Source organism: Pseudomonas sp. ADAK13, from assembly GCF_012935715.1.
In the GTDB taxonomy this organism is placed as follows: Bacteria; Pseudomonadota; Gammaproteobacteria; order Pseudomonadales; family Pseudomonadaceae; genus Aquipseudomonas.
In genome coordinates, this window is the sequence record NZ_CP052860.1 from 792,692 (window position 1) to 850,362 (window position 57,671).

At 60.2% G+C, this 57,671-nt stretch carries 48 protein-coding genes and 1 pseudogene (2 of these 49 running past the window's edge); 32 read left to right on the forward strand and 17 right to left on the reverse strand.

Going from position 1 to position 57,671, the window contains the following annotated elements; genetic code table 11:
* Both mutS and fdxA read left to right on the forward strand, forming a co-directional pair.
* Positions 1 to 134 carry the 3' end of a DNA mismatch repair protein MutS gene (gene mutS, locus HKK54_RS03840; protein WP_169386191.1) on the forward strand. 2,458 nt of this gene lie to the left of the window's left edge, so only the last 134 of its 2,592 coding nucleotides appear in the window; its start codon lies off the left edge, out of view; the stop codon is at positions 132 to 134.
* 142 nt (positions 135 to 276) lie between these two features.
* On the forward strand, positions 277 to 600 hold the full coding sequence (fdxA, locus tag HKK54_RS03845; protein WP_003208688.1) for a ferredoxin FdxA: 324 nt from the start codon (positions 277 to 279) through the stop codon (positions 598 to 600).
* Between the two features lie 496 nt (positions 601 to 1,096).
* On the opposite strand, the gene apbC is transcribed toward fdxA, so the two are convergent.
* Positions 1,097 to 2,191: an iron-sulfur cluster carrier protein ApbC gene (gene apbC, locus HKK54_RS03850; RefSeq protein ID WP_010170136.1), complete on the reverse strand. Its 1,095-nt coding sequence runs from the start codon at positions 2,189 to 2,191 to the stop codon at positions 1,097 to 1,099.
* Between the two features lie 172 nt (positions 2,192 to 2,363).
* Here apbC and metG point away from each other — a divergent pair, with 172 nt between their 5' ends.
* The 9 genes and pseudogenes from metG (at position 2,364) to HKK54_RS03895 (ending at position 10,267) form a co-directional block, all read left to right on the forward strand.
* A complete protein-coding gene (gene metG, locus HKK54_RS03855) occupies positions 2,364 to 4,415 on the forward strand; it encodes a methionine--tRNA ligase (RefSeq protein ID WP_010170138.1) in 2,052 nt (683 codons plus the stop codon).
* A 103-nt stretch (positions 4,416 to 4,518) separates the two neighbouring features.
* Complete coding sequence (locus HKK54_RS03860) at positions 4,519 to 5,097, forward strand: Rnf-Nqr domain containing protein (RefSeq protein WP_169386192.1); 579 nt, start codon at positions 4,519 to 4,521, stop codon at positions 5,095 to 5,097.
* Positions 5,094 to 5,909, forward strand: a pseudogene (gene rsxB / locus HKK54_RS03865) (electron transport complex subunit RsxB); the annotation flags it as partial. The gene HKK54_RS03860 and the pseudogene rsxB, both read left to right, overlap by 4 nt.
* Before the next feature lies 1 nt (position 5,910).
* On the forward strand, positions 5,911 to 6,882 hold the full coding sequence (locus HKK54_RS03870) for an RnfABCDGE type electron transport complex subunit D (protein ID WP_169386194.1): 972 nt from the start codon (positions 5,911 to 5,913) through the stop codon (positions 6,880 to 6,882).
* Positions 6,879 to 7,490, forward strand: coding sequence for an RnfABCDGE type electron transport complex subunit G (locus tag HKK54_RS03875; protein WP_169386195.1), 612 nt, complete (start codon positions 6,879 to 6,881; stop codon positions 7,488 to 7,490). Before HKK54_RS03870 ends, HKK54_RS03875 begins: the two co-directional genes overlap by 4 nt.
* Positions 7,483 to 7,983, forward strand: coding sequence for an Rnf-Nqr domain containing protein (locus HKK54_RS03880; protein WP_169386196.1), 501 nt, complete (start codon positions 7,483 to 7,485; stop codon positions 7,981 to 7,983). The genes HKK54_RS03875 and HKK54_RS03880 overlap by 8 nt, the downstream gene beginning before the upstream one ends.
* Before the next feature lie 25 nt (positions 7,984 to 8,008).
* Positions 8,009 to 8,647: an endonuclease III gene (gene nth / locus HKK54_RS03885; protein WP_010170146.1), complete on the forward strand. Its 639-nt coding sequence runs from the start codon at positions 8,009 to 8,011 to the stop codon at positions 8,645 to 8,647.
* Between the two features lie 107 nt (positions 8,648 to 8,754).
* Complete coding sequence (locus HKK54_RS03890; protein ID WP_003208696.1) at positions 8,755 to 8,940, forward strand: PA3496 family putative envelope integrity protein; 186 nt, start codon at positions 8,755 to 8,757, stop codon at positions 8,938 to 8,940.
* A 105-nt stretch (positions 8,941 to 9,045) separates the two neighbouring features.
* Positions 9,046 to 10,267, forward strand: a protein-coding gene (locus HKK54_RS03895) for an IS3 family transposase (RefSeq protein WP_169386197.1) whose coding sequence is annotated in 2 segments (ribosomal slippage) — positions 9,046 to 9,401 and positions 9,400 to 10,267 — 1,224 coding nt in all. Because the reading frame shifts where the segments join, the coding sequence is not laid out codon by codon here.
* A gap of 58 nt (positions 10,268 to 10,325) precedes the next feature.
* On the opposite strand, the gene HKK54_RS03900 is transcribed toward HKK54_RS03895, so the two are convergent.
* From HKK54_RS03900 to HKK54_RS03910, 3 genes are all read right to left on the reverse strand, one after another.
* Positions 10,326 to 10,958, reverse strand: a complete 633-nt coding sequence (locus HKK54_RS03900) for a response regulator transcription factor (protein WP_003208698.1) — start codon at positions 10,956 to 10,958, stop codon at positions 10,326 to 10,328.
* A gap of 656 nt (positions 10,959 to 11,614) precedes the next feature.
* Positions 11,615 to 12,832, reverse strand: a complete 1,218-nt coding sequence (locus tag HKK54_RS03905) for an argininosuccinate synthase (RefSeq protein WP_003208700.1) — start codon at positions 12,830 to 12,832, stop codon at positions 11,615 to 11,617.
* 129 nt (positions 12,833 to 12,961) lie between these two features.
* Complete coding sequence (locus HKK54_RS03910) at positions 12,962 to 13,870, reverse strand: flagellar protein MotY (protein WP_010170147.1); 909 nt, start codon at positions 13,868 to 13,870, stop codon at positions 12,962 to 12,964.
* Positions 13,871 to 14,026: 156 nt separating this feature from the next.
* Here HKK54_RS03910 and pyrC point away from each other — a divergent pair, with 156 nt between their 5' ends.
* Both pyrC and rnt read left to right on the forward strand, forming a co-directional pair.
* Positions 14,027 to 15,073, forward strand: a complete 1,047-nt coding sequence (pyrC, locus tag HKK54_RS03915; RefSeq protein ID WP_010170148.1) for a dihydroorotase — start codon at positions 14,027 to 14,029, stop codon at positions 15,071 to 15,073.
* Positions 15,070 to 15,747, forward strand: coding sequence for a ribonuclease T (gene rnt, locus HKK54_RS03920; RefSeq protein WP_010170149.1), 678 nt, complete (start codon positions 15,070 to 15,072; stop codon positions 15,745 to 15,747). Before pyrC ends, rnt begins: the two co-directional genes overlap by 4 nt.
* Before the next feature lie 65 nt (positions 15,748 to 15,812).
* Here the strand turns inward: rnt and HKK54_RS03925 are convergent, their stop codons facing one another.
* Positions 15,813 to 16,415 (reverse strand): peroxiredoxin, encoded by a 603-nt coding sequence (locus HKK54_RS03925; protein ID WP_003172097.1) that lies wholly within the window; start codon positions 16,413 to 16,415, stop codon positions 15,813 to 15,815.
* Between the two features lie 237 nt (positions 16,416 to 16,652).
* Between HKK54_RS03925 and HKK54_RS03930 the strand changes: the two genes are divergently transcribed.
* Both HKK54_RS03930 and bfr read left to right on the forward strand, forming a co-directional pair.
* Positions 16,653 to 16,871 (forward strand): bacterioferritin-associated ferredoxin, encoded by a 219-nt coding sequence (locus HKK54_RS03930; protein ID WP_003208706.1) that lies wholly within the window; start codon positions 16,653 to 16,655, stop codon positions 16,869 to 16,871.
* Between the two features lie 200 nt (positions 16,872 to 17,071).
* Positions 17,072 to 17,542 carry a bacterioferritin gene (bfr, locus tag HKK54_RS03935; protein WP_010170157.1) on the forward strand — a complete coding sequence of 157 codons (471 nt, stop codon included), beginning with the start codon at positions 17,072 to 17,074 and terminating at the stop codon, positions 17,540 to 17,542.
* A 77-nt stretch (positions 17,543 to 17,619) separates the two neighbouring features.
* Here the strand turns inward: bfr and grxD are convergent, their stop codons facing one another.
* Both grxD and HKK54_RS03945 read right to left on the reverse strand, forming a co-directional pair.
* Positions 17,620 to 17,958 (reverse strand): Grx4 family monothiol glutaredoxin, encoded by a 339-nt coding sequence (gene grxD / locus HKK54_RS03940; RefSeq protein WP_003208710.1) that lies wholly within the window; start codon positions 17,956 to 17,958, stop codon positions 17,620 to 17,622.
* Between the two features lie 99 nt (positions 17,959 to 18,057).
* Complete coding sequence (locus tag HKK54_RS03945) at positions 18,058 to 20,154, reverse strand: molybdopterin oxidoreductase family protein (RefSeq protein ID WP_169386198.1); 2,097 nt, start codon at positions 20,152 to 20,154, stop codon at positions 18,058 to 18,060.
* Between the two features lie 444 nt (positions 20,155 to 20,598).
* On the opposite strand from HKK54_RS03945, the gene argF reads away from it, so the two are divergent.
* Together argF and HKK54_RS03955 are read left to right on the forward strand one after the other, a co-directional pair.
* Positions 20,599 to 21,519, forward strand: a complete 921-nt coding sequence (gene argF / locus HKK54_RS03950) for an ornithine carbamoyltransferase (RefSeq protein ID WP_169386199.1) — start codon at positions 20,599 to 20,601, stop codon at positions 21,517 to 21,519.
* Positions 21,516 to 22,625 (forward strand): ABC transporter ATP-binding protein, encoded by a 1,110-nt coding sequence (locus HKK54_RS03955; protein WP_169386200.1) that lies wholly within the window; start codon positions 21,516 to 21,518, stop codon positions 22,623 to 22,625. The genes argF and HKK54_RS03955 overlap by 4 nt, the downstream gene beginning before the upstream one ends.
* Before the next feature lie 10 nt (positions 22,626 to 22,635).
* Here the strand turns inward: HKK54_RS03955 and ybaK are convergent, their stop codons facing one another.
* Positions 22,636 to 23,106 carry a Cys-tRNA(Pro) deacylase gene (ybaK, locus tag HKK54_RS03960; RefSeq protein WP_010170166.1) on the reverse strand — a complete coding sequence of 157 codons (471 nt, stop codon included), beginning with the start codon at positions 23,104 to 23,106 and terminating at the stop codon, positions 22,636 to 22,638.
* Between the two features lie 360 nt (positions 23,107 to 23,466).
* Between ybaK and HKK54_RS03965 the strand changes: the two genes are divergently transcribed.
* From HKK54_RS03965 to glpD, 4 genes are all read left to right on the forward strand, one after another.
* On the forward strand, positions 23,467 to 24,321 hold the full coding sequence (locus HKK54_RS03965) for an MIP/aquaporin family protein (RefSeq protein ID WP_010170168.1): 855 nt from the start codon (positions 23,467 to 23,469) through the stop codon (positions 24,319 to 24,321).
* An 80-nt stretch (positions 24,322 to 24,401) separates the two neighbouring features.
* The gene (gene glpK, locus HKK54_RS03970) at positions 24,402 to 25,907 is read left to right on the forward strand and encodes a glycerol kinase GlpK (RefSeq protein WP_003208721.1); all 1,506 of its coding nucleotides are present in this window, start codon (positions 24,402 to 24,404) and stop codon (positions 25,905 to 25,907) included.
* Between the two features lie 94 nt (positions 25,908 to 26,001).
* Positions 26,002 to 26,757, forward strand: coding sequence for a DeoR/GlpR family transcriptional regulator (locus HKK54_RS03975; RefSeq protein WP_003208723.1), 756 nt, complete (start codon positions 26,002 to 26,004; stop codon positions 26,755 to 26,757).
* A gap of 173 nt (positions 26,758 to 26,930) precedes the next feature.
* Entirely contained in the window at positions 26,931 to 28,469 is a 1,539-nt protein-coding gene (gene glpD, locus HKK54_RS03980; protein ID WP_169386201.1) for a glycerol-3-phosphate dehydrogenase, read from the forward strand.
* Positions 28,470 to 28,517: 48 nt separating this feature from the next.
* Here glpD and HKK54_RS03985 read toward each other — a convergent pair whose 3' ends face one another.
* Positions 28,518 to 29,240 (reverse strand): tetratricopeptide repeat protein, encoded by a 723-nt coding sequence (locus HKK54_RS03985; RefSeq protein WP_169386202.1) that lies wholly within the window; start codon positions 29,238 to 29,240, stop codon positions 28,518 to 28,520.
* 124 nt (positions 29,241 to 29,364) lie between these two features.
* Between HKK54_RS03985 and HKK54_RS03990 the strand changes: the two genes are divergently transcribed.
* The 9 genes from HKK54_RS03990 to HKK54_RS04030 all read left to right on the forward strand — a co-directional run bounded on the left by HKK54_RS03990 (position 29,365) and on the right by HKK54_RS04030 (position 40,346).
* Positions 29,365 to 31,689 carry a TonB-dependent receptor gene (locus HKK54_RS03990; protein ID WP_029615868.1) on the forward strand — a complete coding sequence of 775 codons (2,325 nt, stop codon included), beginning with the start codon at positions 29,365 to 29,367 and terminating at the stop codon, positions 31,687 to 31,689.
* A 335-nt stretch (positions 31,690 to 32,024) separates the two neighbouring features.
* Positions 32,025 to 32,951, forward strand: coding sequence for a glutamate/aspartate ABC transporter substrate-binding protein (locus HKK54_RS03995; RefSeq protein WP_010170177.1), 927 nt, complete (start codon positions 32,025 to 32,027; stop codon positions 32,949 to 32,951).
* A 195-nt stretch (positions 32,952 to 33,146) separates the two neighbouring features.
* Positions 33,147 to 33,893 carry an amino acid ABC transporter permease gene (locus tag HKK54_RS04000; RefSeq protein ID WP_003208731.1) on the forward strand — a complete coding sequence of 249 codons (747 nt, stop codon included), beginning with the start codon at positions 33,147 to 33,149 and terminating at the stop codon, positions 33,891 to 33,893.
* Positions 33,893 to 34,564, forward strand: coding sequence for an amino acid ABC transporter permease (locus tag HKK54_RS04005; protein ID WP_010170181.1), 672 nt, complete (start codon positions 33,893 to 33,895; stop codon positions 34,562 to 34,564). Before HKK54_RS04000 ends, HKK54_RS04005 begins: the two co-directional genes overlap by 1 nt.
* Positions 34,561 to 35,295: an amino acid ABC transporter ATP-binding protein gene (locus tag HKK54_RS04010; protein WP_010170183.1), complete on the forward strand. Its 735-nt coding sequence runs from the start codon at positions 34,561 to 34,563 to the stop codon at positions 35,293 to 35,295. Before HKK54_RS04005 ends, HKK54_RS04010 begins: the two co-directional genes overlap by 4 nt.
* Before the next feature lie 200 nt (positions 35,296 to 35,495).
* The gene (locus tag HKK54_RS04015; protein WP_169386203.1) at positions 35,496 to 37,397 is read left to right on the forward strand and encodes a sensor histidine kinase; all 1,902 of its coding nucleotides are present in this window, start codon (positions 35,496 to 35,498) and stop codon (positions 37,395 to 37,397) included.
* Positions 37,394 to 38,734: a sigma-54-dependent transcriptional regulator gene (locus HKK54_RS04020; protein WP_010170188.1), complete on the forward strand. Its 1,341-nt coding sequence runs from the start codon at positions 37,394 to 37,396 to the stop codon at positions 38,732 to 38,734. Before HKK54_RS04015 ends, HKK54_RS04020 begins: the two co-directional genes overlap by 4 nt.
* An 18-nt stretch (positions 38,735 to 38,752) precedes the next feature.
* Positions 38,753 to 39,082: a GlpM family protein gene (locus tag HKK54_RS04025; protein ID WP_177324997.1), complete on the forward strand. Its 330-nt coding sequence runs from the start codon at positions 38,753 to 38,755 to the stop codon at positions 39,080 to 39,082.
* 322 nt (positions 39,083 to 39,404) lie between these two features.
* Entirely contained in the window at positions 39,405 to 40,346 is a 942-nt protein-coding gene (locus HKK54_RS04030; protein WP_169386204.1) for an IS110 family transposase, read from the forward strand.
* A 759-nt stretch (positions 40,347 to 41,105) separates the two neighbouring features.
* Here the strand turns inward: HKK54_RS04030 and HKK54_RS04035 are convergent.
* Genes HKK54_RS04035 through HKK54_RS04060 form a run of 6 tightly spaced genes read right to left on the reverse strand, consistent with a single transcriptional unit; the run spans position 41,106 to position 48,366 of the window.
* A complete protein-coding gene (locus tag HKK54_RS04035; protein ID WP_010170201.1) occupies positions 41,106 to 42,503 on the reverse strand; it encodes a sigma-54-dependent transcriptional regulator in 1,398 nt (465 codons plus the stop codon).
* Positions 42,493 to 44,271, reverse strand: a complete 1,779-nt coding sequence (locus tag HKK54_RS04040; RefSeq protein WP_169386205.1) for a sensor histidine kinase — start codon at positions 44,269 to 44,271, stop codon at positions 42,493 to 42,495. The genes HKK54_RS04035 and HKK54_RS04040 overlap by 11 nt, the downstream gene beginning before the upstream one ends.
* Positions 44,271 to 45,395: a GNAT family N-acetyltransferase gene (locus HKK54_RS04045; RefSeq protein WP_169386206.1), complete on the reverse strand. Its 1,125-nt coding sequence runs from the start codon at positions 45,393 to 45,395 to the stop codon at positions 44,271 to 44,273. Before HKK54_RS04045 ends, HKK54_RS04040 begins: the two co-directional genes overlap by 1 nt.
* A gap of 16 nt (positions 45,396 to 45,411) precedes the next feature.
* The gene (locus HKK54_RS04050) at positions 45,412 to 46,278 is read right to left on the reverse strand and encodes an alpha/beta hydrolase (RefSeq protein WP_010170208.1); all 867 of its coding nucleotides are present in this window, start codon (positions 46,276 to 46,278) and stop codon (positions 45,412 to 45,414) included.
* On the reverse strand, positions 46,275 to 47,669 hold the full coding sequence (locus tag HKK54_RS04055) for an aspartate aminotransferase family protein (RefSeq protein ID WP_010170210.1): 1,395 nt from the start codon (positions 47,667 to 47,669) through the stop codon (positions 46,275 to 46,277). The genes HKK54_RS04050 and HKK54_RS04055 overlap by 4 nt, the downstream gene beginning before the upstream one ends.
* Positions 47,662 to 48,366 (reverse strand): MtnX-like HAD-IB family phosphatase, encoded by a 705-nt coding sequence (locus HKK54_RS04060; RefSeq protein ID WP_010170212.1) that lies wholly within the window; start codon positions 48,364 to 48,366, stop codon positions 47,662 to 47,664. Before HKK54_RS04060 ends, HKK54_RS04055 begins: the two co-directional genes overlap by 8 nt.
* A gap of 229 nt (positions 48,367 to 48,595) precedes the next feature.
* On the opposite strand from HKK54_RS04060, the gene HKK54_RS04065 reads away from it, so the two are divergent.
* Positions 48,596 to 49,366 (forward strand): MipA/OmpV family protein, encoded by a 771-nt coding sequence (locus HKK54_RS04065; RefSeq protein WP_010170213.1) that lies wholly within the window; start codon positions 48,596 to 48,598, stop codon positions 49,364 to 49,366.
* 843 nt (positions 49,367 to 50,209) lie between these two features.
* On the opposite strand, the gene HKK54_RS04070 is transcribed toward HKK54_RS04065, so the two are convergent.
* Both HKK54_RS04070 and HKK54_RS04075 read right to left on the reverse strand, forming a co-directional pair.
* On the reverse strand, positions 50,210 to 50,866 hold the full coding sequence (locus tag HKK54_RS04070; RefSeq protein ID WP_010170223.1) for a DsbA family oxidoreductase: 657 nt from the start codon (positions 50,864 to 50,866) through the stop codon (positions 50,210 to 50,212).
* Between the two features lie 62 nt (positions 50,867 to 50,928).
* Positions 50,929 to 51,948: an alpha/beta fold hydrolase gene (locus HKK54_RS04075; protein ID WP_010170225.1), complete on the reverse strand. Its 1,020-nt coding sequence runs from the start codon at positions 51,946 to 51,948 to the stop codon at positions 50,929 to 50,931.
* 204 nt (positions 51,949 to 52,152) lie between these two features.
* On the opposite strand from HKK54_RS04075, the gene HKK54_RS04080 reads away from it, so the two are divergent.
* A protein-coding gene (locus tag HKK54_RS04080) for a dermonecrotic toxin domain-containing protein (RefSeq protein WP_169386207.1) crosses the window boundary here: on the forward strand, positions 52,153 to 57,671 show its 5' portion. It continues 4 nt past the right edge of the window; the window shows 5,519 of its 5,523 coding nt (coding positions 1-5,519); its start codon is at positions 52,153 to 52,155; its stop codon lies off the right edge, out of view.

A 57,671-nucleotide genomic window follows, 5' to 3' on the forward strand; every position in this document is an offset into this window, starting at 1 on the left:
GCACGCCGCACCAGAGCGACATGTTCGCCAGCCTGCCTCACCCGGTACTCGATGAGTTGGCTAAACTTGACTTGGACGACTTGACGCCGCGAAAAGCGCTCGAAATGTTATATGCACTTAAGACTCGGATATAACGCAGACGCTTGCAAGCTGGTAGACTCTCGCGCGGTTTGGGATGCTGCGGGCTTTTAGCCTGGCCTGCAGACTATCGCTCCCGAACCTCGCGAGCCCTGCCACAAAGGGTTTCGCTGCCGCCGCCTGAGGAGAGAATTAGAAATGACCTTCGTCGTCACCGACAACTGCATCAAGTGCAAGTACACCGACTGCGTAGAAGTGTGTCCGGTGGACTGCTTCTACGAAGGCCCGAACTTCCTGGTCATCCACCCGGACGAGTGCATTGACTGCGCCCTGTGTGAGCCAGAATGCCCGGCCGTCGCGATTTTCTCCGAGGACGAAGTCCCGGCAGAGATGCAGGAATTTATTCAGTTGAACGTTGAGCTGGCGGAAATTTGGCCAAACATCACTGAGCGCAAAGACCCGATGCCGGACGCGGCAGAGTGGGATGGCAAAAAAGGCAAGATTGCAGACCTCGAGCGCTGATAGCGTCGATGCCCTCCAATAGGCCCCTTGCGGGCCTTTTTGCATTTCTGCGGGGCGGGTTTCACTTTTCTACAGGCAAAAAAAAGGGGCGGTATGACCCGCCCACATTTTTTCCCTAGTCCCTGTGTTCCTTTTCATCGTCCTGATGAATCGCATCCTGCGAGGTTCCCTGAATCATCGTTCCGTGATGACTGTGTCAATCCGTGGACACAGGGCTGATCTTAGAGAGTTCCCGGGGAAGTTCAACGGGATCCAAATCGCTGGACTACAGGTTTCGATGTTCAGACACGAATAAATAATTGTTATATTTCAATTAGATAGAAATATAGGCAGCCGATTCGAGACGTCCGTACCGGCGAAAAAACCCAAACGCTTACGAAAAAGTAAGTGAATGCTTACACCAGCAATTACGTAAACGGGTAACAAGTGACCCTTGAGTTTTCGCCAGACAAGAAAAAGCCCCGACACAGTCGAGGCTTTTTTCCCATCCGGTGGATCAGTCGTCGCTGACAGTGATGGTCGGCATCGCCTGGGCCCCGGCTTCCTGCAGGACAATCCGCGCCCCGACGTGACGAGCCAGTTCCTGGTAGACCATGGCAATCTGGCCATCGGGCTCGGCTACGACCGTTGGCTTGCCGCCGTCAGCCTGCTCACGAATCCCCATGGACAGGGGCAGCGACGCCAGCAGTTCAACTCCGTATTGGGTCGCCAGCTTTTCGCCGCCGCCTTCACCGAACAGATGCTCGGCGTGGCCGCAGTTGGAGCAGATGTGCACCGCCATGTTTTCCACGACGCCCAGTACCGGGATGTTGACCTTGCGGAACATCTCCACGCCCTTGCGGGCATCCAGCAGCGCCAGGTCCTGCGGCGTGGTAACGATCACCGCGCCGGCCACCGGGACTTTCTGCGCCAGGGTCAGCTGGATATCACCAGTACCCGGCGGCATGTCGATCACCAGGTAGTCCAGGTTGCCCCAGTCGGTCTGGGTGACCAGTTGCAGCAACGCGCCGGAAACCATCGGGCCACGCCAGACCATCGGCGTGTTGTCGTCGGTCAGGAAGGCCATGGACATGACTTCCACGCCATGGGATTCGATCGGCACAAACCATTTCTGGTCCTTGATCTTCGGCCGGGTGCCTTCGGCGATGCCGAACATCACGCCTTGGCTCGGGCCATAAATGTCGGCGTCGAGAATGCCGACGCGCGCGCCTTCGCGGGCCAGGGCCAGGGCCAGGTTGGCCGCGGTGGTGGATTTGCCCACGCCACCCTTGCCGGAGGCCACGGCCACCACGTTCTTGACGTTGGCCAGGCCCGGGATTTGCGCCTGGGCCTTGTGCGGGGCGATCACGCACTGGATGTCGACCTTGGCCGAACTGACGCCGTCCAGGCCTTCAATGGCCATTTGCAGCATCTGCGCCCAGCCGCTCTTGAACAGCGCGGCGGCATAGCCCAGCTCAAGCTGGACCGAAACCTTGTCACCCTGCACGTCGATGGCCCGTACGCACCCGGCGCTGACCGGGTCCTGGTTCAGGTAGGGGTCGGTGTATTGGCGAAGAACGGCTTCCACCGCTGCGCGATTGACGGCGCTCATGGGCTACTCCCGAAAAAAGACTGACTAAAACAGGCGGCTATCCTAACCGTTCCAGCGCTTCAACGGCACGCTTTCGGCCGCCGGGAAAATCCTGAAACAGCCGCACGGGGTGAAATAAATTTCCCGGCGCTTTATAGTGGCCGACCTCCGTTTCATCAAGTAGCCGAGCCCCATGTCCGAGCCACGCAAGATCCTCGTCACCAGCGCCCTGCCCTATGCCAATGGTTCCATCCACCTTGGCCATATGCTTGAGTACATCCAGACCGATATGTGGGTGCGCTTCCAGAAGCATCGCGGCAACCAATGCATTTATGTCTGCGCGGACGACGCCCACGGTTCGGCCATCATGTTGCGCGCCGAGAAGGAAGGCATCACCCCGGAACAACTGATCGCCAACGTCCAGGCTGAACACAGCGCCGACTTTGCCGAGTTCCTGGTGGATTTCGACAACTTCCACTCGACCCACTCCGACGAAAACCGCGAGCTGTCGAGCCAGATCTACCTGCGGTTGAAAGACGCCGGGCACATTGCCACGCGTTCGATCACCCAATATTTCGACCCGGAAAAGAAAATGTTCCTGGCCGACCGCTTCATCAAGGGCACCTGCCCGAAATGCGGCACTGAAGACCAGTACGGCGACAACTGCGAAAAATGCGGCGCCACTTACGCGCCTACCGACCTGAAGGATCCGAAGTCGGCCATCTCGGGCGCCACCCCGGTGCTCAAGGATTCCCAGCACTTCTTCTTCAAGCTCCCGGATTTCCAGCAGATGCTGCAAACCTGGACCCGCAGCGGCACCCTGCAGGATGCCGTGGCCAACAAGATCGCCGAATGGCTGGATGCCGGCCTGCAACAGTGGGACATCTCCCGCGATGCGCCGTATTTCGGTTTCGAGATCCCCGGCGAACCTGGCAAGTACTTCTATGTATGGCTGGACGCGCCAATCGGCTACATGGCCAGCTTCAAGAACCTGTGCGACCGCACGCCGGAGCTGGACTTCGACGCGTTCTGGGCCAAGGATTCCACCGCCGAGCTGTATCACTTCATCGGCAAGGACATCGTCAACTTCCACGCGCTGTTCTGGCCGGCAATGCTCGAAGGTTCGGGCTACCGCAAGCCGACCGGCATCGCGGTTCACGGCTACCTGACCGTCAACGGCCAGAAAATGTCCAAGTCCCGTGGCACCTTTATCAAGGCGCGCACCTACCTGGACCACCTGTCGCCGGAATACCTGCGCTACTACTACGCGTCCAAGCTGGGCCGTGGCGTCGACGACCTCGACCTGAACCTGGAAGACTTCGTACAGAAGGTCAACTCGGACCTGGTGGGCAAGGTCGTCAACATCGCCAGCCGTTGCGCCGGGTTTATCCACAAGGGCAACGCCGGTGTGCTGGTGGCTGAAAATGCCGCACCCGAGCTGACCGATGCGTTCCTGGCCGCTGCGCCAAGCATCGCCGACGCCTATGAAGCCCGCGACTTTGCCCGCGCCATGCGCGAGATCATGGGCCTGGCCGACCGTGCCAACGCCTGGATCGCCGACAAGGCACCGTGGTCGCTGAACAAACAGGAAGGCAAGCAGGCTGAAGTCCAGGCGATCTGCGCCACGGGCGTCAACCTGTTCCGCCAACTGGTGATCTTCCTCAAGCCGGTACTGCCACTGCTGGCGGCCGACGCCGAGGCGTTCCTCAACGTGCCGCCGCTGACCTGGAACGACCACGCGACCTTGCTCAGCAACCATCAACTGAACGAGTTCAAGCCGCTGATGACCCGTATCGACCCGGTAAAAGTCCAGGCCATGACCGACGCTTCGAAAGAAGACCTCGAAGCCAGCAAGACCGACACTGGCGACGCGGCCCCGGCAGGCAATGGCGAGCTGGCGAAAGATCCATTGTCGCCGGAAATCGACTTTGACGCGTTCGCTGCGGTAGACCTGCGGGTTGCGCTGATCATCAAGGCCGAAGCCGTGGAAGGCGCCGACAAGTTGCTGCGCCTGACCCTGGACATCGGTGACGAGCAACGCAACGTGTTCTCCGGGATCAAGAGCGCCTATCCGGACCCGTCCAAGCTCGACGGGCGCCTGACCATGATGATCGCCAACCTCAAGCCACGGAAAATGAAGTTCGGCATCTCCGAAGGCATGGTGATGGCGGCGGGCCCTGGCGGTGAAGAGATTTACCTGTTGAGCCCGGACAGCGGCGCCAAGCCGGGTCAGCGCATCAAGTAAAACTGCGAACCGCCCCATGGTCTCGGCCATGGGGCGGTTTCAGCTAGTACCCCCTCCTCGCTTGCCGGATAATCGGATTCTGTTGGCTTAACCCGGCACGACCATGACCGATATGCTTCTCACCCTTGTCAGCACAGCCCTGATCAGCAACCTCGTGTTGCAGATGCCGCTGGCTGTCGACCCGGTGTTGGCATCCACAGCCGACTCACGCCAGCGCGTACATGCGCTGGGCATTGCTACCACGGTGCTGATGCTGCTGAGTGGCATCCTGGGGTATCTGCTTGACCACTATCTTCTGCAGCCGCTGGCGCTGACATCCCTGCGGCTGTTTGTGTTTTTGCCGGTGACGGTGTTGTTGATCCAACCGCTGTTGAGCGTCCTGGCCCGCCGGTTACCCACGCTGCCGTTCGATGGCCTATGGCTGTTATTGCTGGGGAATGCCGGCGTGTTGGGCGTGGTGCTGCTGGGTACGCAAGCGGATAAAGGGCTGACACACATGGCCGCTCTGAGCCTGGGCGCAGGGCTGGGTTTCTGGCTGGTGCTGAGCCTGTTCAGTGACCTGCGCCAACGTATTGCCGACAACGACATACCGCTGCCCTTTCGGGGTCTGCCGGTGGCGTTGATCAGCGCCGGGCTGATGGCCGTGGCTTTTCTGGGTTTCAACGCAATGATCAAACCATGAGCCTGATTCAACGTATCGACGCGCTGCTGCCGCAGACCCAATGTGGCAAGTGCGGGCACCCTGGCTGCAAGCCCTACGCCGAAGGCATTGCCCAGGGCGAGGCGATCAACAAGTGCCCACCCGGCGGGCAGGAAACCATCGCCGGCCTGGCGCAGTTGCTGAAGCTCCCGGTGCTGGAGCTGGACACTTCCCGGGGCGAAGCGCCCGCGCAGATCGCGTTTATCCGTGAAGCAGAGTGTATCGGCTGTACCAAATGCATCCAGGCCTGCCCGGTGGACGCCATCGTCGGGGCGGCCAAATTGATGCATACCGTGATTATCGACGAGTGCACCGGTTGTGACCTGTGTGTCGCGCCCTGCCCGGTGGATTGCATCGAGATGCGCCCGTTGACCTCGGTGCTGCCGATGGTCGGCGGGCTGGCCTCCAACGATGCCGAGCGCCAGGCCCGCGACCTCAAGCGTGACCGGGCCCGACGGCGGTTTGAACAGCGCAACGCGCGGCTGCAACGTGAGGAAGAACAGAAGTTCGCCGAGCGTTTGGCCCGCACCCAGCGCGCGGCGCCCGTGGCTGCGGCCGCGGTCACGGTTAACCCGGTCCAGGCGGCCATTGAGCGGGTTCGCGCGCAAAAAGCCGCCGCGAGGGACGCCGCCCTGAAGAAGGCCAAGATCAACCTGGCCATGAGCCGCGCCCAGTTGCACAAGTCCCTGAAAGCGTTCGGGCATCCGCCGACCTTTGAGCAGCAGTCGCAGTTGATCATCCTGCAACAGCACTTCGAAACCGCAGAGCAGGCGCTTGCGGCGCTGGTGGGCGCCGATGCCAGTGCTTGAAGCCGTTGATCGTCAGCAGCACGCGATGAAGCGTGTGCTGCTGGCGACGGTGCCGGGTTTGCTGGCGATGTTCTGGCTGTATGGCTGGGGCGTGTTGATCAATCTATTGCTGGCTTGTGGTTGTGCGCGGGTCGTGGAGGCTGGCGTTCAGCGGCTGCGCGGGCGTTCGGTCAGCGATCTCGGCGGCCTGGTCACGGCCACGCTGCTGGCCCTGGCGCTGCCACCTTATTGTCCGTGGTGGTTATGCGTGGGGGCCGTCGCCGGTGCGTTATTGCTGGGCAAGCACCTGTATGGCGGCAACCAGAATCCGTTCAACCCGGCCATGGTCGGCTATGCACTGATGCTGGTGGCCTTTCCCCAACCCATGACCCATTGGCCCGTCTCCCACGGCATGGACCTGCTGGCCGGCCTGCAACAGGTGTTCGGTGTGCAAGGTGATGCGCCGGATGCCTGGGCCCAGGCGACCGCCCTGGATGCCCTGCGGATCAATAAGAGCCTGACCATGGATGAGCTGTTTGCCAGCCACTCCGCTTTCGGGCACGTCGCCGGCAAGGGCAGTGAATGGGTGAACCTGGCCTTTCTGGCGGGCGGGCTGTGGCTGTTGCAACAACGGGTATTCAGCTGGCATGCGCCGGTGGGTATGCTCGGTAGCGTGTTCGTTATCAGCCTGTTGTGCTGGAACGGTTCGGGCTCGGATTCCCACGGTTCGCCGCTGTTCCATCTGCTGACCGGCGCCACCATGCTCGGGGCGTTTTTTATCGTGACCGAACCGGTGTCCGGCGCGAAAAGCCCGCGGGCGCGCCTGATGTTTGGCGTCGGCGTGGGCTTGCTGGTTTACCTGATTCGTACGTGGGGCGGTTACCCCGACGGCGTGGCGTTCGCCGTGCTGCTGATGAACCTGGCGGTGCCGGCGTTTGAGCGCCTGGCAACACCCAGACAGCCTGAGGTGAGTTCATGAACACCACACGGGGCCTGATGACGGTGTTACTGATCGCTGCGGCGGGGATCGCACTGACGTTGGGCGTGCAGCAGTTGACTGCCAGCCGTGCCAGCGAAGCCCAACACAACCTCCAGCGCCAGGCCTTGCTGGATATCCTCCCCGTCGGCACTTACGACAATCAGCCCCTGCAACACCCGCTCGCGATACATCCACAGGCACTGGCAAACAGCCAATTGCTGGGCGGCTACCTCGCCAGCATGAACGGGCAACCCAGCGCAGTGCTGCTGCGCTCGCAAACCAATGGCTATGGCGGCCCCATAGAATTGCTGATCGCCATCTCCCACAACGGCAAGCTGTTGGCGGTAAAAACCTTGAGTCAGTCGGAAACCCCAAGCCTCGGTGGGCATATCGCAGAACCTGGCAATCCGTGGCTGGCGGCATTCAAGGGACTGTCCCGAGACGACTCCAATGATTCCGCCTGGGCGCTGAAGAAAGACCACGGCCAATTCGATCAGATGGCTGGCGCGACCATCACGTCGCGGGCGGTGATCAATGGGGTTCACGATGCGTTGCGTTACTTTGATGAGCACCGCCAACGGGTGTTGGAGCCGTCAACCCATGACTAAAGCCCTGGCCCGCTCGCTGATGCTGGCGCCATTGATTGGCGTGACCGACACGTTGCCCAAGGCGTTGGGCTTCTGGGTGCTCTCGGTGCTGATCGTGACGCTGTATGGCCTGGGCATGCACACCCTGCGCAACCGCCTCGGCGAGCGTATGCAACTGATGGCCAGCCTGCTGATCGCCGCGACACTGGTCAGTTGCGTACAACTGCTCTTGCAAGCGTTCGCGTTGCCCTTATATCAACAGCTGGGTATTTACCTGGCACTGATCAGTGTTCAATGCGTGTTACTGGAGTTTTCGGGCTTTTTCGAAGCAGGCCAGGGCAAGGCACGCGTGCAACTGTTCGGCCTGTTTGGCGTACTGCTGGTCACCCTCGGCATACTGCGTGGGCTGATCGGTAGCGGCTCTGTCACCGCGTTGGCCCCCGTCGGGTTTATCCTGCTCGGGTTGTTGCTGGCCGGGCGACAAGCCTGGGCCCATTTTTCAAAATCACACTGACTGTCTGCAAGGAACCGCTCGCCCCATGAACGCCGCAAAACGCCTGGAAATTTTCCGCCGGCTTCACGAAGACAATCCGGAACCGAAGACCGAACTGGCCTATTCCTCGCCGTTCGAGTTGCTGATCGCAGTGATTCTCTCGGCCCAGTCCACAGACGTCGGCGTCAACAAGGCCACCGCCAAGCTGTATCCCGTGGCCAACACCCCGGAGGCGATCTATGCGCTTGGGGTGGAGGGGCTGTCCGAGTACATCAAGACCATCGGCCTGTACAACAGCAAGGCGAAGAATGTCATCGAGACATGCCGGCTGCTGGTGGAGCTGCATGGCAGCGAAGTGCCGCAGACACGGGAAGCCCTGGAAGCACTCCCGGGCGTAGGACGCAAAACCGCCAATGTGGTGCTCAATACGGCATTTCGCCAATTGACCATGGCCGTGGACACGCACATTTTCCGGGTCAGCAACCGTACCGGCATCGCCCGCGGAAAGAATGTGGTGGAGGTGGAAAAACAACTGATGAAGTTTGTTCCCAAGCCGTATCTGCTGGATTCACACCATTGGTTGATCCTTCACGGGCGCTACGTCTGCCAGGCCCGCAAGCCGCGCTGTGGCAGTTGCCGCATCGAAGACCTGTGCGAATACAAGGAAAAGACTTCCGACGATTGAGCCTTCATTGCTTTTATCGATGAGTCGATTGAAAAAATCTTTTTTACCAGGCCCGGGATTATCGTTATAAGGAGCGCCAACGGCAGTCTTAGCCTGGAGTTAACGTTATGAGCACTGGCAAAGAACAACTGGATGTAGAAGACGACGTTGTTGGCGCTGAATCCGACGATGATGCAGCAGAAGCACCGGTAGAGGTGGCCAAGACCAATTTGAGCAAACGCCGCACCATCGACAACCTTCTGGAAGAGCGGCGCTTGCAAAAACAGTTGGCCGATTACGACTTCGACCTCTAATCGTACCAACGACAAGCAGAAGCCTCCCTTGCGGAGGCTTTTTTCCGACTGTTGTCCCGTCCTGAATAAGGTTTACACCTTCTGACCGATCTTCAGGAGGATTCAATGGATACGGGAAAAAGGCGGAGCCAGCGCGATTACACGCTAGCTTTTAAATTGTCAGTCGTAGATCAAGTCGAAAAAGGCGAGTTGAGTTATAAAGAGGCTCAACGGCGCTTTGGCATTCAAGGCCGGTCCACGGTACTGGTTTGGTTACGCAAGCATGGCCGACAGAACTGGAGCCAAGGCGCCTCAATCCGAGCGCCGCGGAGCAGGCCGATGACCGACCCCAACCTCCCGCTGACACCCGAACAGCGGATCAAAGAGCTTGAAGAACAGTTGGCGCTGAGCAATCAGAAGGCCCAGTTCTTTGAAGCTGTCGTGAACGTCTTGAAAAATGATTACGGTGTGTCCATCGTAAAAAGCGACCCGGCAAGTCCTCTCGCAAGGGCAAATCCAAGACCTGAGCATTAGCAGGGCTTGCCTGTTTATGGGCATTTCGCGCCAAGCGTATTACAAGCGCAACCGAGCCTTTGACGCGAGAGTTTGCCAAGACCAGCAAGTCGTGGAATTCGTTCTGGAAAAGCGTCGCCGCCAGCCGAGGCTTGGGACGCGCAAACTGCACCATCTGATGGTAATTGAAGCCACAGCGGCGCTACGTGTCGGTCGAGACCGCCTGTTTTCCATCTTGCGAGAGGCGCGAGAGCTGGTCCCTCGCAAACGTGCTTATCATAAAACCACGCATAGCCATCATCGCTTCCGCCGTCACCCCAACCTACTCAAAGCTGGCCCGGAACAAGTTGTAGCCAGCAGACCTGAGCAGGTTTGGGTCGCAGACATTACCTATCTCCCAACGCGGGAAAGTGTCGCTTACGTTAGCCTGATAACAGACGCGTACTCACGCAAAATCGTGGGTCATCATGTGCACGGCAGCCTGCATACGGAGTCGGTGGTCAAGGCGCTGCAGAAGGCTGTTAGTCAGCGAAAATCCAATCAACCGCTCATTCATCATTCAGATCGCGGAGCCCAGTACTGCTCCGATTTATACCAACGGATGCATACCCGGCATGGAATCAGATGCTCAATGACTGACGGTTATGATTGCTATCAGAACGCGATGGCGGAGCGGATAAATGGGATTTTGAAGACTGAGTTTTTGCTGCATCGTCCTAAAGACCTGGCGGATGCAGTGAAAATGGTGGATGAGTCGGTGCAAATCTACAACCGGGAGCGGCCGCACTTATCCCTGAAATACAAAACGCCCGATGCGGTGCATCGGGCGTTTTGAGACTGAAACAGGTGTAAACCTATTTCAGGACTAGACATGTATGTAATGTGTGGCCGACCTACACCAACCCGTTACGCTGGGCCAGTTCGATCAAGTCCACCAGGGAGCGTGCGTTGAGCTTGAGCAGCAAGCGCGTCTTGTAGGTACTCACGGTTTTGTTGCTCAGGAACATGCCATCGGCGATCTCCTTGTTGGTCTTGCCGCGCGCCAGTTGCTGCAACACCATCATCTCCCGGCCGGAAAGGCGCTCGACCATGTCGGCTTCGCTGGCGTTGCCCATTGTGGAGCGCACCGAATTCAGCGCCTGGTTGGGGAAGTAGCTGTAACCGCACAGCACCGCCTTGACCGCACTCAACAGCTCGGTGAGGTCCTGCTGCTTGCACACGTAGCCCGCAGCCCCCGCCTGCATGCATCGCATGGAAAAATGCCCGGGCGCCTGGGACGTCAGCACCAGCACCTTGAACGGATGGGCCTGTTTGGTAGAGGACAGCCGACATATAACTTCCAGGCCATCGAGTTTGGGAATTCCAATATCCAGTATGACAATGTCCGGCATATGCTCCCGTGCAAGTTGCAAGGCATCGACACCGTTATCGGTCTCGGCAACGACCTCATAACTATGGCGTTCCATTAGCATACGCACAGCAAGACGAATGACGGGATGATCATCCACGATCAGCACTTTATTCATGGGCAAGTCCAATTTCGCTGTTCGAATTATTAAGAGTAAGCACAATAGCCTAGTCGTTTCACGCTGGGCATAGTGCTCCCCCCCAAGCAACAGCAAGCAGAGACCCAACCCACAGAGACATCGGATTTAACCTACAAAAAAACGCCAACCCGGAGGTATCCAGTTTTGTTGAGGCCTTCAGAACTTTCCGAGCACAATAATATTTTGAGTGAAAATTCCCAGGATTACCGGGGACAGCGTAAACGTGCCGTACACAAGTTTCAGCAAATACCCCTTGTGCCTCCTCGAAAAACCTGTGATTCGGGGGTGAAACCGGTTTTTTTAAAGTTCCATTCGTCATAATTAGTTACGCTCCATAAATCCTACAGCCATGTCAGCATCCGACATATTCGCAGTACATTTCTGAGTGAAATTTCTGTAGTACATAGTTCCTGCACACAAGAAAAAAAAGCCACTTTCAACAATGCATCACTTATCGAGCGAAACTAATAAACATTGCCCCCGTAAAAACATAAACATTCCACTCCGCATCCTTCAGGACTGGATTTTTTGAGCCGAACGATAAACATCACATCATCCATAATGATTTCTTGCGTATTTTCGGCCAAAAAAAATGGCCCCTTAAAGGGGCCATTTTTCATTGCAACTTAAAACACTCAGAACAACTTGCGACCCTTGTTGGCCGCAATGCGCATGCGCAACGCGTTCAGCTTGATGAAGCCTGCCGCGTCCGCCTGGTTGTAGGCGCCGCCATCTTCTTCGAAGGTGGCGATATTGGCATCGAACAGCGATTCGTCGGACTTGCGGCCGGTCACGATCACGTTGCCCTTGTACAGCTTCAGGCGCACGACACCGTTCACGTGGACCTGGGAAGCATCGATCATCTGTTGCAACATCAGACGCTCAGGGCTCCACCAGTAGCCGGTGTAGATCAGGCTGGCGTACTTGGGCATCAGCTCGTCTTTGAGGTGAGCCACTTCACGGTCCAGGGTGATGGACTCGATGGCGCGGTGAGCGCGCAGCATGATGGTGCCGCCCGGGGTTTCGTAGCAACCACGGGACTTCATGCCCACGTAACGGTTCTCGACGATGTCGAGGCGGCCGATACCGTGTTCGCCACCGATGCGGTTCAGGGTCGCCAGTACGGTGGCCGGGGTCATTTCGACGCCGTCCAGCGCGACGATGTCGCCGTTGCGGTAGGTCAGTTCCAGGTACTGGGCCTTGTCAGGAGCGTTCTCCGGGGAGACGGTCCATTTCCACATGTCTTCTTCGTGCTCGGTCCAGGTGTCTTCCAGCACGCCGCCTTCATAGGAGATGTGCAGCAAGTTGGCGTCCATCGAGTACGGGGACTTCTTCTTGCCATGACGCTCGATCGGGATGGCGTGCTTTTCAGCGTAGTCCATCAGCTTTTCACGGGACAGCAGGTCCCATTCGCGCCACGGAGCAATCACTTTTACGCCTGGCTTCAAGGCGTAGGCACCCAGTTCGAAACGCACCTGGTCGTTACCCTTGCCGGTGGCGCCATGGGAAATGGCGTCGGCGCCGGTTTCGTTGGCGATTTCGATCAGGCGCTTGGCGATCAGCGGACGTGCGATGGAGGTACCCAGCAGGTACTCGCCTTCGTAGACGGTGTTGGCGCGAAACATCGGGAAAACGAAATCGCGGACGAACTCTTCGCGCAGGTCGTCAATGTAGATCTCTTTCACGCCCATGGCTTGCGCCTTGGCACGTGCAGGTTCGACCTCTTCGCCCTGACCCAGGTCAGCGGTGAAGGTCACCACTTCACAGTTATAAGTATCCTGCAGCCACTTGAGGATCACCGAAGTGTCCAGGCCGCCGGAATACGCGAGAACGACCTTGTTTACGTCGGCCATGCCATCACTCCACGGGGTTGTACGGAAAGGCGTCGATTCTACCGACCAAAACCGTGAAATTACAGAGGCGCGACAGCAAATGAAGATAAAGCGACAGATTATGTCGAGCGGGCGACGAAACGCCGGACCTTATGAGGTGGCGGCGGCGTTGCCCGGCGCTTTGGCCTGTGGAGCCGGTTTCTCGGGGGCTGCCACCCGTTCGAGTTGAATATTCACCCGGCGGTTTTTCGCCCGGTTGGCCGGGTTGGTGTTCGGCGCCAATGGGTAGCTTTCGCCGTGAAAGCGCAGGGTAATCTGCGATTCCTCAATGCCATTGGCCTTGAAGTAGTCCATCACCGCCAGGGCACGACGCCGGGAAACATCACGGTTGGTCAGGCGATTTCCGCTGTTGTCGGAGTGACCGTTCAACTCGATGTGATTGACCGTAGGGTCGGCTTTCAGGAATTCGAGAATCACCGACAGTTTTTTCTTGGCCGCCGCGTCCAGTTCAATGCCTCCACCCGGGAAGCCCACCTCGGTCTGTTTGACCTGCTCGAAATTCATCGGCAGCAGCTTGGTGGTGCACATTTGGTAGTCGTTGTAGGCCTTGCTGAATTTCGCCGGTAACAGGCGGATTTCGGAGTAACCACCCTCACGGCTATAGTGACGCACCGTCGGGCTGCGACCTTCAAGCAGGCCGGTAAACAAGCGTCCCGCCTGGGCCTGGGAACTATTAAACAGCACATCGCCACTACCGATCCGCACTGCACCCAGGTTGATATCACCACGTCCCGGTTGCCACGGCGCAGCCGCTGCCAGCAGGGTTGCGGAACCGCCGCCCATCGAACCGTTAAAGGCTTTCAGACGAAACGTCGCCTGCTCGCCGGCCCGGCGTACGAACTCGCCCGTACCGAAATCGGTGATCGGCTGGCTCAATCGGCACTCGAATTTATCGCCCTCCACTTTCCACTCAATATTCTCCAGACGTGTCTGGAACGTGAGGGCCATCGCGGGCAGGCTGGCGAACACACTGAGCAGGGCTAGATAATGCTGGCGCACGGGAGGCTCCACTGGTTTCTACAACACATCAAGGCGTCATACATCGTTAAGGCATACCCAGGGATATCGGTCGCATCCTGCAAAACTTGATAGCGAGTGCCTGCAAGAGTCTTTTCCGGTAGCATTCCCACCAGATTGACCCGCCTGGAATCCCCAATGTCCGACCGCCTGACCCTGCTGCGTCCCGACGACTGGCATATTCATCTTCGCGATGGTGCTGCGTTGCCCCAAACCGTGGCCGATGTAGCGCGCACGTTTGGCCGCGCCATCATCATGCCTAACCTGGTACCTCCGGTGCGTAACGCCGCGGAAGCCGATGCCTATCGCCAGCGCATTCTTGCTGCACGACCGGCCGGCAGCCGCTTTGAACCGTTGATGGTGCTGTACCTGACCGACCGCACCCAGCCCGAAGAAATTCGCCATGCCAAGGCCAGCGGTTTCGTGCACGCCGCCAAGCTGTACCCGGCCGGTGCGACCACCAACTCCGATTCCGGCGTAACCAGTATCGACAAGATTCTGCCGGCCATCGAAGCCATGGCGGAAGTCGGCATGCCGTTGCTGATCCACGGTGAAGTCACCCGTGGCGATGTCGATGTATTCGATCGTGAAAAGATCTTCATCGACGAGCACATGCGCCGCGTGGTGGAGTTGTTCCCGACCCTCAAGGTCGTGTTCGAGCACATCACCACCGCCGATGCCGTGCAGTTCGTCACCGAGGCTTCGGCTAACGTCGGCGCGACCATCACCGCGCATCACCTGTTGTACAACCGCAACCACATGCTGGTGGGCGGGATTCGGCCGCACTTCTATTGCCTGCCGATTCTCAAGCGCAACACGCACCAGGTGGCGCTGCTGGATGCCGCCACCAGTGGCAGCGAGAAATTTTTCCTCGGTACCGACTCCGCGCCCCACGCCCAACACGCCAAAGAAGCAGCGTGCGGTTGTGCCGGTTGCTACACCGCCTATGCGGCGATCGAGTTGTATGCCGAAGCGTTCGAACAACGCAACGCGCTGGACAAGCTTGAAGCGTTCGCCAGCCTCAACGGCCCGCGTTTCTATGGCCTGCCGGCGAATACCGACCGCATTACCCTGGTCCGTGAAGACTGGACCGCCCCCACCAGCCTGCCGTTTGGCGAGCTGACCGTTATCCCGCTGCGCGCCGGTGAAACACTGCGCTGGCGCCTGCTGGAGGAACACCCGTGAGTGAAGACCATTACGACGACGACCAGGAACACGGCGGCGGTGGTGGCGGTTCCCGTCACCCGATGGCCGAGCGGTTCCGTGGCTACCTCCCGGTCGTTATCGACGTAGAAACCGGCGGCTTCAATTGCGCCACTGACGCATTGCTGGAAATCGCCGCCACGACCATCGGCATGGATGAACAGGGTTTCGTGTTCCCGGAACACACCCATTTCTTCCGCGTCGAGCCGTTCGAAGGCGCCAACATCGAAGCCGCAGCTTTGGAGTTCACCGGGATCAAGCTCGATCACCCACTGCGCATGGCCGTCAGTGAAGAAGCGGCGCTGACCGACATCTTCCGTGGCGTGCGCAAGGCGTTGAAGGCCAACGGCTGCAAACGCGCAATCCTGGTGGGCCACAACAGCAGCTTCGACTTGGGCTTCCTCAACGCGGCTGTGGCGCGCCTGGACATGAAACGTAACCCGTTTCACCCGTTCTCCAGCTTCGACACCGCGACCCTCGCTGGCTTGGCCTATGGCCAGACCGTGCTGGCCAAAGCCTGCCAGGCCGCCGGTATCGACTTCGACGGTCGTGAAGCCCACTCGGCCCGCTACGACACCGAGAAGACGGCCGAGCTGTTCTGCGGCATCGTCAACCGCTGGAAACAGATGGGCGGCTGGGAAGACTTCAACGACTGAAGCCAAACCCCGCGCATAAAAAAACCGGCCTTCTCAGGCCGGTTTTTTTGTCCCGCGAATCCGACTTACAGCTTGCCGGCGTTCTCGGTCAGGTAAGCCGCAACGCCTTCTGGCGAAGCGTTCATGCCTTTGTCGCCTTTTTTCCAGTTGGCAGGGCAAACTTCGCCGTGCTCTTCGTGGAATTGCAGAGCGTCGACCAGACGGATCAGCTCTTCCATGTTACGGCCCAGCGGCAGGTCGTTGATGATCTGCGAGCGGACAACGCCCTTGTCGTCGATCAGGAATGCGCCACGGAAAGCCACGCCGCCTTCGGACTCAACGTCGTAAGCCTTGGCGATGTCGTGCTTCATGTCGGCAGCCATGGTGTATTTGACTTTGCCGATACCGCCATCATTGATGGCAGTGTTGCGCCAGGCGTTGTGGGTGAAATGGGAGTCGATGGAAACGGCTACCACTTCAACGTTGCGCGCCTTGAAATCGTCCATGCGGTGATCCAGAGCGATCAGCTCCGAAGGGCAGACGAAGGTGAAGTCCAGCGGGTAGAAGAACACCAGGCCGTATTTGCCTTTGATGGCTTCAGACAGTTTGAAGCTGTCTACGATTTCGCCATTGCCGAGGACGGCGGGTACGTCGAAATCCGGGGCTTGTTTGCCGACGAGTACGCTCATTGGGTATCTCCTGATGGTGGTGACTGAAGTAAAAGGATCCGCCCCAGTGTGCCGCAGCTAAACGACAGGCCTGTGACGCGATCACGCTTCGTGAAGACCGACCATCATACCGGAAAAAAGCCGTTCGTCAGTGAGCCCGCTTGCAAACAGCAAGCCTTGTGAAACTACTTTGACAATCATTCTCGTTAACATTAAGATCCGTCGCACTTAAGCCTTAAACCGCGATGGTTCTCCCTTATGTATGTCTGCCTCTGCACTGGCGTCACCGACGGACAAATCCGCGAAGCGATCTATGAAGGTTGCTGCAGCTACAAGGAAGTACGTGAAACCACCGGCGTGGCCAGCCAATGCGGCAAATGTGCCTGCCTCGCCAAGCAAGTGGTACGGGAAACCCTGACGCAGCTGCAAACTGCCCAGGCTGCGATCCCCTACTCAGCAGAATTTACACACGCATAATTGGCGTGTTTTAAAGAACCGGACTTAGTGTCCGGTTTTTTTATGCCCGAAATTCAAACAGTTAGCGCCAAGACGCGGAACACAAACATTCTTATTCCGATTAATTTTCATTTATTATTCAATAACTTAGGTTTGACAGTAGTCAATACGCCGCTCAAACTCCGCCTTATATACAGCTAATACAGGGCAGGACCCCAATCATGAAAGGCGACATTACAGTCATCCAGCAACTCAACAAAATCCTTGCCAATGAACTGGTCGCGATCAATCAGTACTTCCTGCATGCACGCATGTATGACGATTGGGGCCTGGAAAAGCTGGGCAAGCGTGAATACAAAGAATCCATCAAGGCCATGAAGGACGCTGACGCGCTGATCAAGCGCATCCTGTTTCTGGAAGGCCTGCCGAACGTGCAGGACCTGGGCAAGCTGAACATCGGCGAGCACACCCAGGAAATGATCAACTGCGACCTGAACTTCGAGCGCAAGAGCCACACCGACCTCAAGGCCGCCATCGCTCATTGCGAAACCAAGGGCGACTTCGGCAGCCGCGAGTTGCTGGAAGATATCCTTGAAGACCAGGAAGAACACATCGACTGGCTGGAAACCCAAATCGGCCTGATCGACAAAGTGACTATCGAGAATTACCTGCAATCGCAGATGGGTGAATAACCCTTAGTTCCCGGCCACTAAAAAGCCCCGCTCTCTTTCGAGAAGCGGGGCTTTTTATTGCCGCAGCCTGGAAAAAATCAGGCTTCGGTCTTCGCCGCAGCCTTGGCTGCTGCGTCTTTGATCAGTGCCTGCAACGAACCATCAGCGGCCATTTCGGTGATGATGTCGCTACCGCCGACCAACTCACCGGCCACCCACAGCTGCGGGAAGGTTGGCCAGTTGGCGTACTTCGGCAGGTTGGCACGGATTTCCGGGTTCTGCAGGATATCCACGTAGGCGAATTTCTCGCCACATTGCATGATTGCCTGGGAAGCCTTTGCGGAGAAGCCACACTGAGGCGCGTTAGGTGCGCCTTTCATGTAAAGCAGAATAGTGTTGTTGGCAATCTGCTCTTTGATCGTTTCGATGATATCCATGGAACACCTCGGCTGGAACTTTCCGACTCATGGGTCGGCACGGTGGCGCATTGTAACGCAAACCCCAGCGTGACGCTCGGACTCCCCGACAGACAATCCTTACGCCGCCGCCACCTGCACCGGCACGCCATTCAACGCCGCGTTACCCGACAGCTCATCCAATTGCCGCTCGTCCGTCAGATCGTTTGCGCTCGCCCCCGGCTGCCCGCTGGCGATGGTCATCTGCACGCCCGGACGGCCGTGGCCCCAACCGTGAGGCAGGCTGACCACGCCGGGCATCATGTCCCGGCTGGCCAACACCTCCACTTCGATCATGCCGATGCGCGAACTCACGCGCACTCGCTGCCCATCAATAAGCTGACGGTGGGCCAGGTCGTCGGGGTGCATCAGCAACTGGTGACGGGGCTTGCCCTTCACCAGTCGGTGGTAGTTATGCATCCAGGAGTTGTTGCTGCGCACATGGCGACGGCCAATCAGCAGCAACTCATTCACCTCGGGCACCGGCTGTGCGGCAAAACGCGCAAGGTCGGCGAGGATCACCGGCGGCGCCGCCTGCAGATGGCCATTGGCGGTTTTCATGCGGCCCGCCAGGTTCGGCTTCAGCGGCCCGAGGTCCAGGCCGTGAGGATGATCCGCCAGCGCGGCAATGGACAACGTATCGCCATAAGGCCCGGCCCGCAGCCCGAAGTCGATCATCTGCGCGGGCGGCATGGTGGGCTTGAGTGCATGACCGGTTTTCGCGGCAAACGCCTGGGCCAGGCCGACGAAGATTTCCCAGTCATGCAACGCACCCTCGGGTTTTGGCAGGATGGCGCGGTTGAAGCGGGTGACATTGCGCACTGCGAACATGTTGAACGTGGTGTCGTAGTGATCGTTTTCCAGGGCCGAGGTGGACGGCAGGATCAGGTCGGCATAGCGCGTGGTTTCATTGATGTACAGGTCGACACTGACCATGAACTCCAGCCCATCCAGCGCCTGCTCCAGTTGCCGGCCGTTGGGCGTGGACAGCACCGGGTTCCCCGCCACCGTCACCAGGGCGCGGATCTGTCCTTCACCCTCGGTGAGCATTTCTTCAGCCAATGCCGACACAGGCAACTCGCCACCGTACTCTGGCCGCCCGGAAACCCGGCTCTGCCAGCGATTGAAATGCCCGCCGGAGGTGGAGGCGACCAGGTCGACTGCCGGCGTAGTGCACACGGCGCCGCCCACGCGGTCCAGGTTGCCGGTGACCAGGTTGATCAACTGCACCAGCCAATGGCACAGCGTGCCGAAGGCCTGGGTCGACACACCCATGCGGCCATAACACACCGCCTTGTCAGCCGCAGCGAAGTCCCGCGCCAACTGGCGGATCTGCTCGGCAGGCACCGCGCATTGGCGGCTCATGGCCTCGGCGGTGAACCCGGCCACGGCCTGGCGCACTTCATCCAGGCCGTCGACCGGTAGGTGACTGTCACGGGTCAAGTTCTCGGCGAACAGCGTATTGAGCAAGCCGAACAACAGCGCCGCATCGCCACCCGGGCGCACAAACAGATGCTGGTCGGCCATCGCTGCCGTCTCGCTGCGGCGCGGATCAATCACCACCACTTTGCCGCCCCGGGCCTGGATCGCCTTCAGGCGTTTCTCCACGTCCGGTACGGTCATGATGCTGCCGTTGGACGCCAGCGGGTTGCCGCCGAGGATCAGCATGAAATCGGTATGGTCGATGTCCGGGATCGGCAGCAACAGGCCGTGGCCGTACATCAGGTGACTGGTGAGGTGATGGGGCAACTGGTCCACGGAGGTGGCGGAAAACCGATTGCGGGTCTTGAGCTGGCCGAGGAAGTAATTGCTGTGGGTCATCAGGCCATAGTTGTGCACGCTCGGATTGCCCTGGTACACCGCCACCGCATTTTGCCCATGGCGTGCCTGGATGCCCGCGAGGCGCTCGGCTACGAGCGCAAAGGCGTCGTCCCACGGGATCGGCTGCCATTCACTGCCCACCCGCAACATGGGCTGGTGCAGGCGATCCGGGTCGTTCTGGATGTCCTGCAGGGCCACGGCCTTGGGGCAGATATGACCACGACTGAACGTGTCCAGGGGGTCGCCCTTGATCGAGGTGATCGCCAGGCTCCCGTCTTCGCCCTGGGTGGTTTCCAGTGTCAGGCCGCAGATGGCTTCGCACAGATGGCAGGCACGGTGGTGGAGAGTCTTGGTCATGGCCAGTCTCTTTATTGTGGGCTGAACGCTTCGGACAAAAACTATGGCCCGCCCCAGGCAGCAGCGCCAGCAACGTTCGTCGTGTGAATCCAGCGGCATCAGGCCAGGGCATGAAGAAACATCAGGAAATGTTTCAACGCCCTCCGGCAGCCCGCTGAAACCGACGTACCCTGGCCTGCGCCCGCCCTCGCGCATTGCAATATGAAGTAACGCCAGTGTACAAATGACCCGCTGCTGTCAGGAAACAGGCTTCAAAAGCGCCCTCCCCGCGTCCTTGAACTCCCCTAAAAACTGTAGCCCTATTGGTAAGACGCGACATTTAATTATAAGATCGCGCCTTCCCCTATTTCGTCGCCCCGTGCGGCTTTCGCCGCAGGTCTCGCCCGTTTTCAAAATAAACAAGGCTTTGAGTATCTGCGGTCTGTTGCAAAAAGGTAGTTAATGATGAGCGCAAGGCACTTTCTCTCCCTGATGGATTGCACGCCCGAAGAGCTGGTCAGCGTGCTCCGTCGAGGCATTGAGCTTAAAGACCTGCGTAACCGCGGCGTACTGTTCGAGCCTTTGAAAAACCGCGTGCTCGGGATGATTTTCGAGAAGTCGTCGACCCGCACCCGTGTGTCCTTCGAAGCCGGCATGATCCAGCTCGGCGGCCAGGCTATCTTCCTGTCGCCTCGCGATACCCAACTGGGTCGCGGCGAGCCGATCAGCGACTGCGCGATTGTGATGTCGAGCATGCTGGATGCGGTGATGATCCGTACCTTCGCCCACAGCACCCTGACCGAATTTGCCGCCAACTCCCGCGTGCCTGTGATCAACGGCCTGTCCGATGACCTGCACCCGTGCCAGTTGCTGGCCGACATGCAAACCTTCCTCGAACAGCGCGGCTCGATCCAGGGCAAGACCGTGGCCTGGATCGGCGACGGCAACAACATGTGCAACAGCTATATAGAAGCGGCGATCCAGTTCGACTTCCAATTGCGCGTCGCCTGCCCTGACGGCTACGAGCCGGATGCGCGCTTCCTGGCCCAGGCCGGCGACCGCGTGACCATCGTCCGCGACCCGCGTGAGGCGGTCATCGGCGCGCACCTGGTGAGCACCGACGTGTGGACGTCCATGGGCCAGGAGGAAGAAACCGCCAAGCGCCTCAAGCTGTTCGCCCCGTTCCAGGTGACCCGCGCCCTGCTCGACCTGGCCGCGCCGGACGTGCTGTTCATGCACTGCCTGCCCGCCCACCGCGGCGAAGAAATCAGCCTCGACCTGCTGGATGATCAGCGCTCGGTGGCCTGGGCCCAGGCAGAAAACCGCCTGCACGCACAAAAGGCCTTGCTCGAATTCCTGGTGGCGCCGGCGTACCGCCCTGCATGAGCCAGCCATTACTGCTGAACCTACGCAATCTGGCATGCGGTTATCAGGATCAACGGGTGGTGCAGAACCTCAACCTGCACCTCAACGCTGGCGACATCGGTTGCCTGCTGGGCTCCTCGGGCTGCGGCAAGACCACCACCCTGCGAGCCATTGCCGGGTTTGAGCCGGTGCACGAAGGCGAGATCAGCCTGGCGGGCGAAGTCATTTCCAGCGCCGGTTTCACACTGGCCCCGGAGAAACGTCGCATCGGCATGGTGTTCCAGGACTACGCGCTGTTTCCACACCTCAGCGTGGCCGACAACATCGCCTTCGGCATTCGCAAACACCCGCAAAAAGAGCGTGTGGTCGCCGAACTGCTGGAACTGGTGAACCTGAAGAACCTCGGCAAACGCTTCCCCCACGAGCTCTCCGGCGGCCAGCAACAGCGCGTCGCCCTGGCCCGCGCGTTGGCGCCGGAACCGCAACTGCTGCTGTTGGACGAACCCTTCTCCAACCTCGACGGCGAACTGCGGCGCAAGCTCAGCCATGAAGTGCGCGACATCCTCAAGGCGCGGGGCACCAGTGCGATTCTGGTGACCCATGACCAGGAAGAAGCCTTCGCGGTGAGTGATCATGTCGGCGTGTTCAAGGAAGGCCGCCTGGAGCAGTGGGACACGCCCTACAACCTCTACCACGAACCGCTGACGCCCTTTGTCGCCAGCTTTATTGGCCAGGGTTACTTTATTCGCGGGCAATTGAACACGCCGGAATCGGTCACCACGGAGCTGGGCGAATTGCGCGGCAACCGTGCGTACACCTGGCCTACTGGCGGCGCCGTGGATGTATTGCTGCGCCCGGACGACATCGTTTATGCGCCGGACAGTGCCTTGAAAGCGCGGATTGTCGGCAAGACGTTCCTCGGTGCGTCGACCCTGTATCGCTTGCAGTTGCCGACAGGCGCACAGCTGGAGTCGATCTTTCCCAGCCACGCCGATCACTCGGTCGGTGCCGATGTAGGCATTCGCGTGGCAGCCGAGCACCTGGTGTTGTTCCAGGCCTCGGGCAGCACCGCAGCACAAATCCCTCAGGTTGAGGCAGGCGTTCGCCGCTACAGCACCGCCTCCTGACGTCAACGCATCACGCCCGGCCAATTTCCGCGAACTTGGCCTGGGTGTGTTCGGCCAGCACCGCTGCTGCCAACTCCACTTCAAGCCCCCTTCTCCCCGCACTGATAAAAATCGTCGGAAACGACTGCGCCGTCACATCGACAAAGGTGCGCAAGCGCTTCTTCTGCCCCAATGGGCTGATACCACCGAGCAAATAACCGGTCGCCCGTTGCGCCGCCGCAGGGTCCGCCATCTCAACCTTTTTCACCCCGGCCGCCTGCGCCAACGCTTTTAAATCCAAACTTCCGACGACCGGCACAACAGCCACCAGCAGCTCAGCCTTTTCACTGCTGGCCAGCAGGGTCTTGAACACCTGCGCAGGATCAAGCCCCAATTTTTCCGCGGCCTCCAGACCATAGGAGGCTGCCTTGGGGTCATGTTCGTAACTGTGGATTCGATGTTCGGCGCGAACTTTTTTCAACAGGTCCAATGCGGGCGTCATGCGTGCTCCAGGCTTGGCAAAAAGGTGAAAAAACAGACGGCCAATTCTAGGCCAACACGCGGCAAAAGGCTCTAGTCCGAAGCCCTCTGCCACGCCCCCGCGCGGTCCCCGTCAGCGTCTCCCGTCGCCCACGGCACGATCATTCACCACACCAATAATTACAAAATGACTGATCGTTCACTTTCGACCTTTGACAGCCGTCATTCTTGTCTATATTTTTTCGTTTACGAATACTGTAGGAATAGACCTACGGATTCACAGCAGTAAGCCGTGAACAGGATGGGGATCCTCGCCACGGTGAAAATCGCCGATTGCCCGTTGAGGCAAAACGCCAGACAACAACAAAAACAGAGGTTTTCCATGACAACTGCTCTTCAACAGCCTTCACTTTCAAGTCAATGCATGGCCGAATTCCTCGGCACTGCGTTACTGATCTTCTTCGGTACCGGATGTGTTGCTGCGCTCAAGGTCGCGGGTGCCAGCTTTGGGTTGTGGGAAATCAGTATCATCTGGGGGATCGGCGTCAGCATGGCGATCTACCTGAGCGCCGGTATTTCCGGAGCTCACCTCAATCCGGCCGTCAGTATCGCCCTGTGCATTTTTGCCGATTTCGACAAGCGCAAACTGCCCTTCTACATCATCGCCCAAGTCGCCGGCGCCTTCTGCTCGGCCGCGTTGGTTTACACGCTCTACAGCAACCTGTTTTTCGATTACGAACAAACCCACCACATGATTCGCGGCACCCAGGCCAGCCTGGAACTGGCGTCGGTGTTCTCCACCTATCCCCACCCATTGCTGGGCACGGCCCAGGCGTTCCTGGTGGAAATGGTCATCACCGCGATCCTGATGGGCGTGATCATGGCCCTGACCGACGACAACAACGGCCTGCCCCGTGGCCCGTTGGCGCCACTGCTGATTGGTTTGCTGATCGCCGTGATCGGCAGCGCCATGGGCCCGCTGACCGGCTTTGCGATGAACCCCGCGCGTGACTTCGGTCCCAAGCTGATGACCTTTTTCGCCGGTTGGGGTGAAATGGCCTTCACCGGCGGGCGCGACATTCCTTATTTCCTGATTCCGATCTTTGCACCGATTGTCGGTGCCTGCCTCGGTGCAGCAGCGTATCGCGGGCTGATTGCCCGTCACCTGCCAAGCGCCGCACCTGCTACAACGGATGCAACCGAAGCGGCTGCCACCGGCAAAACCCGTACTTCCTGATGCGATAGCCTGGGCCGTACTGCCCTTTTGCGGCCCAGGCTGTTTACTGACTTCCCTATTCTCCGTCCAAGGCAATCGACATGACCGACATTCAGAATAAGAACTACATCATTGCCCTCGATCAGGGCACCACCAGTTCCCGGGCGATCATCTTCGATCGTGACGCCAACGTGGTCTGCACCGCCCAGCGTGAATTCACCCAGCATTACCCGCAAGCCGGCTGGGTCGAACATGACCCGATGGAAATTTTCGCCACCCAGAGCGCGGTGATGGTCGAGGCCCTGGCACAAGCCGGCCTGCACCATGACCAGGTCGCGGCCATCGGCATCACCAACCAGCGTGAAACCACCGTGGTCTGGGACAAAATCACCGGCCGCCCGATCTACAACGCGATCGTCTGGCAATGCCGCCGCAGCACCGAGATCTGCCAGCAGCTCAAGCGCGACGGCCACGAGCAATACATCAATGACACCACCGGCCTGGTCACCGACCCGTACTTCTCCGGCACCAAGCTCAAGTGGATCCTCGACAACGTCGAAGGCAGCCGCGAACGTGCGCGTAACGGCGAGCTGCTGTTCGGCACCATCGACAGCTGGCTGATCTGGAAATTTACCGGCGGCAAAACCCACGTCACCGACTACACCAACGCCTCGCGCACCATGCTCTTCAACATCCACACCCTGGAGTGGGATGCGAAGATGCTGGAGATTCTCGACGTGCCGCGCGAAATGCTGCCGGAAGTGAAGTCCTCCTCGGAAATCTACGGCCGCACCAAAAGCGGCATCGCCATCGGCGGTATCGCCGGTGACCAGCAGGCGGCGCTGTTCGGCCAAATGTGCGTGGAGCCGGGCCAGGCGAAAAACACCTACGGCACCGGCTGCTTCCTGCTGATGAACACCGGCGACAAGGCCGTGAAATCCAAGCACGGCATGCTCACCACCATCGCTTGCGGCCCCCGAGGCGAAGTGGCCTACGCCCTGGAAGGCGCCGTGTTCAACGGCGGTTCCACCGTGCAGTGGCTGCGTGACGAGCTGAAGATCATCGCCGACGCCACCGACACCGAATACTTCGCCGGCAAGGTCAAGGACAGCAACGGCGTGTACCTGGTCCCCGCCTTCACCGGCCTGGGTGCTCCTTACTGGGACCCGTATGCCCGTGGCGCGCTGTTCGGCCTGACCCGTGGCGTACGCGTGGACCACATCATTCGTGCTGCCCTGGAGTCGATTGCCTACCAGACCCGCGACGTACTCGACGCCATGCAGCAGGATTCCGGCGAACGCCTCAAATCCCTGCGGGTAGACGGTGGCGCGGTCGCCAACAACTTCCTGATGCAATTCCAGGCCGACATCCTCGGCACCCAGGTTGAACGCCCGCAAATGCGCGAAACCACCGCATTGGGCGCCGCCTACCTGGCCGGCCTGGCGTGCGGCTTCTGGGGCAGCCTGGACGAACTGCGCGGCAAGGCGGTGATCGAGCGTCAATTCGAACCGCAACTGGAAGAAGCGGCGAAGGAAAAACTCTACGCCGGCTGGCAAAAAGCGGTCAGCCGCACCCGCGACTGGGAACCCCACGAAGGCGCTGAATAAGCCAAGCGCCGGACCCACATAGGGTTGCAACTGGCAGGGAGCAGATTCCTGCGTCATCATGGGCCACTTTTTACGGCAGCCCAAAGGACGCACCATGAATCTGCCTCCCCGCCAGCAACAAATCCTCGAACTGGTCCGCGAACGCGGCTATGTGAGTATCGAGGAAATGGCGCAGCTCTTTGTTGTCACCCCGCAAACCATCCGCCGCGATATCAATCAACTGGCGGAAGCCAATCTGTTGCGCCGCTACCACGGCGGCGCAGCCTATGACTCCAGCGTTGAAAACACCGCGTACGCCATGCGTGCCGACCAGATGCGCGACGAGAAACAGCGCATCGGCGAAGCGATTGCCGCGCAAATCCCCGATCACGCCTCGCTGTTTATCAACATCGGTACCACCACCGAATCGATCGCTCGTGCACTGCTTAACCACAGCCACCTGAAAATCATCACCAATAACCTCAACGTCGCCATGATGCTGAGTGCCAAAGACGACTTCGACGTACTCCTGACCGGCGGCAACGTGCGCCGTGACGGCGGCGTGGTGGGCCAGGCCAGCGTCGACTTTATCAACCAGTTCAAGGTCGATTTCGCCCTGGTAGGCATCAGCGGTATTGATGAAGACGGCAGCCTTTTGGACTTCGATTACCAGGAAGTTCGGGTTTCCCAGGCGATCATTGCCAATGCGCGCAAGGTGATCCTGGCCGCGGACTCCAGCAAATTCGGGCGCAACGCCATGATTCGCTTGGGACCGATCAGTTTGATTGATTGTTTAGTCACCGATCAGCAGCCGGTTCCGGCGCTGGTGCAACTGTTGAATCAGCACAAGATTCGTCTGGAAGTGGTGTAAGCCCAAACAGGGGGTGTCCTGCCCCCTGATGTTCACAAATTTTCCTTTATTCGCCCTTCGATCAGTATTTTCAATCGAAGCGGACTGGCTGTGCCCGCGTTTATGAGCTACCATTTTCGCAAATGAACATTTATGTTCGAATTCCAATACGAAAAAGATTGCGAGGCCAGCCGATGAACTCTTCTACCTTGCCTGCCCCACCGCTTGCTGAAGTCTATGACGTCGCCGTTATCGGTGGCGGGATCAATGGCGTCGGCATCGCAGCAGACGCAGCCGGGCGCGGTTTGTCGGTATTCCTTTGCGAAAAGGACGACCTGGCCAGCCACACTTCCTCCGCCAGCAGCAAGCTGATCCACGGCGGCCTGCGCTACCTGGAGCATTACGAATTCCGCCTGGTGCGCGAAGCCCTGGCTGAACGTGAAGTGCTGTTGGCCAAGGCCCCGCACATCGTCAAGCAAATGCGCTTTGTATTGCCACACCGCCCGCACCTGCGCCCGGCGTGGATGATTCGCGCCGGCTTGTTCCTCTATGACCACCTGGGCAAGCGCGAAAAACTCGAAGGCTCCAAGAGCCTCAAGTTCGGCCCCGACAGCCCGCTGAAAAGCGAAATCACCAAAGGCTTCGAATACTCCGACTGCTGGGTCGACGACGCCCGCCTTGTAGTACTCAACGCCATGGCCGCGCGGGAAAAGGGTGCACATATCCACACCCAGACCCGTTGCGTCAGCGCACATCGCAGTAAAGGCCTGTGGGAAATGAACATGGAGCGCGCCGATGGCAGCCTGTTCTCGATCCGTGCCCGCGCGCTGGTAAACGCCGCCGGCCCATGGGTGGCCAAGTTCATCAAGGATGACTTGAAGCTGGACTCGCCCTACGGCATCCGCCTGATCCAAGGCAGCCACCTGATCGTGCCGAAGCTGTATGAAGGCGCCCACGCGCACATCCTGCAGAACGAAGACCAACGCATCGTCTTCACCATTCCGTACCTGAATCACCTGACCATCATCGGCACCACCGACCGCGAATACACCGGTGACCCGGCGAAAGTGGCGATTACCGAAGGTGAAACCGACTACATGCTCAACGTGGTCAACGCGCACTTCAAGAAGCAGTTGAGCCGCGATGACATCGTGCACACCTATTCCGGCGTGCGCCCACTGTGCAACGACGAGTCCGACAACCCGTCGGCCGTGACCCGCGACTACACCCTGGCGCTGTCGGGCACCTCGGGCGAGGCGCCATTGCTGTCGGTGTTCGGCGGCAAGCTGACCACGTACCGCAAGCTGGCCGAATCAGCGATGGCACAACTGGCGCCGTATTTCACCCAGATGCGCCCAAGCTGGACTGCCACGGCCACCCTGCCCGGTGGCGAAAACATGAGCACGCCAGAAGCCCTGGCCGATGCAATCCGCAGCAAATACGACTGGGTGCCGAGCGAGATTGCCCGTCGCTGGTCCACCACTTATGGCAGCCGCACCTGGCGCCTGCTGGAAGGCGTGCAATCGCTGGCCGACATGGGCGACCACCTCGGTGGCGGCCTGTACACCCGCGAAGTCGATTACCTGTGCGCCGAAGAATGGGCCACGCAGCCCCAGGACATCCTGTGGCGCCGCAGCAAGCTGGGCTTGTTCACCACGCCGGAAGAACAGGAAAACGTGCAGCGTTACCTGTCCAAGGTTGAGCACAATCGCGGCAAGATCGAAGCCGCCTGATCAGCCCGCCGTAAAAAAGCCCCTGCACCGAAAGGTCCAGGGGCTTTTTCATGCCTGCAGATGGCGCTGATAGCGCAGGCCCATTTCACGAATCCCGGCGAGGGCAGAGCCCACCAACACCGGATACGCCGCCTGCAGAAAGCCCGGCGTAGCTGTTGTGAGCGCCCGCTCCAGCCATAGGCAGGCCTGCGCCTCGTCTCCGTCTTCGGCCAGCTCCGAGGCATGGTTGTATTGCCCACGGAAATCCCCGGCCTCGGCCGAGCGCCGGTACCACTGCCTCGCCAGTTGAACATCCTTGGGCACCACAACGCCCTCGTGGTGAAACCTTCCCAACAGGTTCATCGACTTGGCGTGCCCCTTGCCCGCAGCCCGAACGAACAACTCATAGGCCGCAACAAGGTCTCGCTCCACGCCCCGACCGCGTGTCAGCAATTGCCCGTAGTTGTACATGCCCCAATCCAGTCCCAGGTCGGCAGCCTTGCGGTAATGCAACGCGCTGTCCTCCAGGTCGATTGTGCAGCCCCAGCCATTCTCCAGGCAGCGCCCGATCATGTTGATCGCCATGGGGTGGCGCTGCCGTGCAGCGATGCGAAACCAGCTCAGCGCCAGCGCCTCATCCTTCTGCACGCCGCGACCGTCAAGCAGCAGTTGGGCCAGGGTCGCCTGTGCGTCGGCATCACCCAGTTGAGCGGCATGCATCACCCACCGCACATAGGCACGCGGGTTATCACCGATATCAGACGGCTCGCTGCCTGGCTGCGCACTTTGCATGACTGCCCCGTGTGGCGATCAAGGACCGCAAAAGTTTCATGAATTATTTGGTTACAAAGTATTACATTTGAGATCGCTTATCAATTACGATCGCATCTCACTAACACCAACAAGAGACTACTCAATGGCTACCGGGATCAGTTCTGCCCCCCTTTCATCGCGGCATATGCTCGCGTCGGCAGTGGGCTTGGCAGTGGCTGCGCAGGGAGGATTCAGTTACGCGGCGGAGCCCGCACCAGAGGACAACACAGGCGTCATTCAGCTCGGCGCGACCAGCATCGAAGGCCAGGCCCCGAGCCAGAGCGTCTACAACCCTGTGGCTCCGTCTTCCCCCAAGTACACCGAGGCGCTGCGCGACACACCGCAGACCATTACGGTGGTACCCAAGGAAGTCATTCATGACCAGAACCTGCTGACCCTGCGCGACGTGCTCAGCACCGTGCCCGGCATCACCTTCGGTGCCGGCGAAGGTGGCAGCGGGTATGGCGACAGCATCAACCTGCGCGGGTTTTCCGCCAGCGGCGACATCTACGTGGACGGCGTGCGCGACAGCGCGCAGTACAGCCGCACCGACCCGTTCAACCTGGAACAGGTCGAAGTCGTCAGCGGCGCCAGTTCGGTGTATTCCGGTTCCGGTGCGGTCGGCGGCACCATCAACCTGGTGAGCAAGCAGCCAGAATTACGCGACAAAACCACCATCAGTGCCGGCATCGGCACCGATAACTACAAGCGCACCACCCTGGACACCAACCAGACGCTCAACGACACCACCGCGTTCCGCCTGAACCTGATGGCCCATGGTAACGATGTGCCAGGCCGCGATTATGAAGATTACTCACGCTGGGGCATTGCACCCTCCATCGCATTTGGCCTGGGCACACCGACGCGCGTGACCGTCAGCTACGAGCATCAGAAAGACGACAACACACCGCAATACGGCATCCCCATCTACAACGGCAAACCCATGCCGGGCGTGGGCTGGAGCGATTTCTACGGCTACCACAACATCAATGACCAGCAGATCACCTCGGATTCGTTCAGCCTGAAGCTCGAACACGACTTCAACGACGCCGTGTCGGTGCGCAACTTCACCCGTGTCGAGCGGGTTCGCCAGGACCTGCGCGCCTCCGGCCCCGAAGGTGCACAGGCCGGCTGCCTGGCCAGCGGCACCCAGATCACGGGCGCGCCTTGCGCCGCGGGCCTGCAACCGGGCTATTTCCAGCCAAGCGGCGGCTCACTGGGTAACGAGCGCAACACCCAGAACAAGATGTTCACCAACCAGACCGACGTCACCAGCCACTTCAGCACCGGGTTTATCGACCACACGCTGGTGACCGGGATTGCCATCAGCCGCGAGGAATACGAGGCGGATACCGGAAAGTGGCTGACCAACGCCAACGGCAGCACGATAGTCCCGCCACCGGTCAGCTACAGCGATCCGAATTCCGAATGGACCGGCCCGGTCAATTTCACCCGGGCGGCCCACGTCGATGGCGCGCTGAACAACCGCGCCGCTTATGCCTTCGACACGCTCAAGCTCAGCCCGCAATGGGAAATCAACGGCGGCTTGCGTTACGAGCACAACGCGGGCAGTTCGGTGACCAATGCTTACTCCAGCACCGGTGTGGAGACGCCCGGCACCCGCTATGGCCAAGCGGATGACCTGACGTCCTACCGCCTGGCGCTGGTCTACAAACCGGCGGAAAACGGCAGCGTCTATATCGCCTACGGCAACAGCAAGACGCCGTCACAAGCCAGCGTCAATGGCGGGTGCTACACCCCGGCCAAAAGCTCAAGCATCGCCACCAACAACTGCAACGTCGCCCCGGAAACCGCCGTCAGCTATGAGATCGGCACCAAGTGGGACTTCTTCGACAATGCCTTGTCGGTCACCGGCGCGATCTTCCGCAATGACCGCACCAACTACAAAGTCGCCGATAACGACCCCACCAACCTGAGCGGCACTCAATCCCTCGACGGCAAAGCGCGTGCAGATGGCGTCGCACTGGGCCTGAGCGGCGCGATAACCGACCGCTGGAAGGTGTTCGCCAACTACACCTACCTGGACACCCGCGTACTGCGCAGTGCCAGCGACTACACCCTGGCGACCACCGGTTTCGACGCGCAGAAAGGCGAGCCGCTGCCGTTCACGCCCAAGCATGCGGCCAGTCTCTGGACGGTGTACGACCTGCCCTACGACTTCCAGGTGGGCTACGGCATCACCGCGCAGAGCAAGCAGTACCTGGTCAGCGCCGCTGGCGCACCGACTGCGCCTGGCTACGCGGTGCAACGTGCGATGCTCGGCTACAAGGTCAACAAACAGTTGAACCTGCAGTTGAACATCAACAACCTGTTCGACAAGGAGTACCTGACCCGCATCCGTAACAACGGCTGGGCGGTGCCTGGCGATGGCCGTGCAGCGGTGGTGTCGGCCGACTACACGTTCTGACAGCGCCCCACCACAAAAGCCCCGGGCCCACACTCCCGGGGCTTTTTCATGGGCGATACCGGCGTGTTCCGCCATTCGGTTTTCCGAACGCCATACCCCCACCTATTCGGTTTGCCGGACCTCACCCGCCTACAAAACTCGTCACATAAACTTAATCGCCATATAAATCATGCAGTTAACCTTTTATTCCTGGTCTGGCACGACTCATGCTCTACACTCGTAGGCGATTGCCTGAGGCGCCTCAGGAGCCGTCTCAGGCTTTCGCAGTACTGTTTATATAAAAACGTGGCCGTCCAACCGGTCTCATAAAAAAAACAAATGTCGAGGAAGTATTGATGCGTATCGTTCCCCATATTTTGGGCGCAGCTATCGCTGCTGCTCTGATCAGCACTCCAGTTTTCGCCGCCGAGCTCACCGGCACGCTGAAGAAAATCAACGACTCCGGCACCATCACTCTCGCTCACCGCGACAGCTCCATTCCGTTTTCCTACATCGCGGATGGTTCGGGCAAACCCGTGGGCTACTCCCACGACATTCAGCTGGCTATCGTTGAAGCCCTGAAAAAAGACCTGAACAAACCCGACCTGAAGACCAAGTACAACCTGGTCACCTCGCAAACCCGTATCCCGTTGATCCAGAACGGCACCGCAGACATCGAGTGCGGCTCCACCACCAACAACGCCGAACGCGCCCAGCAAGTCGACTTCACCGTCAACATCTTCGAAATCGGCACCCGCCTCCTGGTCAAGAAAGACAAGGATGGCAAGCCGTCCTACAGCGATTTCGCTGACCTGAAAGGCAAGAACGTCGTGACCACCGCAGGCACCACGTCCGAGCGCATCATCAAGGCGATGAACGCTGACAAGCAGATGGGCATGAACGTCATCTCCGCCAAGGACCACGGCGAATCCTTCCAGATGCTGGAAAGCGGCCGCGCCGTTGCCTTCATGATGGACGACGCCCTGCTGGCCGGTGAAGAAGCCAAGGCCAAGAAGCCGGATGACTGGGTAATCACCGGTACTCCACAGTCCTTCGAAGCCTACGCCTGCATGGTTCGTAAAGACGACCCGGCCTTCAAGAAAGCCGTGGATGACGCGATCGTCGGCCTGTACAAATCCGGCGAGATCAACAAGATCTACAGCAAGTGGTTTGAAAGCCCGATTCCACCTAAAGGCCTGAACCTGAACTTCCCGATGAGCGACAAGGTGAAGGACCTGATCGCCACTCCGAGCGACAAGCCAGCGCCTGACGTAAAAATCTGATACCTGACTAAGCTTATGTCCTGAGGGAGCCAACGTTCCCTCAGGCGTCTGTTACTACCTGCTGGCTTTTATTTTGGAACACTCGACCTGGCGGTTTTCGAGCCGATCGCGTGTGCCTGGCGTTCACCGTCGGGCGGGAAAGGATCTTCCCCAAGCGGGTGCTTGTACATCGATCGATCTCGAGGGGAGACCCTAATGAATTACAACTGGGACTGGGGCGTGTTCTTCAAGTCCACCGGCGTGGGCAGCGAGACTTATCTCGACTGGTACATCGCCGGCTTGGGCTGGACCATTGCCATCGCCGTCGTGGCATGGATTATCGCCTTGCTGCTGGGGTCCATTCTGGGCGTCATGCGCACCGTGCCAAACCGCATCGTATCGGGCATCGCGACCTGCTACGTGGAACTGTTTCGCAACGTACCGCTGCTGGTTCAGCTGTTCATCTGGTATTTCCTGATACCCGACCTGCTGCCGCAGAACCTGCAAGACTGGTACAAACAAGACCTCAACCCGACCACCTCGGCCTACCTGAGCGTTGTCGTGTGCCTGGGCCTGTTCACCGCCGCCCGTGTGTGCGAACAAGTGCGCACCGGCATCCAGGCGTTGCCACGTGGCCAGGAGTCCGCCGCACGCGCCATGGGCTTCAAGCTGCCGCAGATCTACTGGAACGTGCTGCTGCCCCAGGCCTACCGGATCATCATTCCGCCGCTTACCTCGGAATTCCTCAACGTCTTCAAGAACTCCTCCGTGGCGTCCCTGATCGGCTTGATGGAATTGCTGGCGCAAACCAAACAGACCGCCGAGTTCTCGGCCAACCTGTTTGAGGCCTTCACCCTGGCCACGCTGATCTACTTCACCCTGAACATGAGCCTGATGCTGCTGATGCGCGTGGTCGAGAAGAAAGTCGCCGTGCCCGGCCTGATCTCCGTGGGGGGTAAATAATGGACTTCGATTTCAGCGGCATCATCCCCGCCATCCCGGGCCTGTGGAACGGCATGGTCATGACCTTGCAGTTGATGGTCATGGGCGTGGTCGGCGGCATCGTCCTGGGTACGATCCTCGCGCTGATGCGCCTGTCGTCCAGCAAACTGCTGTCACGCCTGGCCGGCGCCTACGTGAACTACTTCCGCTCGATCCCGCTGCTGTTGGTGATCACCTGGTTCTACCTGGCGGTGCCGTTCGTGCTGCGCTGGATCACCGGCGAAGACACCCCGATCGGTGCGTTCACCTCCTGCGTCGTGGCCTTCATGATGTTCGAGGCCGCGTACTTCTGTGAAATCGTGCGGGCCGGCGTGCAGTCGATCCCCAAGGGCCAGATGGCCGCCGCGCAAGCGATGGGCATGACCTACGGCCAGACCATGCGCCTGATCATCCTGCCCCAGGCGTTCCGCAAGATGACCCCGTTGCTGCTGCAACAGTCGATCATCCTGTTCCAGGACACCTCGCTGGTCTACACCGTGGGCCTGGTGGACTTCCTCAACTCCGCCCGCTCCAACGGCGACATCATTGGCCGCTCCAATGAGTTCCTGATCTTCGCCGGTGTCGTCTACTTCATCATCAGCTTTTCCGCCTCGCTGCTGGTCAAGCGTCTGCAAAAAAGGTTTGCCGTATGATCTCTATCAAGAATATCAACAAGTGGTATGGCGACTTCCAGGTGCTGACCGACTGCAGCACCGAGGTTAAAAAAGGCGAAGTGATCGTGGTGTGCGGGCCGTCCGGCTCGGGCAAGTCCACCCTGATCAAGTGCGTCAACGCCCTGGAGCCGTTCCAGAAAGGCGACGTGGTCGTCGATGGCACCTCCATCGCCGACCCGAAGACCAACCTGCCGAAACTGCGCTCGCGCGTTGGCATGGTGTTCCAGCACTTCGAGCTCTTTCCGCACCTGACCATCACCGAAAACCTGACCATCGCGCAGATCAAGGTGTTGGGCCGCAGCAAGGAAGAAGCCACCAAGAAGGGCCTGCAACTGCTGGAGCGCGTCGGTCTGTCGGCCCACGCCCACAAGCACCCGGGCCAGCTTTCCGGCGGCCAGCAACAGCGTGTGGCGATTGCCCGTGCGCTGGCCATGGACCCGATCGTCATGCTGTTCGACGAACCGACCTCGGCCCTCGACCCGGAAATGGTCAACGAAGTGCTCGACGTGATGGTGCAACTGGCCCACGAAGGCATGACCATGATGTGCGTGACCCACGAAATGGGTTTCGCCCGCAAGGTAGCCGACCGGGTGATCTTCATGGACGCCGGCAAGATCATCGAAGACTGCCCGAAAGAGGAGTTCTTCGGCGACATCAGCGCCCGCTCCGAGCGTGCGCAGCACTTCCTTGAGAAAATCCTGCAGCACTAAAAGCACCACTGCTCCCCAGTGAAAACCGGGTTTGTGTGGGAGCAGGCTTGTGTGGGAGCTGGCTTGCCTGCGATTGCATCACCTCGGTGTAACTGACACATCGAGGCGCCTGCATCGCGGGCAAGCCCGGCTCCCACACAAGCCTGCTCCCACACGGGACCGCGCAAGCTGGCAGCTCTGGTTGACCCAAGGCATCTGTGATGAAATGCGACCCCAACCTCTTTCGCGCCGCGCCGCCATCACTTGCCGTGAAGCCTCGTCTGATTCGCCAATTGTTCCTGCCGCCGCTGATCATCGCCCTGATGATCGGACTGGGTTACGTCGGCTTCTGGATCAGCGAGTTCTATGGGATCCGCACCCTCACCGACACCGGCGAACGCCAGCTGGAATTGCACGCCCGCACCGTCGAGAGCGAACTCAGCAAATACACCTACCTGCCCAGTCTCCTGGAGCTGGAATCCAGCGTCTCCAGGCTGTTGGCCGACCCGAATCAGGAAACCCGCAAAACCGTCAACGACTACCTCGAAGGCCTGAACCGGCGCAGTCGCAGCCGGGCGATTTACGTGATGGATACCACCGGCCGTGTGCTGGCCACCAGTAACTGGCGCGACGCCGACAGTTACCAGGGTGAAGACCTGTCCTTCCGTGCCTATTTCCAGAATGCCGTGCGCGGCCAGCCCGGCCGGTTCTACGGCATCGGCAGCACCAACGGCGAACCCGGCTATTACCTGGCCCATGGCCTGGAAGAACACGGCAAGATCATCGGCGTGGCCGTGGTCAAGGTGCGCCTCGAAGCGCTGGAAGAGCGCTGGCAGCGGGCGCGCCTGGAGGCCTTCGTCAGTGACGAGAACGGCATCATCATTCTCTCCAGCGACCCGGCCCGTCGCCTCAAGTCCGTGCGCCCCCTGAGCGATGACACCAAGGACCGCCTCGCCCACAGCCTTCAATACTACTGGGCGACGCTCAACGAGCTGGAACCCCTGGCCCGCGAGCGCCTCAACGAAGGCACCGAGAAGCTGACCTTCCCGGCCAACAGCGAAGTGGTGGCAGACGAGCATGAGGTGAGCTACCTGGCCCAGACCCGCCCGCTGAATGACACCCCCTGGAACTTCACCCTGCTGACTCCGCTGAATGACCTGCGCCGGGCCGCCATCAACCAGGGCATCCTGGTGGCCGTGGCCTTCGCCCTGGTGGCGTTCCTGCTGATCGCCTGGAACGAGCGGCGCAAGGTGATCGCCACCCGCCTCGCCGCCCGGGAAGCCTTGCAGGAAGCCAACAACCAGCTGGAACGACGGATTGCCGAACGCACCACCGACCTGCGGGCCAGCAACGAACGGCTCAAGAGCCAGATTCGCGAACGGCGCCAGGCCGAGGAAACCTTGCGCCGGGCCCAGGACGAACTGGTACAGGCTGGCAAACTCGCCGCCATCGGCCAGATGTCCACCAGCATCGCCCACGAATTGAACCAGCCGCTGGCCGCGTTGCGTACCCTGTCAGGCAACACCGTGCGCTTCCTGGAGCGTGGCGCCCTGGACACCGCCAGTGCCAACCTCAAGACCATCAACGAACTGATCGACCGCATGGGCCGCATCACCGCCAGCCTGCGCTCCTTTGCCCGGCGCGGCGATGACCAGGGTGAAGCCAGCCTGGGCAAGGCGGTGGACGCCACGTTCCAGATCCTCGGCAGCCGCCTGGAGACCCTGCCACTGACGGTGCACCGCCACTTCAGCAGTGCGCAGTTGCAGATCGACCAGACGCGCCTGGAGCAGATCCTGGTCAACCTGATCGGCAACGCCCTGGACGCGATGCAGGCGCAACCGGCCCCCGAGCTGTGGCTGGAAGGCGATACCGTCGACGGCAAATACCGCCTGCAGGTGCGCGACAACGGCCACGGCATTGATCCCGAGGCCCGCAAGCATTTGTTCGAACCGTTCTTTACCACCAAACCCGGCGAACAAGGCCTGGGCCTGGGCCTGACACTCTCGGCCAGCCTCGCGGCCGCCACCGGCGGCAACCTCGCTGTCGAACACCCGGCCAGCGGTGGTACTGCCTTTGTCCTGAGCTTGCCGCTGGTGAACCCTCAACAAGTCGAGTCGAAATGAACGCAGAAAAAACCACCGACCTGACCGTCCTGATCGTCGAAGACGACCCCCATGTATTGCTCGGCTGCCAGCAAGCCCTGGCCCTGGAAGACATTCCCAGCGTGGGCGTGGCCAGCGCCGAAGAGGCTCTGACCCGGGTCGGTGAAAACTTCGCCGGCATCGTCATCAGCGATATCCGCCTGCCGGGCATCGACGGCCTGGAGCTGCTGACCCGGCTCAAGGCCCTGGATAAAAGCCTGCCGGTAGTGCTGATCACCGGCCACGGCGACATCTCCATGGCCGTGGGCGCGATGCGCAACGGCGCCTATGACTTCATGGAGAAACCCTTCTCCCCCGAGCGCCTGGTGGACGTCGCCCGCCGCGCCCTGGAACAACGCGGCCTGGCCCGGGAAGTCTGGTCGCTGCGCCGGCAACTGGCCGAGCGCGATTCCCTGGAAGGCCGGATCATCGGCCGCTCCCCCGCCATGCAAAACCTGCGGGAACTGATCGCCAACGTCGCCGACACCTCGGCCAACGTATTGATCGAAGGCGAGACCGGCACCGGCAAGGAACTGGTCGCCCGCTGCCTGCACGATTTCAGCCGCCGGCATTCCCACCAGTTCGTCGCCTTGAACTGCGGCGGCCTGCCGGAAAACCTGTTCGAAAGCGAAATCTTCGGCCACGAGGCCAACGCGTTTACCGGCGCCGGCAAACGCCGCATCGGCAAGATCGAACACGCCCACGAAGGCACGCTGTTCCTCGACGAAGTGGAAAGCATGCCGATGAACCTGCAGATCAAGCTGCTGCGGGTGTTGCAGGAACGCACCCTGGAACGCCTGGGCTCGAACCAGAGCGTGGCGGTGGATTGCCGGGTGATCGCCGCCACCAAGTCCGACCTCGACGACCTGAGCCGCGCCAACCAGTTTCGCAGCGACCTGTACTACCGCCTCAACGTGGTGACCCTGGAATTGCCGCCACTGCGGGAACGTCGCGAAGATATCCTGCAGTTGTTCGAACACTTCCTGCAGCAGTCGTCCCTGCGTTTTGACCGTACCGCGCCGGACCTCGACAACCAGACCCTGTCCAACCTCATGAGCCACGACTGGCCGGGCAACGTGCGTGAACTGCGCAACGTCGCCGAGCGCTTTGCCCTGGGCTTGCCAGCGTTCAAAAAGAGCGGCACCAGCAGTGGCAACCACGGCCTGGCGTTCACCGAAGCGGTGGAAGCCTTCGAGCGCAACCTGCTCAACGATGCCTTGCAACGCAGCGGCGGCAACCTGACCCAGGCCAGCCAGGAACTGGGGATGGCCAAGACCACGCTGTTCGACAAGGTCAAGAAATACGGGCTGAGCCACTAGGAGCGCATTGTGGATTTATTGCTGAAGGCCGCATTGGGCGCAGGGGTTGTGCTGATCCTGGCGGCGTTGGCCAAGACCAGGAACTATTACATCGCCGGCTTGGTGCCGCTGTTTCCGACGTTCGCGCTGATCGCGCATTACATCGTCGGCAAGGGCCGTTCGGTGGAGGATTTGAAGACCACCATCGTGTTCGGGATGTGGTCGATCATTCCGTACTTTGTGTACCTGGCCACGTTGTACGTGATGGTCGACCGGATGCGGCTGGAGGCTTCGCTGGCGGTGGCGGCCGTGGCGTGGTTGATGGCGGCTACGGTGTTGGTGAGTGTGTGGGTTCGCGTACACGCCTGACATACGCTTATTGAAAATGTGGAGCCGGGTGGGTGTGTTTATCCGTTATTCAGGTAACGGCGGATATGGGTTCCGCTCTTACAGCGGGTCACTTTTGAAAGGAGCCCAAAAGTAACCAAAAGGCTCTTGCCCCACCACTCGGCACCTCGCCTAGGCTCGGTGTGCCCTTGTAAGATTGTTTTCACCTGCTTCAGACCGTAGTGCCCTCTGATTTCGAGATCGTGAGTGAGCATGGGTCGGAGCAGGTTCCTTCCTAAACTAGTCCGAACGGTTGCCTGGGCGCAAAGCCCGATTCTGCAAGGTTGGACGTGAGGAAAACGCTATGGACCATAACTCTGCGTTCGTCGGAATTGATGTTTCCAAAAACAAGCTCGACTCATTCGTCAGCACTACTGGCCAAGTCGAACAGTTTTCCAATACTCAAGAAGATATCCAGCGTTTAGCTAAACATCTCAAGGCTCAGGAGCCGGTTTTGGTGGTGCTGGAAGCGACTGGTGGATATGAGCGGCTTGCCGCTGCCGAGCTTTGTGCTGCTGGATTACCCGTTGTTGTTGTCAATCCCCGTCAGGTTCGTGATTTCGCCAAGGCGACCGGTAGGTTGGCGAAAACCGACGCTCTGGATGCCCAGGTAATTGCGGAGTTTGCCCAGGCGGTCAAACCCGAGATTCGGGAGATGCCAGATGAACACGCTCGTGAACTGGCGGATCTACTGACTCGACGCCGTCAGCTCATCGATATGATCGTGGCGGAAGAGTCTCGACTGAAACAGGCGGTATTCAAGGCACTTCGACGGGACATCAAGGCACATATCGTCTGGCTTCAAAAGCGCCTTAAAAGCACAGACGATGACTTGCACGAAGCGATCAAAGCTTCGCCGGCTTGGAAGGCCAATTATGATTTGCTGCGCGAGGTATCGGGCGTTGGCAATGTGCTCGCACTTTCGCTGCTGGCAATGGTTCCGGAGCTGGGCAAGGTTAATCGCAAACAAGTGGCTGCATTGGTTGGTGTGGCCCCTTTTAACTGCGATAGCGGCCTCTACAAAGGACGTAGACGGATATGGGGTGGTCGAGCTGAGGTGCGAAGTGTCCTTTACATGGCTGTCTTGTCCTCGAAGAGCCATAACCCGGTGATCGAGAGGTTTTACAACCATCTACTTGCTGCAGGGAAGACGAAGAAGGTAGCGCTGGTGGCATGCATGAGAAAGTTGCTGACGATCCTGAATGCGATGGTGCGCGATCAAAAGCATTTCGCTGAAATGGCTTGAATTTCGACACGGTTGCTCACTCCGGTACTACTCCGCGGGCCGCCGCGACGGGGCGTCCCTGCCCCGTCGCGGCTAAACCGGCGTCCTGCCGGTTTACCCGCTCCGTACTACCTGCGTTCGGCCAGCGTGGTTTAACGGGGCGCCTAAGATCAAGATCAAAAGCAGATCAACAGCACAGCGGCCTACAGGCCGGCTTGAGTGGTGTGAAGCAAAGGCAAGATCAAAATCTAAAGCCAGAGCGGGCACGGTCAAAAATGTGGGAGCTGGCTTGTCGGGTCGCCGCATCGCTGCGATGGCATCGCCTCGGTGTACCTGAAAAACCGAGGTGTCTGCATCGCAGGCAAGCCAGCTCCCACAGAAAAGCAGAGCTGCATCCGTTTCAGATTTGGTTTTCGCTTTGGCTTTCGCTTTTGATCTGGCTTCTACCACTCAAGCCGGCCTGTAGGCCGCTGTGCTCTTGCTTTTGATCTTGATCTGACTGCCCCAATAAGCCCGAGGCCGAACGCAGGGATTGAGGAGCGGGTAAACCGGCAGGACGCCGGTTTAGCCGCGACGGGGCAGGGACGCCCCGTCGCGGCGGCCCGCGGAGCAATGCCGGAGTGAGGGAACACCGAGCCTAGGCGAGGTGCCGACAGGCGGGGCAGAGCCCTTTGGTTACTTTGGGGCTTTTCCAAAGTGACCCGCTGTAAGAGCGGAACCATAAGCGGCCGTTACCTAAATAACGGATATGTACTCCCCCCAGCAACTACTCAGCGCCGCCTAGCGAACAATCTTGTCCACCTGAATCCCCAGCTTCTTCAACCGATACCAAAAGCTGCGCTCGGAAATCCCGATCTTCTGCGCCGCCGCAGCCTGCACCCCGTTGCTCTCCTGCAACGCGGCCATGATGTACGCCTTCTCCACCTCGGCCAGCGCCGCGTCCAGATCCTGCGGCACACCCGGCCCGTTGCTGAGTATCGCGCCCACGCCGTCTTCAGCCGGTTTGGAAGCAAACAGATACGCCGGCAAATCAATGTCCTCGATCACCGGCGTCGCCGCGACGATGGTCGCCCGCTCCACGCAGTTTTGCAGCTCGCGAATATTGCCCGGCCAGGAATACGCCGCCATCGCCTGCAACGCCTCGGGGCTGAAACCGGTGATGCGTTTACCGGCGGTGGCGCTCAAGGTCTGGGCAAAGTGCCGGGCCAGCGGCGCGATGTCTTCCACCCGCTCACGCAGGGCCGGCAGCGGAATCGGGAATACATTCAGGCGGTAGTACAGGTCTTCACGAAATTCTTTGTTGGCCACCGCATCCAGCAAATTCTTGTTGGTAGCCGCGATCACCCGCACATCTACCTTGCGCTCGCGCGGGTCACCCACCGGTTCAATCACCCGCTCCTGCAAGGCCCGCAGGATTTTCGCCTGCAACGCCAACGGCATATCGCCCACTTCATCGAGAAACAACGTGCCTTTGTCGGCCTGCATGAAGCGCCCGACCCGGTCCGCCACGGCGCCGGTGAAGGCACCCTTGCGGTGGCCGAACATCTCGCTTTCCAGCAAGCCTTCGGGAATCGCCGCGCAGTTGACCGCCACAAACGGCTTGTCGGCGCGGTTGCCGTGTTTGTGGATGGCTCGGGCGACCATCTCTTTGCCGGTGCCGCTTTCGCCCGTCAGCAGCACCGTGGCGTTGCTGTCGCGCACCGAATCCACGGCATGCAGCACTCGGCGAAAGGCCGGGCTATCCCCCACCAGGCTGTCGAACTGGGCGTGTTCATCCAGCTCGGCACGCATGCGCGCGTTGTCGCGCATGATGTCGCGAAACTGCAGGGCCTTGGCCACGGTGATGTCCAGCTCGTCGATGTCGAACGGCTTGGCAATGTAGTCGTAGGCCCCGTTGCGCATCGACTGCACCGCGTTTTTCACGGTGCTGTAGGCGGTCATCACGATCACCGGCAATTGCGGGTAGCGCACCTTGATTTCCGCCAGCAGCGCCGGACCGTCCATGCCGGGCATGCGCCAGTCGCTGATCACCAGGTCGATGTCTTCCTGCTCCAGCACCTTGAGCGCGTGCAGGCCGTTGCCGGCGGTAAATACCTGGATCCCGCTCTGGCTCAAGGCCGACGAGAGCAAGTCACAGAGCTTGGGTTCGTCGTCGACTACCAATACGTTATGCGTCATCACCATCCTCATCATCGCCGTCGTCGTCACCCTGGGCCGGAATGTACAGGCTGAAGGTGGCGCCGGCATCTTTCTCGCTGACACATTCAATGCTGCCGTCATGACTTTCCATGATCGAGAAGACTTTGGCCAGACCCAAGCCCGTGCCCGAGGCCTTGGTGGTGACGAATGGCGTGAAGATCCGCTCGATCATGTCCGGCGGAATACCCTCACCCGTATCGGCGATGCTGATCACTGTGTTGCCGCCCACGCTGTGGATGCCCAAGGTCAGGCGACCGCCGCCGGGCATCGCGTCGATGGCGTTGAGAATCAGGTTCAGGCAGGCCTGCTTGAGCTGCTTGGCATCGGCATAAATCGTCGCGCCGGGGGCCTGGTCATCGATTTGCGCGTCGATGTTATGAGTCGACAGCTCAGGCCCGCAGAAGCCGAGGATTTCCTCCACCACCGGCCGTGCCGCTTGCACTGTGCGCAACGGCGCGCTGGGTTTGGCGAAGTCGAGGAATTCGGTGATCAGGTCGTTGATCCGGCTGACCTCGCTGATCACGTATTCGAGGTGACGCTTGTCGGTTTCCGGCAAATCGACGCGGCGGTGCAGTAACTGGGTCGCGGTCTTGATAATGCCCAGCGGGTTGCGAATTTCGTGGGCCAGGCCCATGGCGACCTCGCCCAGCGCATGCAGGCGGTCGCGGCGGCGCAGTTGCGCTTCCAGGTGATGCAACTCGCCGAGGCGCTCGGTCATGTGGTTGAAGGTGCTGCTCAGTTGCGCCAGTTCGTCGCCGCCGCTGACCGCCACACGATGCTGATAGTTACCCGAAATCACCGCGCTGACGCCTTCGGACAAATCCCGCAGCGGGCGGGTCAGGCGTTGGGACACCAACATCCCGGCCGCCAGGGACAAGGCCGAGCTGAGCAGGAAGATCAGCACGAACAGGTTGCTCTGGTTCACCAGGCCCACCAGGCTGGTATGCCGCAGCAGGCCACTGAAAATCACCCCTTGCAGCTCGCCGGCATCGTTGAAGATCGGCCAGTACAAACCGCTGTAGTTATTGGTGAACTGTTCGCTGGGCTGCTTGGTGCTGCGCAGCGCGGCTTCGATATTCGAAGGAATCCGGTTGGGGTGATCGACAAAGCGCTGGGTGGAGAAAATTTCCGAGAAACCGGTGGGGTTGGCCAGGTACAAGCGCAGGTCCAGCGAGTGCACATCAGCCACGCTGGTCAGGAAACTGCTGTCCAGGTACGTGGCCACCAGCAGCTGATAGTCAACGCCGTCCTCGCTGGTCTCGAAGGTCGACACCACCACGCCGGTGGTCACGCCAGCCACCTCGACCGTCTGCAACACCGCATTACTGGCCAGGTTGATTTGCTTGACGATGTCATCGGCGGCCGTGCTGAAGACAATCTTGTGGTCACTGCTGCGGATCAGCGCGACCACATCGATGTCGGTGGCGGCGGCAATGTCGGCGGTCAGTTTGTCGTGCTTCTCGGCCTGGCGCGACGACGGCGGCTTGGTGTAGCGCAGGAACAGCTGGGCGACCCGGGCGTTGTCGTGGAGGATGTCGCCGATCTCGTCCTTGACGATCTTGGTCGACTCTTGCAGCCAGATCCGCACGTTGCTGTCGAAAATCTGCGACAGCGTTGTGGCGGCCAGCTCCGCCGCGATCATCGTCGGGATCACGGTCACCAGCCAGAACGCCAGCACCAGCTTGCGCTGGACGCTCCAACGCGAAATGGCAAAGGGGCGGGCTTTTTGGCGGGTCTTGTTGATCATCAGGTTTCGCTTATCGCAGCAGCCATGGCAGGGTCGGATCGATCCGGTCGGAGAAACACTTTTGCAACGAACAGCGCACGGTTGACCAGCCAGTTGCGGTGGCGGAAAAACATACTGTTGCCCTGGAACTCGCAGCCCAGCAGCAACTTGCTGGCATAGCCGGCCTGACCGCACTCATACAACGCAATGTCATGGCGAATACAGTAGTCGATATTGGTTAACCAACTGCGCACCGCCAGGCTGTATTCGCGGCTGTAGTCACTGTCTTCGCCGAAAAACTTGTCAATCAGGCGATCCTGGTTCAGCAGGATCAGGTTGAACGCCACCAGTTCCTCGTCCACCCAATAAAGCACACAGACCGCACGTTCTTGCAGCTGTTCAAGGATACCGGTGAAATAGCCCGCCGGCAGTCGCTCGAACTGCAGGTCGGAACGTTCCAGGGTGGCCTCGTACAGCGCCATGATGCGCGGCAGTACGTCGTCGATATTACGTCGCCACTCAATGCGAGGGCCAGGCGCACGCAGTTTGCGGCGCAAGTCCTTGCGGGTGGCTTTGTCCAGGGAACCCAGGTAGGCGTCCACTGAACCAAAAGGAATCGGCAATAATGCCGTGGGCAGGCTGGGCATGCTCTGGAAACCCGCGCCAAGGCAGCTGTTTGACCAGCCTTCATCCTTGGTCGGTGCGTCCTTGACCGCCACCAGTCCGACGCCAAACGCATCGGCATCCCGGCGTGCGGCGGCGAGTAACTGAGCAAGCAACGCCTCGCGCCCGGATTCGGGAACATGACTGGCGACACCCGCATTGCACTGTTCCGCCACCGGCGAGCCGATGGCATACAGGCCCAGCTTCAAAACACCCGGCCACAGTCGCTCCAGGCGCTCGGTAAAGCGCTTGCCTACGCCCGACACCGTGGTGTCGAGGCGATAACGCGTAATGAACGCCGGCGCGACCGCCACCAGCGTTGCCTCGTCAAACACCGCGAGATACCGCCACTGAAAATCATCAATGGCGGCATTTTCCACGGCCACATAATAGTCCCAATCCTCCAGGGCATCGGGAAAACAGTCGTTCCAGGCACTGCGTTCGATGGCCCGAATGGTCGAAAAGGCTTGGGCGGTGATCACGTCAAATCCTTAGGGTTCAAGCCAGCTGTCGATAATCTTCAGGTGCCTCTGTGGCGTGTGCGTGTTGCCCGACAAACTCGGCGCTCAACTCGATCACCCGGCGGTATTGCAGGTCGACGGTGATCATGTGGTAGCAGTTGTCCAGCAGGATCTTGGTCACGGGGCCGCCGAGGTGGCGCTCCACGTAATCGGCGTTCCAGCGGCTGGTGATGTCATCCTCGATGGAATGCAGGACCAGGGCCGGGGTCTTGATCGATGGCATGAGTTTCTTCACCACGGCATTCATCCAGTGCAGTTCGCGCACCGTGACGCCTTCCATGGTCAACAGCCCCGCCTCGCTGCTCTCCCCTTCCTTCATCTGCCGCTCGACGATGGCCCGCAGGCGCTCGTTCTTGATGCCGTAGGGCGGCTTCTCAGTGAAGCGGAACAGGCGCACACCGAAGGGAATACGGATCAGCAACGGCGTGATGAACGCCATCTTGCTGATGCTCCAGCCGTCGTACTTCAAGGTAGTGGAGTACATCAACAAGCCAGCGACCTGGCCGGGGAACTGCGACGCCACATACATCGACATCACCGCGCCCATCGACAAACCGCCGACAAACACCTGCTCGTGGCGTTGTTTCACCGCGACGAACGTCTTGCGCACGCCTTCGTACCAATCCTGCCAGCCAGTGGCTTGCAGGTCGCTGTTGTCCCCGCAGTGCCCGGCCAGGGTCGGCACGTACACCGTGCAGTTACCGACCTTGGCCAAACCCTGGGCCACCCGACGGAGTTCCGTCGGGGTGCCCGTCAGGCCGTGGATCAACAGGATCCCGACCGGACCGCTACCGAGAACGAAGCCGGCATCACCTTCACCGAGGTCGATCTCGTGGCTGATCACCGTTTGGTCGCTCGCACAAGCAGTTGCTCGAGCAGCTTCAGGCCCAGGTCGATTTCCGGGTAGCTGATTTCCAGGGACGGTGCCAGGGTGATCACGTTTTTGTAGTAGCCGCCCACGTCGAGGATCAGGCCGAGTTTCTGACCGTCAACCACCATGTCGCCCTTCATGCCTTCCTCGACCATGTAGTCCAGGGTGGCCTTGTCCGGCGTGAAGCCGTCCGGGGCGCAGATTTCGCAGCGCAGTGCCAGGCCCAGGCCGTCGACGTCGCCGATGATCGGGAAGCGTTTTTGCAGCTCTTGCAGGCCGGCCAGGAAGTATTTGCCCTTGGCCATGACCATCGCGCCGTAGTCGACTTCGCTGGTCATCTTGAACATTTCCAGACCTACCGCGGTACCCAACGGGTTGGACGCGAAGGTGGAGTGAGTAGAGCCTGGCGGGAAGATTTTCGGGTTGATCAACTCTTCCTTGGCCCAGATGCCACCCAGCGGGTTCAGGCCGTTGGTCAGCGCCTTGCCGAAGACGATCACGTCAGGTTTGACGTCGAAGTGTTCGATCGACCACAGCTTGCCGGTACGCCAGAAGCCCATCTGGATTTCGTCGACGACCATCAGGATGCCGTGCTGGTCGAGGACCTGTTTGAGCTCGCTGTAGAAGTTCATCGGCGGGATCACGTAGCCGCCGGTGCCCTGGATCGGCTCGACGTAGAAGGCCGCGTATTCGCTCTGGCCGACTTTCGGGTCCCACACACCGTTGTATTCAGTTTCGAACAGGCGGGCGAACTGCTGCACGCAGTGGCTGCCGTATTCTTCCTTGGTCATGCCTTTCGGGCCGCGGAAGTGGTACGGGAACGGGATGAAGTTGGCACGCTCGCCGAAGTGGCCGTAGCGGCGACGGTAGCGGTAGCTCGAGGTGATCGACGAAGCACCGAGGGTACGGCCGTGGTAGCCGCCTTCGAACGCGAACATCAGGCTCTTGCCGTTGGTGGCGTTACGTACCACTTTCAGGGAGTCTTCGATGGACTGCGAACCGCCCACGTTGAAGTGCACGCGACCGTCGAGGCCGAATTTTTTCTTGGCGTCGACTGCGATCATTTCCGACAGCTCGATCTTGCCTTTGTGCAGGTACTGGCTGGCGATTTGCGGGAGGGTGTCGATCTGCTGTTTCAGCGCGTTGTTCAGGCGCGGGTTGGCGTAACCGAAGTTAACGGCCGAGTACCACATTTGCAGGTCGAGGTAAGCCTGGTCTTCGGTGTCCCACACGTAGGAGCCTTCGCAACGGCTGAAAATACGTGGAGGGTCGATGTAGTGAACGGTGTCGCCGTAGGAGCAGTACTTGGCTTCTTTATCCAGAAGAACCTGGTCTTCTGCGGTGGCAATACGGATATCAGACATGGTGGAAGAGTTCCTGATTGTCGGAAGAGGTGCTGAAGGAGGTGGCGTTGGCGGCGATGCCCTGAGGCAGCTTGGCCAGCAATGCCGGCAGTTCGGCGAAGGTGTCGAACCGCACGTAGGGGATGTTGTTGGTTTCGCAGTAGTCGGCCAGGCTGGCCTTGGCGAAGACGAAGTCGGCGGTGGAGGCCACGCACATGTCGGACTTGCCGTCGCCGATCACCAGCACGCGCTTGTTGCGCGGGGTGGACTTGCACTTGCAGTTGCCGGAAGCCGCGCGGCAGGCGTCGCTGGAATACGGGAAGTCGATGCGCCAGCTGTTCTGGTCGACCTGGCGCAGACGGTTGGCGAGGATCGGCAACAAGGTCACGTAGTTGCGCGACAGAATCCGCGCGATGCCTTGTTCGATGCCATCGCTGACCACTTCAATGGAAGCGCCGAGGCCCATGACATGGTCGACGAAATCCGGGAAGTCCGGGTCGATCTCGACGCTGTCGAAGTAGGCCAGCAACTCGGCGGGAGTCGCCTTGATCAGCGCCAGTTGACGGCTCAGGCATTCGCGCGAACCGATGTGCCCATCCAGCCATTCCTGTTCGATGGTTTCCCACTCGGGACCGGCGAAGCGTTGGAGGACGTTGTCGATGACGTCGGTGGGGGTGATGGTCCCGTCGAAGTCACACACGATATGCCAGTGAATCATCTGCATTTACCTATGAAGTAGGAACGCGCTGTTGCGCTTGCAGGGGATAGAGCACGGAGTGTGCCAAGTGCCAGAAACCCCTGTTTTCAAGGGGTTTGGCGGGTATCGGCGTGTGGTTGTGTCGGAACTGGCTACAATTTTTGTAGCTTGCTACAACCTAGATGAGTGCTTGCCTAAGGCAGGGTGTTTGCGCGTTCATGCGCGCATGTTCACAAAAGGAAATGGCTCCATGTTCAGGGTTACTTTTGCTGTATTCGCCGGTTTGCTGGGGCTGTGGGGTGTTTCCGGCGCTGCGCTGGCGGACGGGATCACCGGCGAGGTCGGCGCGGGCGTCAGCTATCAGCCCCATGATCCGACGGGCAGCCGCTACGAAACGCGGCCCATTCCTTACTTCGATCTGGATTGGGGGAGTGTCAGCCTGGGTACCGACGACGGGCTGACCTGGAGTGCCCTGAATACCCAAGGCTTTACGGCCGGGCCTTATATCAATTACCTGCCGGGGCGGACTGCCAACGGGTCGTTGCGGGGCTTGCGGGATGTTTCGGATATGGCTGAGGTCGGGGGCTTTATTCAGTACGCGCCGGCTGAGTTCTGGCGGGTGTATGCGCAAGTGGGCCAGGCCGTGGGCGGTGCGCGGGATCAAAGTGGCGTGGTGGGCAAGCTTGGGGGTGAGCTGGGTTATCCGCTGGGGAGCGGCATCATCGGCAGCACCGGCTTGATGGCGCACTTTGCCGATGCGCGTCAGGCGCAGACGTTTTTCGGGGTGGATGCGAACGAGGCGGCGGCTTCGGGGTTTCGGCCTTATAACGCCAGTGCCGGGTTTCAGAACCTGACGTTGACGCAAAGTTTTGAGTTTCCCCTGGATGCGAAGTGGTCGCTGCTGACCAGTGCCAGCTGGATTCACCTTGTGGGTTCGGCGGCCAATAGCAGCATCGTCAAGGAAACCGGGGATGTGAATCAGGGGCAGGTGCAGACTGCGATCAGCTATAAGTTTGATTGAGCTGGGGGTATATCCGTTATTTAGGTGATGGCTGATATGGGTTCCGCTCTTACAGCGGGTCACTTTTGAAAGGAGCCCAAAAGTAACCAAAAGGCTCTTGCCCCACCACTCGGCACCTCGCTCAGGCTCGGTGTGCCCTCACTCCGGCATTACTACGCGGGCCGCCGCGACGGGGCGTCCCTGCCCCGTCGCGGCTAAACCGGCGTCCTGCCGGTTTACCCGCTCCGTACTACCTGCGTTCGGCCAGCGTGGTTTAACGGGGCGCCTAAGATCAAGATCAAAAGCAGATCAACAGCACAGCGGCCTACAGGCCGGCTTGAGTGGTGTGAAGCAAAGGCAAAATCAAAATCAAAAGCCAGAGCGGGCACAGTCAAATGTGGGAGCTGGCTTGCCTGCGATAGCATCGCCTCGGTGTACCTGAGAGACCGAGTTGTCTGCATCGCAGGCAAGCCAGCTCCCACAGAAAAACACAGCTGCAGCAGTTTCAGATTTGGCTTTCGCTTTGGCTTTTGATCTGGCCTCTACCACTCAAGCCGGCCTGTAGGCCGCTGTGCTCTTGCTTTTGATCTTGATCTGGCTCTGACTGCCCCAATAAGCCCAAGGCCGAACGCAGGGATTGAGGAGCGGGTAAACCGGCAGGACGCCGGTTTAGCCGCGACGGGGCAGGGACGCCCCGTCGCGGCGGCCCGCGGAGCAATGCCGGAGTGAGGGAACACCGAGCCTTAGCGAGGTGCCGACAGGCGGGGCAGAGCCCTTTGCTTACTTTGGGGCTTTTCCAAAGTGAGTCGCTGTAAGAGCGAAACCATAAGCCGCCGTTACCGCAGAAATGGATATGTACACCGATCAGCCTTCGGAAGCCTCACTGATAATCTGCCGAATCGCCCCGACAAACGCCTCAGCCGGCTGCCCACCACTCACCGCATATTGATCATTAAACACAATGGTCGGCACCGAACTCACCCCACGTGACACCCACAACTGCTCCTGCTCCCGCACCTCGGCCGCATACTCATCCGAAGCCAGAATCTCCTCTGCCCGCACACGATCCAGCCCAACCCCTTCGGCAATCGCCGCCAACGTCCCATGATCAGACGGATTCTGCTGGTCAGTGAAATACGCCTTGAACAACGCTTCCTTCAGGTTGTACTGCAACCCCTCAAGCCCCGCCCAATGCAACAGGCGGTGCGCATCAAAGGTGTTGTAGATCCGGCTCTGCCCGTCAGTGCGAAACGCAAACCCCAACTCCGCCCCCATGTCGCGAATCCGCGCGCGGTTAGCCTGGGATTGCTCAGCCGTAGAGCCATATTTCTCAGTGATGTGTTCAGTAATGTTCTGGCCTTCAGGAACCATGTTCGGGTTCAGCTCAAAGGGCTGGAAATGAATCTCGGCCTGCACCTCCGGCCCCAACTGGTCCAGAGCCTCGGTCAACCCGCGCAGGCCGATGATGCACCAGGGGCAGGACACGTCGCTGACGAAATCGATTTTCAGGGGAGTACTCATGACTAGGCAACCTCGCTGGCTATAAACGCCGGAAAGGTTCCACGATACACCCCGTTACGCCCTTACAAAACCTTGGCGGGCGTCACCGGGTCGATCTGCGCCCAATGCGCCGCATCCTCGCGATGGGCTTGCAGGTACGGCAATACCGCCGCCAGCAACGGCGCCTTGAACGCCTCCTGGAAACGATGGGCCAGGCCCGGAATCAGCCGCAGTTGGCTGCCCTGGATATGCGCCGCCAGGTGCACGCCGTGCATCACCGGCAACAGCGGGTCGGCGGTGCCGTGCACCACCAGCGTCGGCACCCGCAGCTGGTTCAGCAACGGTACCCGGCTGGGCTCGGCGAGGATCGCCATGATCTGGCGCTTTACACCGTCGGGGTTGAACGCCCGGTCGTAAGACTGCGCCGCCTGTTGCAGCAGCACCTTGCGGTCATCCTTCACATAAGGGCTGCCCAACGCGGCCAGCAGGTCGGCCTGTTGTTCCAGGGCCACTTCGCGATTGGGTGCGCTGCGCCGCGACAACAGTTGCACCAGGGCCGCGCTCGGGGCGGGCAGGCCTTCGGCGCCGGAGCTGGTCATGATCAACGTCAGGCTTTCCACCCGCTGCGGCGCCATGGCCGCCAGGTGCTGGGCGATCATCCCGCCCATGCTTGCGCCCAGTACGTGGAATTGCTGGATGTGCAAGCCGTCCATCAACCCCAGCGCGTCGTCGGCCATGTCCGTCAAAGTGTAGGGCGCCGCCACCGGCAGGCCGAGCTTGTAGCGCAGCACTTCGAAGGTCAGGTTGGCGCTGGCGGGCGCCTGGCGCCAGGTGGACAGGCCGACATCGCGGTTGTCATAACGAATCACCCGAAAACCCTGCTCGCACAGGGCAACCACCACTTCGTCCGGCCAGTGGATCAACTGCCCGCCCAGGCCCATCACCAGCAGCAAGGCAGGGTCGGACGCACGCCCGATACTCTGGTAAGCGATGCTTACCTGAGCCAGGTCGACCGTTTGGGTCGGGACATTGACATCACATCGAGACGCCGCAAAAGACGGCAGGCCGAACACTAAAGCGGCCAGTAAAAACAACACGCGCATGAAAAACACCGAAACGCAGAACCCCAGTAGAGCGCGAGTCTGATGAAGTTTGTTCAAGCGCGCTGCCACAGTTCCATGACAGTTTGATGAAGAGTGCCCAGCGGTCATTTGCGTATCTATTTATCACCCCACGCCCTGGCCGCACCTCTTAAATAGGGGTACTCACCGGCAAGCCCGGTCTCACCAGAGCATGAACCCATCAACATGAGCGAACTGACCATCCCCCCCCTCCCCACTTCACAGGGCGACTTTAGCTCCCCCACGCTCTTGACCCAGGCACTACGCCTGGACCAGAGCCTGCACCTTCTGGCTAACGCGCGCTGGCGTGAAAGTCGCCAGGGCCTGCATGAGCTGATTGCCCAAGCGCCCGGCGTGCGCGACTCCATCAGTGGGGTGCTTAAAGAACAATTGCAGATGGGACCCGGGCCCGTCGGCCTGGGCATTTTCAAGACAGAGCAGGACGATGAGTCCTTCATCAGCCTGACGGACGCCTGGGCGTTTATCTGCCAGTTTCCGGACATCTCCCCCAGCCTTGACACCCAGTGCACCACCGTCGGCCTGGCCGGGCACCGGCTGGCCAACCTGACACCGATACAGTTGCTGGGATACCTCAAGACGCTGAACCTGGAACAACTGCTCAAGAACCGCTGGAACGCCTACTGGGCCGCGCGAGCGCCAGGTACGCCGCTGTCGCGAACCGACCGTGTGGTGCAGTTGTATCGCCAACATATCGAAGCCTGCGGCCAGGCCGCCTACGCCCTCGGGCACCTCAGCACCGAACAGCTCCAGCCCCTGCAAACACGGCTGAACCCAGGCCCATTCCTGCCTGGTGAAACCCACCAGTTGGCCCTGAACCTGCCCGACCAGAGCAAAGTCAAACTGCCGGGCGCCTGGGTCATCAGCGCCAGCGGGCCACCGCCGCTCACCCAAACCCTGTACCTGCCCAGCCGCCAGCCAAGCCTGATGGTATTCAGCGAGCGTCGCGAGATGGAGCAATGGTTGACGGCCCCGGCCCAACAATTGATCCCATCGGATGTGCCGGCGACCTCGGTCACCTTCGACTACACCCTGCGCAGCGATGCCCTGGATTCGGGGGCCCACGACGTGTTGGAGCATTTGCTGACAGCACAACTGGAAAGCCTGCGTAACCGCCACCGCAACGGCAGCAACCTGGCCCGCTATGCCCGCAACGCCCTCGACGACGCCGATCGACTGGACCGTCAGCGCCACGAAAACCCGCTGTTCGCCTTGCCTCCCACGCTCGCCATGTCGGGGCCAGATGACGACGACCTGCCCACACCGTTCGGTAACCTCAACGCCGACATCACCCTGAGCGAGCGCTGGGCCTCAATCAAACAGCAACGCCTGGACCTCGAACGCTATCTGGGTGGCGACGCACAATACGCCACCCAACTGGCCCAACTGAAATTGTTGATGCAGGCGCAGGACGCTGCCGAGCAGGCCGGCAATGACGCTGCCAGCGCCCTGCTGGGGCGGCGCACGGCCCTTGAACGCCTGGAGCTGCGGCATAAACCCAACGCCCACTACGACGCGTTGTATCAAGCGCAACTCGCCGCCGTACGCGCCGAAGCGGCGATCCAGCATGCGCTCAAGCAAATCAGCGACGACGAACATCGCCTGCTCCTGGCCCTGCTGGACCATCCCGCCGCCGCAGAGCGCCGGCCCGAAGTGACCGCAGCGCGCCTGATCCTGGTCAGCAGTGACCCCAGCGAAACGACACATGAGCTGGAAGGCCTGCTGGTGATCACCCGGACCGGCGCCCTCACCGCCTCCACGCCCCAAAGCCTGTTGTTGTACTGGCCCGGCAACGGCGGCGGCTTGCAGCGTTTCGAATCCCGCCAGGCCCTGGACCAGTCACTGTTCAAGCTGCCGGGCGACGCCAGCACCACCCTGCAATGGGCCGAGTTAAGTGGCGATCCGTTTGAACACTCGCTCCAACAACGCTTGTACGCCAGTGAGCAACAGGCCGCCGAAACGATCATGCGTTACCCCGTGCCGGCCCTTGCCCATCAACGCGATGAAGCCCTGGGTAAACCTCACGAACAGACCTTGTCCACCCTGCTGATTCCCACCCATCAGGCCCGCGGGCTGGCCTATACGCAGCTGCTGGAACAACAGCGCAGTGCCAGCCTGGCCGGCGCGTTGCCCGGCGAACTGAGCCAACTATCGGCTGACGCCCGCCACACCTTCAAGAGGCTGATCAAGGCCCAGATCAACGCCCTGCACCACGCCCAGCAACTGCTCGAACGCGACCTGGAACCCTTCCAGGACTTCGGCCGGCGCCGCCTGAACCAGCGCCTGCGTGAGGACTTCAAGCTTGAACACGACGCTCACGTGCAACTGAACCTGCCTGACTCGGTGAGCTGGGAGCGCCAGCTCCTGGACCAACATGCGGGCCCCGGCACGCCGTTCAAAAATGTGCTGGTGCCCAGCGCGCGTCGCAGCAACTGGTCGCTGTTGCAACTGGCGCAACAGAACATCGACACCAACGTCGAGCAGCGCCTGGGTTTCAGACAAGTGACCGTCACCAGTCAGAGTCCGATCGAAGCCGATCGGCTGAAAAACGGCCTGACCCTGGATTACCTCAAGAAACTGGTCACCGAACTGGATCTGGCCGGCGCCTACGAACACCTGATCACTCGCACCTTCCTCGGTGACCCGGACACGCCGCTGTTTACCCGCCAGCATCAGCGCGAGTGCCTGAGCGAACCACTGCGCCTGATGCTCATCCTGCAGGGCAAGTTCGCCCGCGCGCAGGGCCGGCTCGACGACACCGACCTGCTGCTCCTGAACAATGCCGTTGAAGCGCGCCAGCCATTCGTGTTGCTGCCGGCACAGTTGAGCGCTGGCGGCGCCGACACCGACCACAGCCCGAGCGGCCTGTTCGGCATCACCTTCATCCAGGACCCGGTGTCGGGCCGGACCCTGCTCTACCTGCCCGACACTCCGGACGGCCAGCCGCTGCGCCGTTACGCCAGCCTGGAACTGGCTCGCAAGGCGGTGTACGACCGCAGCCTGGCCAGCGGCATGGGTGACTACCTGGCAGGGCGTGCCATCAAGGGCGATGCCGCCGCCCACTTGTCGCGGATCGCCCAGGCGCAGCAGAAAAATTTCGACGCCATGGTCGAGGTCGGCGCGCGGTGGCCAGCGACCACCTCATTGCCCGAGCACTTGCTCAACAGCCATATGGGCCGGGTCATCGAGGCTCATCGCGCGACCTCACGCTCCAATGCCGCCTTGCTGCTGGAACAGAACGCGCTGCGCAGCGGCATGATCTTCAACTACCTGAAAATCGCGCTGGGCCTGGTGCCTTTCGTGGGCACGGCCATTGCGCTGTATGACGCCTGGAACAGCGCCAACCTGGCGGTGGCGGCGTTCTTGCGCGGCGACATCGGGCATGGCCTGGCAGAGGTCGAAGCGGTGCTGTTGTCGCTGATCGATTGCGCCATGGATATCCTGCCGGGCTCTGCGGGGCTGCTGCCCACCAACGCTCGCGCCGCTACCCGTCAACGGCAACTGCGTCACCTGCGCGCCCATCCCGCCAGCCTGCACCTGCCTTCCGCCACCCAGGCACGCCGCGCCTTGCAGCGTTTCGACGGCTATGAGTATGAAGGCGTGGTGTCCCTTGCCGGGCTGCAGCCCCACAGCCACGGCCCGTACCGCAACATTTACCGGCATGGCGACGGTGACTTCATCGTGCGGCGCGGACGTATCTACAAGGTGGAACGGCTGGGCGATGCGTTGGACTGGCGCCTGAGCCCCACGCGCCAGAAGAGCTACAAACAGCCGATCGCCCTCGACGAAAGTGGCGAATGGGACACGCATTACGGGGTCTACGGCACCGCGTTCAATGGCGGCCTCGCCGGCGGCGGCGGTGTGCTGGGGCACGTGGCGGATGTACTCGAACCGATGTGGCCCCTGGCAATTCGTGAGCGGTTGCCACGCTGGCTGGTCGACCGCACGTACTATCGCCAGCGAGCGTTGGCGTCCAGCGTCGAGCGCACTAACGATGCCGCCCTCAGGCAAAAGGACCGCATCAAAAGCCTGACGGGTCACTTCGAAAGTGGTGACATGGGCGTGATTCCCAACCTGGAAAAAGAACTGGCCGACAGCATCGAGCTGAACTCACGCCTGTATCAGGACATCGAGGGCCTGACCCTTGGGGCTCACGGGAACAAAGGCCGACTGGGAGGCAAAGCCAAGAGCGACGCCGCCTGCTCAGTCGTGTGGAACTCGCAATGGCAGGCCAAGATCAAGGGCCGACAGCTGGTGATCAACGACGAAGCCATTGACCTGGCGGTCGCCCGCCTGGACGCCACGCCCTACGAACAGCTGTCAGCCCGTGCCACGTTGCGCGAGCAAATCAGAGCCCGGGAAATTGCCATTCTGGACCTGCTTCGCCAGTTGGACAGCACCATAGAGACCATGAACAGCTGGATCAAACGCGTCACCATCCCACAACAGCGCCAAGGCCTTACCAGCGCTTCCGAGGTGATCAACCGGCACCTGTCGGCCAGGCACCGAGAGCAGATGAAGGTCGAAACGCTGCTGGAGCTGGTCGATCATCGCAAAGGCATTGGAGACGCGTCCTGGCACTACCTTCAAGGGCCCCTGAACAATTCAAAAAGCGCGGTGCACCGGGCACTGTACCTGCAAGCCAACATGCTTGAAGTCAGCGCCACGCAAAGCCAGCGCAATACCCTGCTCAACTACTGCGTGGACGTCTACGCGCAAATGCGCGGCAATTTAAACCGGTGGACCGCCAGCTACCGCCAACACTTCGACGCCGCCTACGTGCAGGCGCTGATCGATGAACTCAACAAAATGAGCGAGCGCGCCCGCAAAGCCCTCACCGAGCCCACCTCCCGGGCGCCGGCGGGCAGTACCCGCAGGATCTTCGAAACCGACGACCAGACCTTGCTGATTGGGGTGGAACACGTTGACCCGGTCACCAAGGCAAGGCGTTATACCCTCACTGGCGCAGAAGGCCGGACTGAGATCTGGGAGCAAGGCGCCAACGGCCGATTCCACCTGACCAACCCGGCGCCCGTTGCACCACCGGTTCGGGCTGCAACCAACGCGCTTGCACTGATCGACGAAGCCCGCGCACGACTTAATGCCGTGCAGGCATACCAGCGTAAAGTCGAGGAGTACGCCCGCCAGAATATGCTGCCGGTGGATCTGGAAGAGATGCTCGCCAGGGAAGCCGAAGAACTGCTGGAGCGCGCCCGGACCATCGGCACATTGGTGCCACGGGATCCGATCCTTGCCCAATTGCGTACACAGGCCGCGAGCCTGACCACCCAGGGTCGCAACCTGCGTGTACGCCAGACCCTGGCCAGCCAGACACCCACCGAGGGCTATCTGGATTACCTGCGCGAGCAACAGTTGGTGGAGATTCGCAAGGGTGAGCCGGCACGCAACCTCAATGCAGGTCAGAAAGGCCGGCCGGACTATCTGCAGGAGTACGTGGTGTGGGACGTGAGCAAAACCCCGCAGCTGCTGCTGTGGTACGCGCACTTCCACTACGACAAGGCCGGGGCGCGCTTCGATGAGTTCATCAAGGCCCACTTGAAGATCCCCGAGCAGCGCAACCTGGGCCTGCAATGGCAACGCGCCCAGGCGGAAGCCGGGGCCAGCGTCGACCCGATCTGGCGCGGTAATATCGGCCGGCCGCTGGCGAACCGGCACTTTGCCGAGCT

What these genes read in the sequence shown, in the direction of transcription:
- HKK54_RS03875 (WP_169386195.1), top strand. Translation starts at nt 6,879, where the DNA reads ATGAACACCACACGGGGCCTGATGACGGTGTTACTGATCGCTGCGGCG.
- ybaK (WP_010170166.1), bottom strand. Translation starts at nt 23,106, where the DNA reads ATGACGCCCGCATTGGACCTGTTGAAAAAAGTTCGCGCCGAACATCGA.
- HKK54_RS03905 (WP_003208700.1), bottom strand. Translation starts at nt 12,832, where the DNA reads ATGGCCGACGTAAACAAGGTCGTTCTCGCGTATTCCGGCGGCCTGGAC.
- HKK54_RS04055 (WP_010170210.1), bottom strand. Translation starts at nt 47,669, where the DNA reads ATGTCTGATATCCGTATTGCCACCGCAGAAGACCAGGTTCTTCTGGAT.
- HKK54_RS03945 (WP_169386198.1), bottom strand. Translation starts at nt 20,154, where the DNA reads ATGACCAAGACTCTCCACCACCGTGCCTGCCATCTGTGCGAAGCCATC.
- bfr (WP_010170157.1), top strand. Translation starts at nt 17,072, where the DNA reads ATGAAAGGCGACATTACAGTCATCCAGCAACTCAACAAAATCCTTGCC.
- glpD (WP_169386201.1), top strand. Translation starts at nt 26,931, where the DNA reads ATGAACTCTTCTACCTTGCCTGCCCCACCGCTTGCTGAAGTCTATGAC.
- HKK54_RS04075 (WP_010170225.1), bottom strand. Translation starts at nt 51,948, where the DNA reads ATGCGCGTGTTGTTTTTACTGGCCGCTTTAGTGTTCGGCCTGCCGTCT.
- HKK54_RS04000 (WP_003208731.1), top strand. Translation starts at nt 33,147, where the DNA reads ATGAATTACAACTGGGACTGGGGCGTGTTCTTCAAGTCCACCGGCGTG.
- HKK54_RS03890 (WP_003208696.1), top strand. Translation starts at nt 8,755, where the DNA reads ATGAGCACTGGCAAAGAACAACTGGATGTAGAAGACGACGTTGTTGGC.
- HKK54_RS03995 (WP_010170177.1), top strand. Translation starts at nt 32,025, where the DNA reads ATGCGTATCGTTCCCCATATTTTGGGCGCAGCTATCGCTGCTGCTCTG.
- HKK54_RS04070 (WP_010170223.1), bottom strand. Translation starts at nt 50,866, where the DNA reads ATGAGTACTCCCCTGAAAATCGATTTCGTCAGCGACGTGTCCTGCCCC.
- pyrC (WP_010170148.1), top strand. Translation starts at nt 14,027, where the DNA reads ATGTCCGACCGCCTGACCCTGCTGCGTCCCGACGACTGGCATATTCAT.
- HKK54_RS03925 (WP_003172097.1), bottom strand. Translation starts at nt 16,415, where the DNA reads ATGAGCGTACTCGTCGGCAAACAAGCCCCGGATTTCGACGTACCCGCC.
- HKK54_RS03985 (WP_169386202.1), bottom strand. Translation starts at nt 29,240, where the DNA reads ATGCAAAGTGCGCAGCCAGGCAGCGAGCCGTCTGATATCGGTGATAAC.
- grxD (WP_003208710.1), bottom strand. Translation starts at nt 17,958, where the DNA reads ATGGATATCATCGAAACGATCAAAGAGCAGATTGCCAACAACACTATT.
- HKK54_RS04040 (WP_169386205.1), bottom strand. Translation starts at nt 44,271, where the DNA reads ATGATCAACAAGACCCGCCAAAAAGCCCGCCCCTTTGCCATTTCGCGT.
- argF (WP_169386199.1), top strand. Translation starts at nt 20,599, where the DNA reads ATGAGCGCAAGGCACTTTCTCTCCCTGATGGATTGCACGCCCGAAGAG.
- nth (WP_010170146.1), top strand. Translation starts at nt 8,009, where the DNA reads ATGAACGCCGCAAAACGCCTGGAAATTTTCCGCCGGCTTCACGAAGAC.
- HKK54_RS03975 (WP_003208723.1), top strand. Translation starts at nt 26,002, where the DNA reads ATGAATCTGCCTCCCCGCCAGCAACAAATCCTCGAACTGGTCCGCGAA.
- HKK54_RS03990 (WP_029615868.1), top strand. Translation starts at nt 29,365, where the DNA reads ATGGCTACCGGGATCAGTTCTGCCCCCCTTTCATCGCGGCATATGCTC.
- HKK54_RS03880 (WP_169386196.1), top strand. Translation starts at nt 7,483, where the DNA reads ATGACTAAAGCCCTGGCCCGCTCGCTGATGCTGGCGCCATTGATTGGC.
- fdxA (WP_003208688.1), top strand. Translation starts at nt 277, where the DNA reads ATGACCTTCGTCGTCACCGACAACTGCATCAAGTGCAAGTACACCGAC.
- HKK54_RS03860 (WP_169386192.1), top strand. Translation starts at nt 4,519, where the DNA reads ATGACCGATATGCTTCTCACCCTTGTCAGCACAGCCCTGATCAGCAAC.
- HKK54_RS03930 (WP_003208706.1), top strand. Translation starts at nt 16,653, where the DNA reads ATGTATGTCTGCCTCTGCACTGGCGTCACCGACGGACAAATCCGCGAA.
- HKK54_RS04010 (WP_010170183.1), top strand. Translation starts at nt 34,561, where the DNA reads ATGATCTCTATCAAGAATATCAACAAGTGGTATGGCGACTTCCAGGTG.
- HKK54_RS04060 (WP_010170212.1), bottom strand. Translation starts at nt 48,366, where the DNA reads ATGATTCACTGGCATATCGTGTGTGACTTCGACGGGACCATCACCCCC.
- HKK54_RS04035 (WP_010170201.1), bottom strand. Translation starts at nt 42,503, where the DNA reads ATGACGCATAACGTATTGGTAGTCGACGACGAACCCAAGCTCTGTGAC.
- HKK54_RS04020 (WP_010170188.1), top strand. Translation starts at nt 37,394, where the DNA reads ATGAACGCAGAAAAAACCACCGACCTGACCGTCCTGATCGTCGAAGAC.
- HKK54_RS04005 (WP_010170181.1), top strand. Translation starts at nt 33,893, where the DNA reads ATGGACTTCGATTTCAGCGGCATCATCCCCGCCATCCCGGGCCTGTGG.
- HKK54_RS04065 (WP_010170213.1), top strand. Translation starts at nt 48,596, where the DNA reads ATGTTCAGGGTTACTTTTGCTGTATTCGCCGGTTTGCTGGGGCTGTGG.
- apbC (WP_010170136.1), bottom strand. Translation starts at nt 2,191, where the DNA reads ATGAGCGCCGTCAATCGCGCAGCGGTGGAAGCCGTTCTTCGCCAATAC.
- HKK54_RS04030 (WP_169386204.1), top strand. Translation starts at nt 39,405, where the DNA reads ATGGACCATAACTCTGCGTTCGTCGGAATTGATGTTTCCAAAAACAAG.
- HKK54_RS03965 (WP_010170168.1), top strand. Translation starts at nt 23,467, where the DNA reads ATGACAACTGCTCTTCAACAGCCTTCACTTTCAAGTCAATGCATGGCC.
- HKK54_RS03955 (WP_169386200.1), top strand. Translation starts at nt 21,516, where the DNA reads ATGAGCCAGCCATTACTGCTGAACCTACGCAATCTGGCATGCGGTTAT.
- HKK54_RS04015 (WP_169386203.1), top strand. Translation starts at nt 35,496, where the DNA reads ATGAAATGCGACCCCAACCTCTTTCGCGCCGCGCCGCCATCACTTGCC.
- glpK (WP_003208721.1), top strand. Translation starts at nt 24,402, where the DNA reads ATGACCGACATTCAGAATAAGAACTACATCATTGCCCTCGATCAGGGC.
- HKK54_RS03870 (WP_169386194.1), top strand. Translation starts at nt 5,911, where the DNA reads ATGCCAGTGCTTGAAGCCGTTGATCGTCAGCAGCACGCGATGAAGCGT.
- metG (WP_010170138.1), top strand. Translation starts at nt 2,364, where the DNA reads ATGTCCGAGCCACGCAAGATCCTCGTCACCAGCGCCCTGCCCTATGCC.
- HKK54_RS03900 (WP_003208698.1), bottom strand. Translation starts at nt 10,958, where the DNA reads ATGAATAAAGTGCTGATCGTGGATGATCATCCCGTCATTCGTCTTGCT.